The following is a 57,671-nucleotide window of genomic DNA, read 5'->3' as shown; positions in this document are numbered from 1 at the left end:
ATCGGCAAAGAACGGCGCAGCCTGCTGCATCGCATGGCCGGTGCCCAACTGTTCTACCTGCAGGACCCAGTTAAGCTTGCTCTCAGCGAGATGTTGTTTGAGCAAATCACCACCGTGTCCATAAACCAGATGAACATTATCGGCGCCGAGAAGATTAGCAGTATCAATGACATGCTGAACCATCGCTTTCCCTGCAAGGGTATGCAGCACTTTGGGAATATCGGAATACATGCGTGTGCCTTTGCCTGCGGCAAGGATCACCACACTCATTTTTGTGTTCAACATACGCGTCCTGACTGTCATTGGAGAAAGAAGTTAACCTCTTTCATATTGAAAATTCTACATATTTTGTAGCATGAAATGGAATGCTGGTGAAACGCCCAACATCCACAGTTACTGCGCTTTTGCGGGCTATTTTACCGACAAAGTCACCAGGTTTGCCGCTAAAAAATCCCTCCATTTCTGTTTGCCGCTAATTCATACAATGGGTTAGCTGTTTTTTTTCATCCTGAATAAAGATTAAACAAAAACAAAACACCGTTTCGGTCATTGAAGATTGTGACGTACAAAAAAGAAACAGCGTTTCATCTTGATGATAATGGCGGGCAATAATCACTCAGGAGAATAAAATGAATTATAAAATACCTCTGGCTTTAACGGTTTGCAGCTCACTTATTGCTTTTCCGACCTCAGCAGCAGTCTGGAAAGCCATCGCTTTTGGCCAATCGACCGACGTGAACTTTTCATCGAATGTTCTGCCGGAAAAGATTGGCGTGAATGATGTCACCATCGACGGCAAAAAACTCTCCGTAACGGATAGTGCCGATCTCTCCAGACCCGTTACCCTCGAAAGCCGCGGTGGTAAAATCGCTAACTCTCATGATGGCCTGACGTTCTTTTATACCACTCTACCTGGCAGTGAAAACTTCGTTTTACAGGCCACAGTGACCGTTGAGCAGTTCGGCCCGGAAAACGGCGCGAAACCCGCAGCGCAAGAAGGCGCCGGGTTATTGGTGCGTGACGTGATTGGCCATCCGCGTCAGCAGCCGCTTAAAGAAGGTTATGAGGAGTTTCCTGCGGCGTCGAATATGGTGATGAATGCCATCATGACGCAGGATAAAAAAGACAATTTTCGCGTGAAGATGCAGGCGATCACCCGTGAAGGGATCACGCAGCCCTGGGGCAATGCTGGCGCGGCAATCGTGAAACAGAGCTATCAGGAAGAGGTTGATCTGCGCCAGACGCCAACCTTTCGCCTGAAACTGGAGCGCACCAACGACGGTTTTATCACGGCCTGGGCACCGCAAGGTAGCGACCAATGGGTTAGCCGCAGTGTTCCGCGCGCAGATCTGATCTCGGTACAGGATAAAGATCGCTACTACGTCGGTTTCTTTGCCTCGCGTAATGCCAAAATCACCATCAACGATGCTTCGTTGACCACGTCAATGGCGCATACCGCTGTGACAAAACCCTGGCAAGCTAAACCACTTCCGGTCGTGGTGCAAATTGCCTCTCCTGAGCAAAGCACCAGCGACACATACACATTACAGGCACGAGCCAATTATGATGGCCTGTTCAGCACCCGCCAGGACGAAGTGGTGATCGGTAATGAAAAACCGGTTAAAGCGGGGGAGATGTATACCGTGCCTGCCACACTGAGTGGCAATGCCACGTTTTCAGTGACATTTACGCCCACCAGCATCAGCGACAATACGCCTGTCAGCCAGCAAATTAAGGTAGAGAAAATTGCCGGCCCGACAACTGCAACGCTGTATGTCACGCCGCAGGGTAAAAGCGAAGGTGAAGGTACGGTGGCATCCCCGCTGGATCTGACCAGCGCGATTCGTTTACTGCCGCCTGGCGGCAAAATTGTGTTGCAAGCCGGAGATTATGCGCAGACAGAGATCCCTCTTTCCGCCAGTGGGCTGCGCGATAAACAGAAAATCCTGCAAGCGGATGGAAAAGCCGTAATCCACGGCTTGCTGGTTGACGCTAGTTACTGGCACATCAAAGGGATAGAGGTGACCGAGAAAAGTTTACGTATTCAGGGCAGCCATAACGTTATCGAAAAAGTGGTCGCCTGGCGTAATGATGATACGGGTATTCAGATTTCATCACCGGAAAAAGTGGGCCGGGCCCTGTGGGCGAGCAACAACCTCGTTGTCGATTCGGAATCCTGGGGTAATGAAGATCCGGGGAAAATTAACGCAGATGGTTTTGCCGTGAAGATGCGCGTTGGTGAAGGCAATCGCCTGAAACGCTGCTATTCGCACGACAATATTGATGATGGTTTTGACCTGTTTAACAAAATCGAGGATGGCGCAAATGGCGTTGTGGTGATCGAGGATTCTATTGCCAGCAATAATACCAGCAACGGTTTCAAACTGGGGGGAGAGGGGCAACCGGTCGCACATCAGGTTCGTAACAGCAAGGCGACGGGTAATCATCTGGATGGTTTCACCGATAACTTCAACCCAGGGAAACTGCGGATAGAGAATAATATTGCTATCGATAACCAACGCTTTAATTTCATCTTTCGTCCAGGCCCGTATGGCGATGCATCAACGCAGGGCGTGTTTAGCGGCAATATCTCTGTGCGCAGTAAGCCGGGGAAATATGATGATGCGGTGGTGGGGAATGTGGATGCGACGAACTACTTTATCGTCGACGGTAAAAGCGTAAATCTGGCGAAAAAAGAGCTGGATAGTAAACCGTATCTGGCGCAACTCAGCCAGTGATGCCTGATGGCGCTTCGCTTATCACACAACAGTAAGCGCGGCGCCACTCAGCATATCAGCACATTAGTGGTTGAACGTACCGAAAGAGATGTTCATGTTGCTGAAAAGAGCGATGATTTTGTTGATCAGTTTCATGATGGCGTCCTGATAAGTGAGAGTATTTTTTTGTGATTCACGTCACAAAAATAAGTCTACGCCTCATTTTTTAACCGATCAACATTTTTGTGATGCACATCACAAAATAATAAAACGCATTTTCAGTTCTGCTTTTTCTGAAACGCAGCCATAAAAAAAGCCAGCCTGGAAACCAGACTGGCTTTTAACGTTCAAGCCGGTGTTACATCGCTTTTTTCGTCAACTCGATAACACGCAGTTTCGCGATAGCTTTCGCCAGTTCCGCAGACGCCTGAGCGTAATCCACGTCACCGTGAGAAGATTTAATGTGCTCTTCTGCTTTGCGTTTCGATTCCAGGGCTCGCGCTTCGTCGAGATCCTGACCACGAATAGCAGTATCAGCCAGAACGGTCACTGTGCCAGGCTGCACTTCAAGAATGCCGCCAGACAGATAGATAAACTCTTCATGACCGTGCTGTTTCACGATGCGGATCATACCAGGCTTAATGGCGGTGAGCAGCGGCGCGTGACCCGGGAAAATACCCAGTTCACCTTCGCTACCCGTTACCTGGATTTTTTCGACCAGACCAGAGAACATTTGTGACTCTGCGCTGACGACGTCCAGGTGGTAAGTCATTGCCATATCACCCTCCGATTAAGGCGTTAAAGTTTTTTGGCTTTTTCCACGACTTCGTCGATGGAACCGACCATGTAGAACGCCTGCTCCGGCAGGTGATCGTATTCGCCTTCCATGATGCCTTTAAAGCCACGGATGGTGTCTTTCAGGGAAACGTATTTACCCGGAGAACCGGTGAATACTTCCGCTACGAAGAACGGCTGGGACAGGAAGCGCTGGATCTTACGTGCGCGAGCTACCACCAGTTTGTCGTCTTCAGACAGTTCATCCATACCCAGGATGGCGATGATGTCTTTCAGTTCCTGATAACGTTGCAGCAGAGACTGAACGCCACGCGCAACATCATAGTGTTCCTGGCCAACAACCAGCGGATCCAGCTGACGGCTGGTGGAATCCAGCGGGTCAACGGCCGGGTAGATACCCAGAGACGCGATCTGACGGCTCAGTACCACGGTTGCGTCAAGGTGCGCAAAGGTGGTTGCCGGAGACGGGTCAGTCAAGTCATCCGCAGGTACGTATACCGCCTGAACAGAGGTGATGGAGCCAGTTTTGGTGGAGGTAATACGCTCCTGCAACACGCCCATCTCTTCTGCCAGCGTCGGCTGGTAACCTACCGCTGAAGGCATACGGCCCAGCAGTGCGGATACTTCAGTACCGGCGAGGGTATAACGATAAATGTTGTCGACGAACAGCAGAACGTCACGACCTTCGTCACGGAATTTCTCTGCCATGGTCAGACCGGTCAGCGCAACGCGCAGACGGTTTCCCGGCGGCTCGTTCATCTGGCCATACACCAGGGATACTTTGTCGATAACGTTGGAGTCGGTCATTTCGTGGTAGAAGTCGTTACCCTCACGAGTACGTTCACCCACGCCCGCAAACACAGAATAACCGGAGTGCTCGATCGCGATGTTACGGATCAGCTCCATCATGTTTACGGTTTTACCTACGCCCGCACCACCGAACAGACCGACTTTACCGCCCTTAGCAAACGGACACATCAGGTCGATAACTTTGATGCCGGTTTCCAGCAGTTCCTGAGAGCTTGACAACTCTTCATAGGTCGGTGCTGCGCGGTGGATAGCCCAACGCTCTTCTTCACCGATTTCGCCTTTCATGTCTACTGGTTCACCCAGTACGTTCATGATACGACCCAGTGTTGCTTTACCTACCGGGACTTCGATCGGGTGCTCGAGGTCTTTAACTTCCAGACCGCGACGCAGACCGTCGGAGGAACCCATTGCGATGGTACGTACGATACCGCCGCCGAGCTGCTGCTGAACTTCCAGCACCAGACGATCATTACCATTTTGCACCTCAAGAGCATCGTACACACGCGGTACGGCATCCTGAGGGAATTCGACGTCAACTACGGCGCCGATTACCTGGACAATTTTTCCAGTAGCCATCTTGAATCCTCTACGAATTAACCTGGTTATACCGCGGATGCACCACCGACGATCTCGGTGAGTTCCTGAGTAATGCTGGCCTGACGAGCCTTGTTGTATACCAACTGCAGCTCTTTAATCAGGCTGCCACCATTATCGGTTGCGGCTTTCATCGCCACCATACGTGCGGCCTGCTCGCTGGCCAGGTTTTCCACAACACCCTGATAAACCTGAGACTCGACGTAACGACGCAGCAGGGTATCCAGCAGCGCTTTCGGGTCTGGTTCATACAGATAATCCCAGGCTTTATGCTTCAAGCCTTCATCCTCTGAAGCCGGCAGCGGCAGCAGTTGGGTGATGGTTGGCACCTGAGACATGGTGTTGATAAATTTGTTGCTGACAATATAAAGCTTGTCCAGACGGCCTTCGTCATAGGCCTGCAACATCACTTTTACCGGTCCAATCAGTTCGGACAGAGAAGGGGTATCCCCCATACCTGTCACCTGCGCGACAACGTTCGCGCCGACGGAATTAAAGAACGCAACGCCCTTGGAGCCGATCATTGCGAGTTCGCTCTGAACGCCTTTATCGGACCATGCTTTCATATCCGCCAGCAGTTTTTTGAACAGGTTAATGTTCAAGCCGCCACACAGACCACGGTCGGTCGACACCACCAGGTAGCCCACGCGTTTGACGTCGCGTTCTTCCAGGTAAGGGTGCTTATATTCCAGATTACCGTGAGCAAGGTGACCAATCACTTTGCGCATGGTATCTGCATAAGGACGGCTGGCCGCCATTCTGTCCTGCGATTTACGCATTTTGGAAGCGGCGACCATCTCCATCGCTTTAGTGATCTTTTGCGTGTTCTGGACGCTTGCGATCTTACTACGTATCTCTTTTGCGCCGGCCATGAGCTTCTCCTCAATGCCTTGCGGCCTGCCCTAAGGCAAGCCGCCAGACGTTACCAGGACTGGGTTGCTTTAAAGGAGTCGAGGATGCCTTTCAGCTTGCCTTCGATCTCGTCGTTATAGCCACCGGTCTGGTTGATCTCTTGCATCAGCGGAGCGTGGTCACGGTCAACGTAAGCCAGCAGAGCGGCTTCAAAGCTACCGATTTTCGCCAGTTCAACATCCGCCAGGTAACCGCGTTCAGCCGCGAACAGAACCAGAGCCTGCTGCGCGACAGACATCGGCGCATACTGTTTCTGTTTCAGCAACTCGGTCACTTTCTGACCGTGGTCGAGCTGTTTACGGGTTGCATCGTCAAGGTCGGAAGCAAACTGAGAGAACGCTGCCAGTTCACGATACTGAGCCAGAGCGGTACGAATACCACCGGACAGTTTTTTCATGATCTTGGTCTGCGCTGCACCACCTACACGGGATACGGAAATACCCGGGTTTACCGCAGGACGAATACCGGCGTTAAACAGGTTGGATTCCAGGAAGATCTGACCATCGGTAATAGAAATTACGTTAGTCGGAACGAACGCGGAAACGTCACCAGCTTGCGTTTCGATAATCGGCAGCGCGGTCAGAGAACCGGTTTTACCTTTCACTTCACCTTTAGTGAAGCTTTCAACGTATTCCACGTTAACGCGCGCAGCACGTTCCAGCAGACGGGAGTGGAGGTAGAATACGTCGCCCGGGAATGCTTCACGTCCAGGCGGACGACGGAGCAGCAGGGAGATCTGACGGTATGCAACTGCCTGTTTAGACAGGTCATCATAAATGATCAGTGCATCTTCGCCGCGATCGCGGAAATATTCGCCCATTGCGCAACCAGCATACGGAGCCAGGTATTGCAGTGCAGCGGATTCAGACGCGGTTGCCACAACAACGATGGTGTTAGACAGCGCACCGTGCTCTTCCAGCTTACGCACCACGTTAGAGATGGTGGACGCTTTCTGGCCGATAGCAACGTAGATACATTTAATGCCGGAATCACGCTGGTTGATGATGGCATCGATTGCCAGCGCAGTTTTACCGGTCTGACGGTCGCCGATGATCAATTCACGCTGACCACGACCGATTGGGATCATGGCGTCAACGGATTTGTAACCGGTCTGTACCGGCTGATCAACGGATTGACGATCGATAACGCCCGGTGCGATAGCTTCTACGGCAGCGAAGCCGTCATTATCAACCGGACCTTTACCGTCGATTGGCGCACCCAGGGTGTTCACCACGCGACCCAGCAGGCCACGGCCAACCGGAACTTCAAGAATACGGCCAGTACACTTAACCTTCATGCCTTCGGCGAGGTCAGCATACGGACCCATCACAACTGCACCCACGGAGTCGCGCTCCAGGTTCAGTGCGATAGCGTAACGGTTACCCGGCAGGGAGATCATTTCACCCTGCATACAATCGGCCAGGCCGTGAATACGGATAACACCGTCGCTTACAGAAACAATAGTACCTTCGTTGTGAGCTTCACTCACAACACTGAACTGAGCAATGCGCTGCTTGATCAGTTCGCTGATTTCGGTGGAATTCAGTTGCATGCTCCAGTCCCCTTAAGACTGCAAGACGTCTGCAAGGCGCTCAAGACGGCCGCGAACGCTGCCATCAATGACCATATCACCCGCACGGATGATTACACCTGCCATTACAGACTTATCGATATTGCAATTCAGCTTCACTTTGCGTGACAGACGTTTTTCCATCGCGGCGCTGATTTTCGAAAGCTGTTCTTCACTCAGTGCAGTTGCAGAAGTCACATCAACTTCTGCAATAGCCTCGCTGGCTGCACGCAATTGAATAAACTGCTCAAGAACATCAGGAAGCACCTTGATACGACCGTTTTCAGCCATCACCCGAATCAGGTTCTGACCTTTGTCGTCAAGTTGCTCCCCACAGACTGCGATAAACGACTTAGCGAGCGTTTCCGGTGCTAAAGCACCAGAGAGAAGCTCGGCCATGTGTTCATTTTTCGTCACCTCGGCAGCGAACGCCAGCATATCCTGCCAGCGGTCAACGCTCTGGTTTTCGACGGCAAAGTCAAAAGCTGCTTTGGCGTAGGGGCGAGCTACCGTTACAAATTCAGACATCAGCCCCTCCTCCTTACAGTTCAGCGACCAGTTTATTCACGATGTCGCTGTTAGCAGCTTCATCCACGGAACGTTCGATGATCTTCTCGGCGCCGGCTACTGCCAGCAGAGCCACCTGTTTACGCAGCTCTTCGCGCGCACGTTTACGCTCGGCATCAATTTCAGCCTGCGCTTGCGCGACGATTTTGTTACGTTCCTGCTCGGCTTCTGCTTTCGCTTCATCCAGGATCTGAGCACGGCGTTTGTTCGCCTGTTCAATGATAACCTGAGCTTCAGCTTTCGCTTTTTTCAGCTGGTCGGTCGCATTGGCCTGTGCAAGATCCAAATCCTTTTTAGCTCGTTCTGCGGAAGCAAGACCGTCAGCAATTTCTTTCTGACGTTTTTCGATGGCAGCCATTAACGGCGGCCATACATACTTCATGCAGAACAGAACGAACAGGACAAACGCGATGGCCTGGCCGAGGATTGTTGCGTTTAGATTCACAGCACAATGCCTCTTATCTGGTTAACGTTCTAAACAATTGCTTGTAAAGCAACCCTTACTACGCGACAGCAAACATCACGTACAGACCCAGACCTACAGCGATCATTGGGATAGCATCCACCAGACCCATTACGATAAAGAACTGAGTACGCAGCAGAGGAATCAGATCCGGTTGACGCGCTGCGCCTTCCAGGAATTTACCCCCGAGGATGCCGATACCGATCGCAGCACCGATTGCCGCCAGACCCATCATCACAGCGGCAGCCAAGTACAGCAGATCCATATTCAGGTTTTCCATGACAGTCTCCAGTTTGTTTCAGTTAAAACGTAGTAGTGTTGTTAAAAATCAATGCTCTTCTGATGCCATCGACAGATAGACAATCGTCAGAACCATGAAGATAAAGGCTTGCAGCGTAATAATCAGGATGTGGAAAATGGCCCATGGCACATTCAGAACCCACTGTGACCACCACGGCAGAAGACCTGCGATCAGAATGAAAATCAACTCACCCGCGTACATGTTGCCAAACAGTCGCAGACCGAGAGAAACCGGTTTGGACAGCAGGCTCACGCCCTCAAGGATAAGGTTTACCGGAATAAATACCGGATGGTTGAACGGCTGGAGAGTCAGCTCTTTAGCGAAACCGCCAATACCCTTCATTTTGATGCTGTAGAACAGAATCAGGATAAACACGCCCAACGCCATAGACAGGGTGATGTTGACGTCCGCAGACGGCACCACGCGCAGCGCAGGAAGACCCAGTACATGTTCAGCGATGTACGGCAACAGGTCGATAGGCAGCAAATCCATCAGGTTCATCAGGAATACCCAGACGAAAATCGTCAGGGCCAGTGGCGCGATAAGCTTGCTTTTGCCGTGGTACATGTCTTTAACGCTACCATGAACAAAACCAATAACCAGCTCAATCGCCGTCTGGAATTTCCCTGGGACACCGCTGGTGGCTTTTTTCGCTACGCTACGGAACATCACCAGGAACAACAGACCCAGTACCACCGAGAAAAACATGGAGTCGATATTCAGCGTCCAGAAGGTGGCCGGGGGGTTATGCGGATCCACCATCGAGAAGGTACGAAGATCAATCTGAAGGTTATTCAGATGGTGGCCTATGTACTCCTGTGGTGTAGAGATTTCTCCTGCAGACATGATGCCTCTTACCCTTTGTTGTTAATTACAGCGGGTGCCAGTATCTGAACAACCAGCACCGAAACCCACGTGACTATCAGCGGCAAAAAAGCCACCTTAAAAACCCCCAGCGCCACCACCAGTAACAAGAATGTTACCAACACCTTGAGTGCTTCACCGAAGGCGAAGGTCCAGGCCACGCGGCCTTTAGCAGGTGTATGCGCCTGATGACGCCAGGCAAAAATCATAAAAAACATATTCGGCAGTAAGACTGCCATACCTCCGCACACGGCGGAAATGCCCCAGAAGGGGTCTTTGAGGCTAAACAGCAATCCACTTGCCATTACCGCCAGAAACTGAATAAGCAGAAGCTTGCGAGCAACGTTTCGACTATAAAGCGACACAGACATGACGTTTCTTAACTCCTGCTCCCTTTGAGGTATGCCGCGTGTCGTATAAAACGTTCTTTATGGTCCGGAGTCAAGCATCAAAAAGCGGTCAAATTATACGGTGCGGCCTCGTGATTTCAAACAATAAGTAGCAAAAAGGTGAATAAATGTTTAAATATTTTTCCCGAGCGCTATTTTTAAACTTTTAAGGAAACTGTGAACTGTCGGGCAAAAGTGCGAATAACACCAAAAACCCAACGACAAAGCGTGCGCTCGGTCACAAATTAAACATTTATGCGTCTACAGAGTTAATCACGCAAAGAAATTACCACTTTTCAACTTTATGATATTCAAGACGATTTATCACAACTCTTTTTAAAACACCCGCCTATACATCGAAAACCTTTCATTGACATTTATAATAATTATTTTACATACGTATTTCATTCTGCCAGCCGACTTTTAGCGGACTGATATTTTCACTGTTGACTATTATTTCCATGAATTAAATTCCGGACGTTAAATGTCAGAAAAATCCTGGTAACAAGACGGTGAAATGTAACTGAACGTATCGCCCTTTTTCCCTGCATTTTTTAACATCTCAGCAACAGCACGAAAGATACATTTTTTGATAAAAATTAAACTTTATTTGGCTTAACGATCACCAGATGACGTTCGCCTTCCAGGTGTGGAACATTCAGTTTAACAATAGATTCAACGGCTAGCTCCGCAGGTAACAGCGCGATCTCATCTTCCGGCACCAGCCCTTTAAGCGCGTAGAAACGCCCCTCTTCGCCCGGCAAATGGTGACACCAGTTCACCATATCATTCAGCGAGGCAAAGGCACGGCTAATCACACCGTCAAATGGCGGCTCGGCCGGGAAATCTTCAACGCGGCTCTGAACCGGCTCAACGTTGCCCAATTTCAGCTCATGCTGTACCTGGCGTAAGAAACGAACGCGTTTCCCCAGGCTGTCGAGCAGTGTGAAATGGGATTCAGGACGGACGATCGAAAGCGGGATCCCCGGTAACCCCGGCCCAGTGCCAACATCGATAAAACGCGTCCCTTGCAGGTACGGCGCGACGACAATACTGTCGAGAATATGGCGGATGAGCATCTCGTTCGGATCGCGCACAGAGGTCAGGTTATAGGCCTTGTTCCATTTGTGCAGCAGTTCGACATAGGCCACCAGCTGTTTCTGCTGTTCAACCGACAACGAAATGCCTGCTTCATCCAGCAGACGAGAGAGTTTATTGAGCACAGTGAATACCTGTTGAGATACTAAGCGGCGGGCAGCGCGATGCTTCCCGTCCCAAAAGTCCAGTCGGCCCGGCAAGCGCTGCCGGGCAATGTTGTTAAGCGCTGCGGCGAAGCATACCTTGTTTTTTCAGCCACACCAGCAAAATGGAAATTGCCGCAGGCGTGATGCCGGAAATACGCGATGCCTGACCGATCGAGGAAGGTTTGTGATCGTTAAGTTTGGCGATCACTTCGTTGGACAGACCATTCACCTGACGGTAATCCAGCGATGCCGGCAACAACGTGTTTTCATTGCGCTGTTGTTTTTCGATCTCATCCTGCTGGCGTGCAATGTAACCTTCGTATTTCACCTGGATTTCAACCTGTTCAGCTGCTTGCTGGTCATCAAGACCCGGCGCGAACGGTGTCAACTGTACCAGTTGTTCGTAAGTCATTTCCGGGCGACGCAGCAGATCTTCACCGCTGGCTTCACGCGATAATGGCGCAGTCAGATGCGCATTCACCGCCGGAGCATGTTCCGATGTCGGTGAAACCCACTGCGATTTCAGACGCTGGCGTTCACGTTCAATCGTTTCCAGCTTCTCGTTAAAGCGCGCCCAGCGTTCATTGTCCACCAGACCCAGCTCGCGACCAGCCTCGGTCAGACGCAGGTCAGCGTTATCTTCGCGCAGCATCAGACGATACTCCGCGCGGGAGGTGAACATGCGGTACGGCTCTTTGGTGCCGAGTGTGCAGAGATCGTCCACCAGCACACCGAGATAAGCCTGGTCACGACGCGGCGCCCAGCCCTCTTTTTCAGCAGAGAAGCGTCCGGCGTTCAGACCGGCCAATAACCCTTGCGCAGCAGCTTCTTCGTAACCGGTGGTACCGTTAATCTGTCCGGCAAAGAACAGGCCATGGATATATTTGCTTTCCAGCGTCGGCTTCAAATCACGCGGGTCAAAGAAATCGTACTCAATGGCATAGCCAGGGCGCACGATCTTCGCGTTTTCCATCCCCTGCATGGAACGAACAATTTGCATCTGCACATCAAACGGCAAGCTGGTGGAGATACCATTCGGATAAATTTCGTTGGAGGTCAGCCCTTCCGGTTCCAGGAAGATCTGATGTTGGTTGCGATCGGCAAAGCGCATCACTTTGTCTTCGATCGATGGGCAGTAACGCGGACCGATCCCTTCGATCACACCAGCGTACATCGGGCTACGATCGAGGTTATTACGGATCACGTCATGGGTTTTTTCATTGGTATGCGTGATATAGCATGGTACCTGACGCGGATGCTGCGCGGCGTTACCCATAAACGAGAATACCGGCATCGGGTTGTCCCCGTGCTGCTGCGCCAGAACGCTGAAGTCGATGGTACGGGCGTCAATACGCGGCGGCGTCCCGGTTTTCAGACGGCTGACGCGCAACGGCAGTTCACGCAGGCGGCGTGAGAGCGGAATAGACGGCGGATCGCCAGCGCGGCCACCACTGTAGTTATCAAGGCCGATGTGAATTTTACCGTCGAGGAATGTTCCGACCGTCAGCACCACGGCTTTGGCGCGGAATTTCAGCCCCATCTGGGTGACTGCGCCAACAACGCGATCGTTTTCCACGATCAGATCTTCAACCGCCTGCTGGAAGATCATCAGGTTCGGCTGGTTTTCCAGAGCGGTGCGTACCGCCTGACGGTAAAGCACGCGGTCTGCCTGCGCACGAGTGGCGCGCACCGCCGGGCCTTTGCTCGCGTTTAGTATCCTAAACTGAATTCCCGCCTGATCGATCGCTTTCGCCATCAGCCCGCCGAGCGCATCCACTTCTTTTACCAGGTGTCCTTTCCCAATACCGCCGATTGCCGGGTTGCAGCTCATCTGCCCCAGCGTGTCGATATTGTGTGTCAAAAGCAGAGTCTGTTGACCCATACGTGCTGCGGCCATCGCGGCCTCAGTACCTGCATGACCCCCGCCAATGATAATGACGTCAAAAGGATCCGGATAAAACATGGTGGTATGCCTCGCCTAAGCGGTTAGAAATTGGATTGAAGCCCGGGCCGTGGATTCTACTCAACTTTAGTCCAGTGAGAAAGATCCGGATCCCGGGTATTAAAAAGAAGATCTTTTATATAGAGAGATCTGTTCTATTGTGATCTCTTATTAGGATCGCGATGTCTTGTGGATAACCCGGATCATCGCTGTAAGATCAATTTATTAGAGAGGATCATTAGCTGTGAATGATCGGTGATCCTGAACAGTATAAGCTGGGATCAGAATGCCTGTTTATACACAGGCTGAAAACTACACAAGGGTTATTCATTGGATAACTACCGGTTAATAAGGCCTTTTGAGTATAGTTATCCACAACTGATCGCGCGATCTTTAATCGTTCTTGAGTAAATTTTTCCAGGATCCCAGCCATTCTTCCGCCGGATCCTCCGGAATATCGTGTTCAAGAATGTTGATCTTCAGTGTTTCACCGATCTGTTTCGCGCCATTTGCCTTCAATGCGGCTTCAATCTTCTCGATTGCCTGGCAGAAGGTGTCATATTCGCGGCTACCGATGCCGATCGCGCCAAAGCGCACCTGGGCGAGATCCGGCTTCTGTTCCTGTAGATCGTCTAAAAACGGTTGCAGGTTCTCAGGCAGATCGCCAGCCCCATGGGTGGAACTGATCACCAGCCAGATGCCCTGTGGCGAAAGATCCTCTAATAGCGGGCCGTGCAGCGTCTCGGTGCTATAACCGGCATCTTCCAGCTTTTCAGCCAGGTGTTCCGCCACATATTCCGCACCGCCGAGGGTGCTGCCGCTAATAAGAGTGATATCCGCCATGAAAACCCCGCTCCGTTTATTCGCCATCCGGCGACAAAGTGAGGCGTATTGTACGCTGTGAAAGGTCTGGGATCTACCTGTGGACAATATGGGTATTAAGGAAGGACGAAAACGCCCCGTTAAGGGCGGATCGTGCGCATGATAGGGTTTTGCAGGGAGATCAATGTTTCCGTGGACTGAATTTCATCAATTGTTTGGATCTTGTTGATAAGTACCTGTTGCAGGGCATCAATGGATCGACACATCACCTTTATAAAGATGCTGTAGTGGCCGGTGGTGTAATAGGCTTCGGTCACTTCTTCCAGACTTTCCAGTTTCGCCAGCGCTGAAGGGTAATCTTTCGCGCTCTTCAAAATGATGCCAATAAAGCAGCAGACATCGTAACCGAGCTGCTTCGGGCTGACATCGATACGCGCGCCAGTGATGATCCCGGCTTGCTTCATCTTTTCTACACGCACATGAATGGTGCCGGGGCTGACGCCAAATTGTTTGGCCAGTTCCGCATAAGCGGTGCGCGCATTGGCCATTAACGCGTCGAGGATGCCGCGGTCCAGATTATCGATCTGATAATTTTCCATATGATTTTCTTATGAGGAATAAAGATTCTTTCTATTTTATACGCTTATTTTAACGGTTTAAAACTGAAATGGCCTTTTTAATTGTGGATTGTTGAGTTGAGGCGGTGTTTTGTTGCTTAATTATCAGCAACAGAAGACAGGAGTAACATAATGAAAACCGCTTACATCGCCAAACAACGCCAAATCGCCTTCGTGAAATCTTTTTTTTCCCGCCAACTGGAAGAGAAACTAAACCTGATTGAAGTTCAGGCGCCGATCCTCAGCCGCGTCGGTGATGGCACGCAGGATAACCTGTCAGGGTGTGAAAAAGCGGTGCAGGTTAATGTGAAAACGCTGCCGGATGCCCGTTTTGAGGTGGTGCATTCACTGGCGAAATGGAAAAGACAGACGCTGGGCCAGCATGATTTCAGCGCCGGAGAAGGCTTGTACACCCATATGAAAGCTTTGCGTCCGGATGAAGACCGTCTTTCAGCTATTCACTCCGTTTATGTTGATCAGTGGGACTGGGAACGGGTGCTGGGCGATGGCGAACGCCATGTTTCAACGCTGAAATCCACCGTCGAAGCGATCTGGTCCGGGATCAAAGCGACTGAAGCCGCCGTTAGCGAAACTTTTGGGCTGGTACCATTTCTGCCGGAACAGATCCATTTTGTGCGCAGCGAAACGCTGCTTAGCCGCTTCCCGGAACTGGATGCCAAAGGGCGGGAAAAAGCGATTGTGAAAGAGCTGGGTGCGGTGTTCCTGATGGGGATTGGCGGCAAACTCAGCGACGGCAAGCGCCACGATGTGCGCGCACCGGATTATGATGACTGGAGCACGGCTGCTGAAACCGGCTTTAGCGGCCTGAACGGCGATATTCTGGTATGGAACCCGGTGCTGGAAGATGCGCTGGAACTCTCTTCGATGGGGATCCGCGTAGATGCGGAGGCATTGAAACGTCAGTTGCGGATCACCGGCGATGAAGATCGGTTGCAACTGGAGTGGCACCAGGCGCTGCTGCGCGGTGAGATGCCGCAAACCATCGGCGGGGGTATTGGTCAGTCGCGTCTGACGATGCTGCTGTTGCAGCTGCCGCATATCGGTCAGGTGCAGTGCGGTGTGTGGCCCGCCGCGGTTCGTGAGCAGGTTTCCGGCCTGCTCTAACGCCGCCAGCGTCGCAGCAGGCGGCTGCGCATCCCGGTATCAAAGCGCCATATATGATCGAAAATACGCATGATGCCGGGTTTACCATGTACCGACATTGCCACCGCGTGGAAGCGGTGCTGGTGAACGTTCTGCAACTCTTTCACTTTGCTGATGATATCGTCCGGCAGTCGCTGGGCGATAAAATCCGAGATCACCACGGCGTCGGCGTCAAACCATTCGCCGCCCTGCATCCGTTCAATGATCGCCCGAAAACAGCTTGCCAGATCGGTTCCGCCACGAAAGCGCTGGCTCAGAAAGCGGATCGCCTGCTCCAGCCCCTGCGCGCTGGTCAGTTCATAACGCACAACTTCGCTGGAAAACAGCATAATAAAGCAGCGCCGTTTGTCCGCCAGCGCCACGCGCATCAGCGCCAGGCAGAATGCTTTCGCGCACTGCTCATTAAACCCGCCCATTGAACCGGAAGTATCAACGCAGACGATAAACGGCCCGCGCGGTTGTTCATCAAAATCCTGATGAATTACCGGGCGTTCGGTAACCTTTTCCCGCCAGGCATCGCCGTGCAGACGGTAAGTGAGCAGTTGCTTTTCCACCAGCCGCCGGTAAAACTCATATTCCAGTTCCGTAATGCCGAGCGTTGCCAGCTCCGGCGGCAACAGGCGCAAAATATCATCGCTCTGATGCAAACCATCGACCTGTTCCGGTACGGTGGCCGGTTCACGCACCAGCATGCGGAACGTTTCCATCGGTGCATCTTTGCGCGGCACGGATTTCGCTTCCCGCGAGCGACCAAGCTGCTCCGCCAGTTGCTGCAGCTCCGGCTGCTCTTTCAGGAAATCGCCGTATTTGATGATCAGCTGGTAGTCGCCGCGTTTAAGCTGACCGGCGCTCATATCCCACAAGCGTCCGGCGGCGTTCTCATTTTCGACCAGCACTGGCTCCAGTTGCCCGCTCAACGTCATGCGCTCCTGCACCTCACTCAGCAACTGCTCGCGTTCCTCTTCCAGCAGTTGCTGATTAAAGGTGGTGGTTTGCACGACGAGGCTCAGACGCCAGCGCTGTAAAAAGAGGGTATGCAAAGCGGGTGTGAACTGCGGGTTATCCGTGACCATTTGCCGGGCCTGGGCGGCAAAAGGCGAATGCAGCTTTTCCAGTAATGCCAGGATCTGCGGTAACTGCACGATAAATTGCGATGTTGAGAGTAGCTGGCTTTGCTGGTAACTCAGCACTTCTTCCGCCAGTTCCGGCGGTACCGCGGTCTCTTTCAGATGCTTTTTTAGCACTTCGCGCCAACGGGGAATATCTTCCGTAATCGCATGTTTTAAGCGCGGGAATTTTTCAAAAAACAGTGCCAGTTGCGGAGAAGCCAGCAGCAGAACAATAAGCTCTTCCACCAGCGTCTCTTCGCTGATAGTGAGCATCAGGTTCAGTGTTTCCAGCGTTAGCATTGACGCGCCTGTTGGATCTGCGCGCGAACGTCCTGCAGGCTGGCTTCAATGCGACCCAACCAGTCGCCAGAGATGAACAGGCATTTTTGCTGCTCGCTAAAACGGCTGTGCTGCTGGTGCCAGGTGTTATCCAGCGCTTCCAGTTGTTGGGCGATCTCTTCCGGCACGTTTTCGGTAGTGGCGCCAGGCAGCGCAAGGCGCGATCCCTGCAAACTGACATCGCGGATCACCAGATGAAGGGAGGTATCAACCTCAAGATTTAAAGGCTGCGCAAAACCGATACCGTTAAGTTTGCCGCGGATTTCACCGCCTTTCGCCAGCCACTGCTCCAGCGCGTTGCGCTCAATGGTGATGTGAATCACCTGTAAATCGTGCAATTTTAGCGGCTGCTGTAACAGTAGCGTTAACAGCGGTTCGTTCAGACCTTCGGGCAAATCATAGTGCGGACGGCGGCTGAACATACCGCCCTGGCGGCTAACTTTCAGCGCGGTTTTGTCGCTTTGTTGCTGCTGAAGCTGCATATGGCGCTGATTGATACTGGTGAGCTGTGTCAGCATCGATTGTTGCTGCCACGCGTGCCCGGTCATCAAAATGTCCAGTTGCTGCTGCAGCAAACGCAGGCTTTCGGCATCGTGCCACAGACAATCTTTCAGCAGGATCAAATCAATGGGCGCAACCGCATCGCGCCCGCTGAAAAAGGCGCTGGCCTGTAATAGACGGATAGCTTTTTTCCAGCGGCGATCGGAAACATACGGCGCATTCGGTAAGGCATCGAGCTGCTGGCGCAGCGTATAGATCAACTCAAAGACCGGATCGGGCAGTTTGACCAGCCCAATCTCCAGTTGCCAACGCTGATATTCCTCGTCGGTGATTTGCAATTCGGCGGGCACCGGGTTTTCGTTCTCGTCCTGCTGGCTGACCAGCATGGAACGGAAATTCCCCTTCTCCTGCACTTTGTCGAGCCACAGGCGGATTAACATGCGATCATACAGCGCTTCGAGGCTGCTGTCGGTTTCCGGCAGTTCGTTCGAGGCGGCCACCAGCAAACGCATCGGGATCTTCTCTTCGCTCGCGCCGTTACGGAATCGACGTTCGTTAATGGCGGTGAGCAGGGTGTTGAGGATCGCCGGGCCGGCTTTCCAGATCTCATCCAGAAACACGATTTCTGCTTCCGGAAGATAACCGTCGGTTAAGCGCTCATAGCGCCCCTCATCTTTTAGCGCCTGAATGGAGAGCGGACCAAAAACCTCTTCCGGCGTGGAGAAGCGCGTCATCAGGTATTCAAAGGCGCGGGCATGTTTAAAGGCGAATTTCAGACGACGAGCGATCAGGCTTTTCGCAATGCCTGGAGGGCCAAGAAGAAATACGCTCTCGCCGCTCAGCGCGGCCAGCAGGCACAACCGGATAGCGTGGCTACGCTCAAAGAGTCCTTTTTCCAGCGTGCTGCTTAAGCGGGAAATTCTTTCTGCTAATAAATGTGAGTGAGCCATAATAGATTTGCGTCCTTTCGCCGTGATATCCGGCTTGCAAAAGCGAGTATAGACGTTTCCGAAAGGGCTTGTAATAGACTGAAGAACGGCTTTATTTTCATTGCGCCAGATTAATGTGGCCGCATTTAGGGGTACGATTTTGCAAATAATCGTGCATACTGTGCGCTTTTTGTGAGCCAAGGGACTAAGCACACATTTGTCATTCAAACAAAAGATTAGTCTATGAGCACTGATAATAAACAATCGTTACCCGCTGTCACTCTTGCGGCAATTGGGGTTGTCTACGGTGATATCGGCACCAGCCCACTTTATACACTTCGTGAATGTTTGTCTGGTCAGTTTGGCTTTGGCGTTGAGCGTGATGCCGTCTTCGGCTTTTTGTCACTGATCTTCTGGCTGCTGGTTTTTGTGGTCTCCATTAAGTATCTGACGTTCGTCATGCGCGCGGATAACGCCGGTGAAGGCGGTATTCTGACGCTGATGTCGCTGGCCGGTCGCAACACTTCGGCCAGAATGACTTCGGTGCTGGTGATCATGGGATTGATTGGCGGCAGCTTTTTCTATGGTGAGGTGGTTATTACCCCCGCGATCTCGGTGATGTCGGCGATAGAGGGGCTGGAGATTGTCGCGCCTTCGCTCGATAGCTGGATTGTGCCGCTGTCGATTATCGTGTTAACCCTGCTGTTTATGATTCAAAAGCACGGTACCGGATTGGTGGGGAAACTGTTTGCACCAATCATGCTGGCGTGGTTTTTGATTCTGGCCGTGCTGGGCGCGCGCGGTATTATCGAAAATCCCGAAGTATTGCAGGCGCTGAATCCGCTTTGGGCGGTGAATTTCTTCCTTGAATACAAGACTGTCTCTTTTGTTGCGCTTGGCGCCGTGGTGCTGTCGATCACCGGTGTCGAGGCGCTGTATGCGGATATGGGGCATTTCGGTAAGCTGCCGATCCGCGTGGCGTGGTTTATTGTGGTGCTGCCGTCGCTGGTGCTGAATTACTTTGGCCAAGGCGCATTGTTGTTGAAGACGCCGGAAGCGATTAAAAACCCCTTCTTCCTGCTGGCGCCTGAGTGGGCGCTGATCCCAATGTTGATTATCGCCACGCTGGCGACGGTCATTGCGTCGCAGGCGGTTATTTCGGGTGTCTTCTCGCTAACTCGTCAGGCGGTGCGTCTGGGCTATCTGGCGCCGATGCGTATTATCCATACCTCGGAGATGGAATCCGGGCAAATCTATATCCCGTTCATTAACTGGCTACTCTATTTTGCGGTAGTGCTGGTGATTGTCAGCTTTGAACACTCCAGCAATCTGGCGGCGGCTTACGGTATTGCCGTTACCGGGACGATGGTGCTGACCTCCATTCTTTCCACGACCGTGGCACGCAAAAACTGGCACTGGAATAAAGTGCTGGTGGGGCTGATTCTGATCTTCTTACTGAGTATCGATGTGCCGCTGTTCTCGGCGAACCTCGATAAAATCGTTTCCGGCGGCTGGTTACCGTTAACGCTCGGCATGGTGATGTTCCTGGTGATGACCACCTGGAAAAGTGAACGGTTCCGCCTGCTGCGCCGCATGCACGAACACGGCAACTCTCTGGAGGCGATGATTGCGTCGCTGGAGAAATCGCCGCCGGTTCGTGTGCCGGGTACGGCGGTGTATATGTCCCGTGCGCTGAATGTCATTCCGTTTGCCATGATGCATAACCTGAAGCACAACAAGGTGCTGCATGAACGCGTGATCCTGCTGACGCTGCGTACTGAAGATGCGCCTTACGTCCACAATGTGCGTCGGGTGCAGATTGAACAGTTATCGCCGACTTTCTGGCGCGTGGTGGCCAGTTACGGCTGGCGCGAAACGCCGAACGTTGAAGAGGTGTTCCATCGCTGCGGTCTGGAAGGGCTCAATTGCCGGATGATGGAAACTTCCTTCTTTATGTCGCATGAGTCGTTGATCCTCGGTAAACGACCATGGTATTTGCGGCTGCGCGGCAAGCTCTACCTGGTATTACAGCGCAACGCGCTGCGCGCACCGGACCAGTTTGAGATCCCACCAAACCGGGTTATCGAGTTGGGAACGCAGGTTGAAATTTAACGGTTTAAAACCCCTCTTTATGAGGGGTTTTTGTTATTTATGCCTGTGAATTTCATTTAAGATAATCAAGCTGATTTTTTCATCACATTCAGACGCGAAACGTTTCGATATCGATCACACTTCTACAACTGAGACATAGTTATAAGATTATTCTTTGTACTACACTGCGTTCAGCGAAACGTTTCGCTAGTGGAGCATAAAAAATGAAAAAAGGTCGTGTATTGAACGCTGACATTTCGTCAGTTATCTCTCGTCTTGGTCATACCGATACGCTGGTGGTATGTGATGCCGGGTTGCCGGTGCCGCGTAATACGCAACGCATTGATATGGCGCTAACGCAGGGCGTACCGTCCTTTATGCAGGTGCTGGATGTGGTGACCGCCGAAATGCAGGTTGAATCCGCTATCCTGGCGCTGGAAATCAAAGAACATAATCCGCAGCTCCACGAAACGTTGCTTAAGTCTCTTGAGCAACTGCAACAACACCAGGGAAACACCATAGAAGTGCGGTACGTTACGCACGAGCAGTTTAAAAAACACACCGCGGACAGTCATGCGGTGATTCGCAGCGGGGAGTGTTCCCCGTTTGCGAATATCATTCTCTGTGCTGGCGTCACTTTCTGAGGCCATCATGGACGCGTTACTGCAACTCAAGGGGATCGATAAAGCCTTCCCCGGCGTTAAAGCTCTTTCCGGCGCGGCGCTGAATGTCTATCCAGGCCGCGTAATGGCGCTGGTAGGTGAAAACGGCGCCGGTAAATCCACGATGATGAAAGTGCTGACGGGGATTTATACCCGCGACGCCGGTTCGCTGCTGTGGCTGGGAAAAGAGACCACCTTTAACGGCCCAAAATCATCGCAGGAAGCCGGTATCGGCATCATCCACCAGGAACTGAATCTGATCCCGCAGCTCACCATCGCTGAGAATATTTTTCTCGGACGTGAGTTCGTCAATCGCTTCGGCAAAATCGACTGGAAAAAGATGTTTGCTGAAGCCGACAAGCTGCTGGCCAAACTGAATCTGCGCTTTAAGAGCGATCGGCTGGTCGGGGAACTCTCCATCGGCGATCAGCAAATGGTCGAAATCGCCAAAGTGATGAGCTACGAATCGCAAGTCATCATTATGGATGAACCCACCGATGCCCTGACGGACACCGAAACCGAATCGCTGTTCCGCGTGATCCGCGAGCTGAAATCGCAGGGGCGCGGCATTGTCTATATCTCCCATCGTCTGAAAGAGATCTTCGAGATTTGCGATGACGTGACGGTTTTCCGTGACGGGCAGTTTATCGCCGAGCGTGAAGTGGCGACGCTCACCGAAGATACGCTGATCGAAATGATGGTTGGGCGCAAGCTGGAAGATCAATACCCGCGGCTGGATCAAGCGCCGGGCGAAGTGCGTCTTACCGTCGATAATCTGTGTGGCCCCGGCGTGGAAAACGTCAGTTTCACCCTGCGCAAAGGCGAGATCCTTGGCGTCGCCGGGTTGATGGGCGCTGGCCGCACCGAACTGATGAAAGTGCTGTATGGCGCACTGCCGCGCACCAACGGTTATGTGACACTCGACGGTCATGAAGTGATCACCCGCTCTCCGCAGGACGGGCTGGCGAACGGCATCGTCTATATTTCAGAAGACCGTAAGCGTGACGGCTTAGTGCTCGGCATGTCGGTGAAAGAGAATATGTCGCTGACGGCGCTGCGTTACTTCAGCCGCGCGGGTGGTTCGCTGAAGCATAAAGATGAACAGCAGGCGGTGAATGATTTTATCCGTCTGTTCAATGTGAAAACGCCATCAATGGAGCAGGCAATTGGTTTGCTCTCCGGTGGTAATCAGCAAAAAGTGGCGATTGCCCGTGGTTTGATGACGCGGCCAAAAGTGCTGATCCTCGACGAACCGACGCGCGGCGTCGATGTGGGGGCGAAAAAAGAGATTTATCAGCTTATTAACCAGTTCAAGGCTGACGGGCTGAGCATCATCCTGGTCTCCTCTGAAATGCCGGAAGTGCTGGGAATGAGCGATCGCATTATGGTGATGCATGAAGGGCATCTCGGCGGTGAATTCACGCGCGAGCAGGCCACTCAGGAAGTGTTGATGGCTGCCGCTGTGGGCAAGCTTAATCGTGTGAATCAGGAGTAAAAAAGATGACTACCCAGGCTGTTTCTGGTCGCCGTTATTTCAGCAAAGCATGGCTAATGGAACAAAAATCGTTAATTGCTTTGCTGGTGTTGATTGCGATTGTTTCGACCATGAGTCCGAACTTTTTTACCGTCAATAACCTGCTGAACATCCTGCAACAAACCTCGGTAAACGCCATTATGGCGGTGGGGATGACGCTGGTTATCCTGACTTCGGGTATTGATCTGTCCGTCGGTTCCCTGCTGGCGCTCACCGGCGCGGTTGCGGCATCGATGATTGGCGTGGAAGTGAATGCGCTGGTGGCCGTTGCTGGTGCGTTGGCGCTCGGGGCGGCGATCGGTGCCGTTACCGGGGTGATTGTCGCGAAAGGCCGCGTGCAGGCGTTTATCGCGACTCTGGTAATGATGTTGCTGCTGCGCGGTGTAACGCTGGTTTACACCAATGGCAGCCCAATCAATACCGGATTTACCGCTAACGCAGATATTTTTGGCTGGTTTGGTATTGGTCGCCCGCTCGGGATCCCGACGCCAGTGTGGTTGATGGCTGTGGTCTTTATCGCCGCCTGGTATTTATTGCATCAAACTCGCCTGGGCCGCTATATCTATGCTCTGGGCGGTAACGAAGCGGCGACGCGCTTGTCCGGCATCTCCGTCGATAAAGTGAAAATTATCGTCTACTCGCTGTGCGGCCTGCTGGCTTCACTGGCGGGCATTATTGAAGTGGCGCGTCTCTCTTCTGCTCAGCCTACTGCGGGGGCCGGTTATGAACTGGATGCTATTGCTGCGGTGGTATTGGGCGGAACCAGTCTGGCTGGCGGTAAAGGTCGCATTGTTGGGACGTTGATCGGCGCATTGATTCTGGGCTTCCTCAATAATGGATTGAATTTGTTGAGCGTTTCCTCCTATTACCAGATGATCGTTAAAGCAGTGGTGATTCTGCTCGCGGTGCTGGTAGACAACAAAAAGCAGTAATTACCTACACAACAGGACTCGTGAATATGAACATGAAAAAACTGGCCACTCTGGTTTCTGCTGTTGCACTGAGCGCCACCATTAGCGCAAACGCGATGGCGAAAGACTCTATTGCTCTGGTGATTTCCACGCTGAACAACCCGTTCTTCGTCTCTCTGAAGGATGGAGCACAGAAAGAGGCGAATAAACTGGGGTATGACCTGGTTGTCCTGGATTCGCAGAACAACCCGGCCAAAGAGCTGGCCAACGTGCAGGATCTGACCGTTCGCGGTACCAAACTGCTGCTGATTAACCCGACAGACTCCGATGCTGTTGGTAACGCGATCAAAATGGCTAACCAGGCAAAAATCCCGGTAATTACCCTTGACCGCGTAGCAACCAGCGGTGAAGTGGTCAGCCACATTGCCTCTGATAACGTGCTCGGCGGCAAAATTGCTGGCGACTACATCGCTAAAAAAGTGGGTGAAGGTGCGAAAGTTATCGAACTGGCGGGTATCGCCGGGACTTCTGCTGCACGTGAACGTGGTGAAGGTTTCCAGCAGGCCGTTGCCGCTCATAAATTTAACGTGCTGGCCAGCCAGCCGGCAGACTTCGACCGTACTAAGGGCCTGAACGTCATGCAGAACCTGCTGACGGCTCACCCGGATGTTCAGGCAGTCTTTGCCCAGAACGATGAAATGGCGCTGGGCGCGCTGCGTGCACTGCAAACTGCCGGTAAAACCGACGTGATGGTGGTGGGCTTTGACGGTACGCCAGACGGTATTAAAGCCGTAAATGACGGCAAACTGGCAGCAACGATTGCTCAGTTGCCGGAGCAGATTGGCGCGAAAGGTGTTGATACCGCAGACAAAGTGCTGAAAGGCGAAAAAGTCTACGCGAAAAACCCGGTTGACCTGAAACTGGTCATCAAGCAGTAATAAGCAGTTCAGTCGGTGGGCTTGAACCTGCCGGCTGGGGACAACGTAAAAATAAAGAAAAGCATGGCACGCGCCACCGGGAACGGTGGCGCACTTTATGGACTAGCTCATCATGAAAACCGCAGGCAAACTCGTCGTCCTTGGTAGTATCAATGCCGATCACATTCTTAACCTTGAATCTTTTCCGACGCCGGGCGAAACCGTCACCGGCAGCCAGTATCAGGTGGCTTTCGGTGGTAAAGGCGCAAACCAGGCGGTTGCTGCCGGGCGTAGCGGCGCCGATATCGCTTTTATCGCTTGTACGGGCGATGACGACACGGGCGCTCGCGTTCGTAAGCAGCTGGAAAGCGATCATATTGATGTGGCGCCAGTCAGCGTTGTTGCGGGTGAATCCACCGGCGTGGCGCTGATTTTTGTTAATGGCGAAGGTGAGAATGTCATCGGTATTCATGCGGGAGCGAATGCGGCGCTTTCGATTGAACGCGTAGAAGCGCAGCACGCGCTGATTGCGAACGCATCGGCGTTGCTGATGCAACTGGAGTCGCCGGTAGAAAGCGTGCTGGCTGCCGCGCGCATCGCGCAGCAGAATCATACGACCGTAGCGCTTAACCCGGCTCCGGCGCGGGAACTCTCCGATGAACTGCTGGCGCTGGTGGACATCATCACGCCAAATGAAACCGAAGCGGAAAAACTGACCGGTATTCGCGTTGACAGCGATGAAGACGCCGCGCGCGCCGCGCAGGCGCTGCATGCCAAAGGTATCAAGACGGTAATTATTACCCTTGGCAGCCGTGGCGTATGGGCAAGTGTTAATGGTGAAGGTAAACGCGTTCCCGGCTTTAAAGTCAAAGCCATTGATACCATTGCCGCTGGCGATACCTTTAACGGCGCGCTGTTGACGGCATTGCTGGAAGAGAAAACGCTGGATGAAGCGATCCGTTTTGCTCATGCAGCAGCGGCGATTGCTGTCACGCGTAAAGGCGCGCAACCTTCTGTTCCGTGGCGCAAAGAGATTGATGATTTTCTCTCTCAGCAGGGGTGAAACTTGGCCACCATGAAGGATGTTGCCCGCGTGGCGGGCGTTTCCACCTCAACGGTATCCCACGTTATTAACAAAGATCGCTTTGTCAGTGATGCTGTTCGGGAGAAGGTGGAAACGGCGATCAAAACGCTGAACTATGCCCCTTCCGCGCTGGCGCGGAGTCTGAAAATCAATCAGACCCGCACCATCGGCATGCTGATAACCGCCAGTACTAATCCCTTTTATTCCGAGCTGGTGCGCGGCGTGGAGCGTAGCTGTTTTGAGCGCGGTTACAGCCTGGTGTTGTGCAATACCGAAGGTGATGAACAGCGGATGAACAGTAATCTGGAAACGCTGATGCAGAAGCGCGTCGACGGGTTGTTGCTGTTATGCACTGAGACCCATCAGCCTTCGCAAGAGATCATGCAGCGCTATCCTTCCATACCGACTGTAATGATGGACTGGGCGCCATTTAACGGTGATAGCGATCTGATTCAGGATAACTCCTTGCTGGGTGGCGATATGGCAACGCAGTATCTGATCAATAAAGGATTCACGCGTATAGCCTGTATCACCGGGCCACTGGATAAAACGCCTGCGCGTTTGCGTCTGGAGGGGTATCGCGAAGCGATGACGCGCGCCGGGTTAACCATTCGTGAAGGCGATGAAATCGAGAGCGACTTTGAATTCGGTGGCGGTTTTGATGCCATGCAGGCATTACTGGCGATGAACGAACGCCCGCAGGCGGTCTTTATCGGCAACGATGCGATGGCTGTTGGCGCATACCAGGCTTTGTATCAGGCCGGGTTGAAGATCCCGCAAGATATGGCGATTGTCGGTTACGACGATATTGAACTGGCGCGCTATATGACTCCACCGCTCACCACTATTCATCAACCAAAAGATGAACTGGGTGAGCTGGCAATTGACGTGCTTATCCACCGTATTGCTGAACCGGGTTTACAGCAACAGCGGTTGCAGCTCACGCCGATTCTGATCGAGCGCGGTTCAGCCTGATTTTTTGTGGCGCTCTTTGATTAGGTTGCGGCCATCTTTCGCTTTCAGCAGCATAAAGACCAGCGCGGAGAGCAGCGTGATAGCGCCCATGGTAATAAAGGTATAGTGGAACTGCTCCACAGTATTAATGCTATCGAACCCTTCATAGAAACGCAGCACCGCAGCGCTGACCGCGACCCCCAGACTTATCGATAACTGTTGCGTAACCGCCAGGACGCTGTTGCCGCTGCTGGCATTTTCATCGGTTAAGTCCGCCAGAGTAATAGTATTCATCGAGGTAAACTGGGTGGACATTGCCATCCCCAGGATGAACAGCGGCAGCACCAGCATCCATACTGCCATCGCCGGCGTTTGCAGCGCGAACTGGGCAATCATCAAACCAATAAACAGCGTAATACCAACCAGCGTCTTGCGATAACCGAACCAGCGCAATATCTGTGTGACCGTGGATTTTGCCAGAATAGAGCCCAGCGCGGTTGGCGCCATCATGCAACCAGCAATCAGCGCGGGATACCCAAAACCGACCTGCAACATCAGCGGCATCAAAAACGGTACGCAACCCGTCCCCAGGCGGGAAGCAATGTTCCCGGCGATGCCGACGGAAAAGGTGCGGGTGTTAAACAGATTGAGTGATATCAGCGGCCCAGGATGGCGGCGCGCATGGCGGACGTAAGCCCAAAGCAAACCGAGACCGCTGAGGATAATTGCGAAAGCAATCCAGCTGGCGACCAGCTTCTCTCCAAATAGCTCCATGCCGCTGGAAAACAGCACAAGGCTTAAACCAAAAAGGAAAAAGCCCCCCATATCGAAACTTCGCCGTGGCGTGGTGAAGTTCGGCATATATTTCCGCGCATAGAAGAGGCCTGCGATACCAATCGGGATATTAATCAAAAAGATCCAGTGCCAGCTTGCCCAGGTGACCAGCACGCCGCCCAATACCGGGCCAAGAATCGGCCCGACAAGCCCGGGCATGGTGACGAAGTTCAGGACCGGCAGTAATTCACTGCGCGGATACGCGCGTAGTAATGCCAGACGGGCTACCGGCATCATCATCGCACCGCCAATCCCCTGAATGACACGGAATATCACCAGCATTGGCAGTGAGTTGGAGAGCGCGCACGCCAGTGAGCCGAGAGTAAACAGGCTTACCGCCAGCATAAATACCCGACGAGTGCCAAAACGGTCTGCCAGCCAGCCGCTCATCGGGATCAACATTGCCACTGTCAGCGTGTAACTAATGATGGTGGATTGCATCGCCAGCGGAGAACGGCCAAGACTCTGTGCTATTGCGGGTAATGCGGTGTTAAGAATGGTGGCATCCAGTGCCTGCATAAAAAAAGCCATTGCTGCGATCCATGGCAGGCCAGCCATACTGCGCGCTTTCTTCTCTGTCATACCAATTCCCGTTAATTAGGCGTATTCAGTAATAACTGGCTCGCCCGGAATGCGCTCTCGCCGTCGCTTTCCTGAATGGCGTCCACAATCGCCTGGTGAAGGTCGAGTTTGATCACTTCGTTTTGCGTTATAGAGGTAAAGTAGGTGTGGTAAATCGAATGAAAGAGTGAAGAGAAAGAAATAAGGAAGGGGTTATCACTCATTGCGTAGATGTGTTCATGCCAGGCCATATCCACTTCAATCCAGCGTTCGCGGTTAAAGTTCTTTTTCAGGCTGACCATCTCTTCCATTAAGGTATTGAGATACGCTTTTTGTTCTGCGCTGGCGAGTGTTGCTGCGAGCAGGCAAGCTTGAGGCTCAAGGCTGCTGCGCATAATAAGGAAGTGCTGAATAATTTCCTTGAAGTTGTCCTCGTGCATCCACCAGAACAACAATTCTTTATCAAGGAAGTTCCAGTTGTCGCGGGGCATTACCCGGGTACCGATACGCGGGCGAGGCAAGACCATCCCTTTTGCGGTTAATGTCTTTACCGCTTCCCTGACTGCGGTGCGGCTCACGCCAAACTTCTCACCCAGTTCCATCTCACCCGGCAAAATCGAGCCCGGAGCATATTCACCTTTCAGGATCTGTTGCGCCAGTTTCTCTGCTAGCACCCAGGAGATGTTTTTCTGCGCGGCAAGCTGCTGTGCGTTTAAAGGCATTTCTCACTTCCTTTTTTCTTTGTATCACTTGCTAGTATGCCATTCGATATCTATCAGTGGTGGCAAAAACAGCAAAATCAGTTATTCATGCCTCTTTTTGCCGCGTTTTGTTGAAAAAAAACACGGTTGAAAACTTTTTTCAAATTAGGGGTTGTCAGCCGGAATTAACTCCCTATAATGCGCCTCCACTGACACGGCACAACGGCAAACACACCGGCCTGTCAGGCGAAGAAATCTGAAAATAATCAGTTGACTTCACGGCGGGAAAGCGTAATATGCACACCCCGCGCCGCAGCGAAAACACAGCGGCACTGCTCTTTAACAATTTATCAGACAATCTGTGTGGGCACTCAGGTGACGCGGATTCTTGAATGTCTTCGGACAAAAATGAATACCAAGTCTCAACGAGTGAACACGTAATTCATTACGAAGTTTAATTCATTGAGCATCAAACTTTTAAATTGAAGAGTTTGATCATGGCTCAGATTGAACGCTGGCGGCAGGCCTAACACATGCAAGTCGAACGGTAGCACAGAGAGCTTGCTCTCGGGTGACGAGTGGCGGACGGGTGAGTAATGTCTGGGAAACTGCCTGATGGAGGGGGATAACTACTGGAAACGGTAGCTAATACCGCATAACGTCGCAAGACCAAAGAGGGGGACCTTCGGGCCTCTTGCCATCAGATGTGCCCAGATGGGATTAGCTAGTAGGCGGGGTAATGGCCCACCTAGGCGACGATCCCTAGCTGGTCTGAGAGGATGACCAGCCACACTGGAACTGAGACACGGTCCAGACTCCTACGGGAGGCAGCAGTGGGGAATATTGCACAATGGGCGCAAGCCTGATGCAGCCATGCCGCGTGTGTGAAGAAGGCCTTCGGGTTGTAAAGCACTTTCAGCGGGGAGGAAGGCGGTACGGTTAATAACCGTGCCGATTGACGTTACCCGCAGAAGAAGCACCGGCTAACTCCGTGCCAGCAGCCGCGGTAATACGGAGGGTGCAAGCGTTAATCGGAATTACTGGGCGTAAAGCGCACGCAGGCGGTCTGTCAAGTCGGATGTGAAATCCCCGGGCTCAACCTGGGAACTGCATTCGAAACTGGCAGGCTGGAGTCTCGTAGAGGGAGGTAGAATTCCAGGTGTAGCGGTGAAATGCGTAGAGATCTGGAGGAATACCGGTGGCGAAGGCGGCCTCCTGGACGAAGACTGACGCTCAGGTGCGAAAGCGTGGGGAGCAAACAGGATTAGATACCCTGGTAGTCCACGCCGTAAACGATGTCGATTTGGAGGTTGTGCCCTTGAGGCGTGGCTTCCGGAGCTAACGCGTTAAATCGACCGCCTGGGGAGTACGGCCGCAAGGTTAAAACTCAAATGAATTGACGGGGGCCCGCACAAGCGGTGGAGCATGTGGTTTAATTCGATGCAACGCGAAGAACCTTACCTGGTCTTGACATCCACAGAACCTGGCAGAGATGCCGGGGTGCCTTCGGGAACTGTGAGACAGGTGCTGCATGGCTGTCGTCAGCTCGTGTTGTGAAATGTTGGGTTAAGTCCCGCAACGAGCGCAACCCTTATCCTTTGTTGCCAGCGGTCCGGCCGGGAACTCAAAGGAGACTGCCAGTGATAAACTGGAGGAAGGTGGGGATGACGTCAAGTCATCATGGCCCTTACGACCAGGGCTACACACGTGCTACAATGGCGCATACAAAGAGAAGCGACCTCGCGAGAGCAAGCGGACCTCATAAAGTGCGTCGTAGTCCGGATTGGAGTCTGCAACTCGACTCCATGAAGTCGGAATCGCTAGTAATCGTGAATCAGAATGTCACGGTGAATACGTTCCCGGGCCTTGTACACACCGCCCGTCACACCATGGGAGTGGGTTGCAAAAGAAGTAGGTAGCTTAACCTTCGGGAGGGCGCTTACCACTTTGTGATTCATGACTGGGGTGAAGTCGTAACAAGGTAACCGTAGGGGAACCTGCGGTTGGATCACCTCCTTACCTTAAAAGAACCCATCCCTGAAGTGCTCACACAGATTGTCTGATGAAAAGTAAAAAGCAAGGCGTCTTGCGAAGCAGACTATGTGTCCCCTTCGTCTAGAGGCCCAGGACACCGCCCTTTCACGGCGGTAACAGGGGTTCGAATCCCCTAGGGGACGCCACTTGCGCGGGAATGTGTGAAAGGCGTTGCCCATCCGTATCTCAAAACTGACTTACGAGTCATGTTTGAGATATATGCTCTTTAAAAATCTGGATCAAGCTGAAAATTGAAACACTGAACAACGCAAGTTGTTCGTGAGTCTCTCAAATTTTCGCAATGCGATGATGAATCGGAAGAAACATCTTCGGGTTGTGAGGTTAAGCGACTAAGCGTACACGGTGGATGCCCTGGCAGTCAGAGGCGATGAAGGACGTGCTAATCTGCGAAAAGCGCCGGCGAGGTGATATGAACCCTTGACCCGGCGATGTCCGAATGGGGAAACCCGGTGCACTTCGGTGCATCATCACAGCATGAATCCATAGTGCTGTGAAGCGAACCGGGGGAACTGAAACATCTAAGTACCCCGAGGAAAAGAAATCAACCGAGATTCCCCCAGTAGCGGCGAGCGAACGGGGAGGAGCCCAGAGCCTGAATCAGCTTGTGTGTTAGTGGAAGCGTCCGGAAAGTCGCGCGATACAGGGTGACAGCCCCGTACACGAAAACGCACAGGCTGTGAGCTCGATGAGTAGGGCGGGACACGTGGTATCCTGTCTGAATATGGGGGGACCATCCTCCAAGGCTAAATACTCCTGACTGACCGATAGTGAACCAGTACCGTGAGGGAAAGGCGAAAAGAACCCCGGCGAGGGGAGTGAAAAAGAACCTGAAACCGTGTACGTACAAGCAGTGGGAGCACCTTCGGGTGTGACTGCGTACCTTTTGTATAATGGGTCAGCGACTTATATTCTGTAGCAAGGTTAACCGTATAGGGGAGCCGCAGGGAAACCGAGTCTTAACTGGGCGTTAAGTTGCAGGGTATAGACCCGAAACCCGGTGATCTAGCCATGGGCAGGTTGAAGGTTGGGTAACACTAACTGGAGGACCGAACCGACTAATGTTGAAAAATTAGCGGATGACCTGTGGCTGGGGGTGAAAGGCCAATCAAACCGGGAGATAGCTGGTTCTCCCCGAAAGCTATTTAGGTAGCGCCTCGTGAATTCATCTCCGGGGGTAGAGCACTGTTTCGGCTAGGGGGCCATCCCGGCTTACCAACCCGATGCAAACTACGAATACCGGAGAATGTTATCACGGGAGACACACGGCGGGTGCTAACGTCCGTCGTGAAGAGGGAAACAACCCAGACCGCCAGCTAAGGTCCCAAAGTCATGGTTAAGTGGGAAACGATGTGGGAAGGCCCAGACAGCCAGGATGTTGGCTTAGAAGCAGCCATCATTTAAAGAAAGCGTAATAGCTCACTGGTCGAGTCGGCCTGCGCGGAAGATGTAACGGGGCTAAACCATGCACCGAAGCTGCGGCAGCGACGCTTATGCGTTGTTGGGTAGGGGAGCGTTCTGTAAGCCTGTGAAGGTGGCCTGTGAGGGCTGCTGGAGGTATCAGAAGTGCGAATGCTGACATAAGTAACGATAAAGCGGGTGAAAAGCCCGCTCGCCGGAAGACCAAGGGTTCCTGTCCAACGTTAATCGGGGCAGGGTGAGTCGACCCCTAAGGCGAGGCCGAAAGGCGTAGTCGATGGGAAACAGGTTAATATTCCTGTACTTGGTGTTACTGCGAAGGGGGGACGGAGAAGGCTATGTTGGCCGGGCGACGGTTGTCCCGGTTTAAGCGTGAAGGTGTGTGCTCCAGGCAAATCCGGAGTGCTTTAACACTGAGGCGTGATGACGAGGCACCACGGTGCTGAAGCAACAAATGCCCTGCTTCCAGGAAAAGCCTCTAAGCTCCAGGTAACACGAAATCGTACCCCAAACCGACACAGGTGGTCAGGTAGAGAATACCAAGGCGCTTGAGAGAACTCGGGTGAAGGAACTAGGCAAAATGGTGCCGTAACTTCGGGAGAAGGCACGCTGATGCGTAGGTGAAGCGACTTGCTCGTGGAGCTGAAATCAGTCGAAGATACCAGCTGGCTGCAACTGTTTATTAAAAACACAGCACTGTGCAAACACGAAAGTGGACGTATACGGTGTGACGCCTGCCCGGTGCCGGAAGGTTAATTGATGGGGTTATCCGTAAGGAGAAGCTCCTGATCGAAGCCCCGGTAAACGGCGGCCGTAACTATAACGGTCCTAAGGTAGCGAAATTCCTTGTCGGGTAAGTTCCGACCTGCACGAATGGCGTAATGATGGCCAGGCTGTCTCCACCCGAGACTCAGTGAAATTGAACTCGCTGTGAAGATGCAGTGTACCCGCGGCAAGACGGAAAGACCCCGTGAACCTTTACTATAGCTTGACACTGAACATTGAGCCTTGATGTGTAGGATAGGTGGGAGGCTTTGAAGCGTGGACGCCAGTCTGCGTGGAGCCAGCCTTGAAATACCACCCTTTAATGTTTGATGTTCTAACGTTGACCCGTAATCCGGGTTGCGGACAGTGTCTGGTGGGTAGTTTGACTGGGGCGGTCTCCTCCTAAAGCGTAACGGAGGAGCACGAAGGTCAGCTAATCCTGGTCGGACATCAGGAGGTTAGTGCAATGGCATAAGCTGGCTTGACTGCGAGCGTGACGGCGCGAGCAGGTGCGAAAGCAGGTCATAGTGATCCGGTGGTTCTGAATGGAAGGGCCATCGCTCAACGGATAAAAGGTACTCCGGGGATAACAGGCTGATACCGCCCAAGAGTTCATATCGACGGCGGTGTTTGGCACCTCGATGTCGGCTCATCACATCCTGGGGCTGAAGTAGGTCCCAAGGGTATGGCTGTTCGCCATTTAAAGTGGTACGCGAGCTGGGTTTAGAACGTCGTGAGACAGTTCGGTCCCTATCTGCCGTGGGCGCTGGAGAACTGAGGGGGGCTGCTCCTAGTACGAGAGGACCGGAGTGGACGCATCACTGGTGTTCGGGTTGTCATGCCAATGGCACTGCCCGGTAGCTAAATGCGGAAGAGATAAGTGCTGAAAGCATCTAAGCACGAAACTTGCCCCGAGATGAGTTCTCCCTGAGACTTCGAGTCTCCTGAAGGAACGTTGAAGACGACGACGTTGATAGGCCGGGTGTGTAAGCGCAGCGATGCGTTGAGCTAACCGGTACTAATGAACCGTGAGGCTTAACCTTACAACGCCGAAGATGTTTTGGCGTGAGAGAGAATTTTCAGCGTGATACAGATTAGACCGGTGTGCCCTGGGGGCATGGCGGTGAACAGAATTTGCCTGGCGGCACTAGCGCGGTGGTCCCACCTGACCCCATGCCGAACTCAGAAGTGAAACGCCGTAGCGCCGATGGTAGTGTGGGGTCTCCCCATGCGAGAGTAGGGAACTGCCAGGCATCAAACCAGTGAAGAGGCCATCCGCAAGGATGGCCTTTTTGCGTCTGCGCTCAGATAAAATAAAAGGTCACACGCTCTATGCGCGTAACCAATGAAGAATAAAGCCAGCAATCTGAGCAATATCATTTATATCCAGCACCGGTACATCAAGTTCCAGTGCTACATCGCTGGCTACCGCAATAACATGCTCATCCAGTATAAGCTCTTGCAGATTATGCCCGCAGTCCTGTCGCCAGAGCATAATTTTAGCCACGGGCTCATGTTTAAAACCCTCGACCAGCACTAAATCCAGTTTCGTTGCATCCATTCGACCTGCAAGATACGCCAGATCCAGACTGGTTTCATCCGGTGTTTCTGTCATCAGCGCCCAACGCTGCGAACTGGCGACCAGAGTTTGTGCTGCTCCCGCCTTGCGCAGCTCAAAGCTATCTTTACCCGGTTTATCGACATCCATATCATGGTGAGTATGTTTTATTAAGCCCGGACGAATACCATGAGCGCAAAGTTCTGGAATCAATTTCTTGAGGAGTGTGGTCTTTCCTGTACCGCTCCATGCGGCAATAGCCAGTAGTGGAATCATAGTTACTCCTGCCAATGAGCCAGCTCTTCCGGGGTATTCACATTAGCGAAAGCGGCTTTAACATCGCTAAAATCTACCGCATGGCCGCCAGCCTCGCGCAGGAATATCATTACCCTGCGTTCACCGCTTGCCAGGTATGCCTGTAAAGAGGGCATGATATCGCGATGAATCAACGCGATAGTTGGATGATCCCGCTCGCCATCGTGGACCCAGACAGCCAAGGCCTTCTGACGGTTTCTCTGTAGCCGTATAGCAAGATCTGCCGGTATATGTGGGGTATCGCAGGGACAGAAAAGGAACCATGATCCTGAATGTTGCTGCATTACCGATAGCATTCCTGCCAGTGGCCCGGGATAATTACGTAGCGTATCCGTCAGCACTGGCAGGCCACTGGCACGATAGATATCGAGGTTTCGATTAGCGCTAATTACCATATCGGTCACCTGTGGCTTCAGTTTCTGCGCTACATGCTGCCAAAGTGGCTGGCCATTAAGTTGCAATAATCCCTTATCATTTCCTCCCATGCGTGAGGCTTTCCCCCCCGCCAGTATTACGCCAGTTACCGCATCACTTACTGCCACCAGTATCGCCTCTTTTATTGTGGGTTTGACCCTGCTAACGTGTCTGTACCAAGAGTAAGGAGCACGAACATGAAATGTAAACGCCTGAACGAAGTTATCGAACTTCTCCAGCCAGCGTGGCAAAAAGAACCCGAATTAAACTTAATGCAATTCTTGCAGAAACTGGCGCAAGAGTCAGGTTATGAGGGCGAACTGGCCGATTTAAGTGATGACATCCTGATTTATCATCTGAAAATGCGTGACTCAGCGAAAGATGCCGTCATCCCTGGTATTCAGAAGGATTATGAAGAAGATTTTAAAACCGCTCTGCTGCGCGCTCGCGGCGTAATTAAAGAGTAAAAGCTTGTAAGCGGCGCCACTGAACGCGCCGCGAAATGGTATCCTGAATTAATTCGTCGAATTTTCGGATGCCAGGATGACCTGTAACGCTTTTACTTTCCAGACACTACACCCCGACACCATCATGGATGCGCTATTTGCGCAGGGGATCCGTGTGGATTCTGGCCTTACTCCGCTAAATAGCTACGAAAACCGCGTTTATCAATTTCAGGACGAAGATCGCCGTCGGTATGTAGTGAAATTTTATCGTCCTGAGCGCTGGTCGGTTGCGCAGATCCTTGAAGAGCACGAGTTTGCCCTGGATCTTCAGCACGATGATGTACCGGTTGCCGCACCGCTTGCCTTTAATCACCAGACCTTACTCACTCATCAGGATTTCTATTTTGCTGTCTTCCCAAGCGTTGGCGGACGGCAATTCGAAGCCGACAACCTGGATCAAATGGAATGGGTTGGTCGCTATCTTGGGCGATTGCATCAAACCGGCAGCAAAAAACGTTTTACTCATCGCCCGGATATTGGCGTTAAAGAGTATTTAATTGAACCCCGCCAGTTATTTGAAACCACTACGCTTATTCCTGCGTCATTGAAAGAGGCATTTTTGAGCGCTGTTGATAAGCTTATTGATGCTGTTATGGAGCAGTGGCACAGCCGTTTCAATCTCCTGCGTCTGCACGGCGACTGTCATGCTGGCAATATTCTCTGGCGTGACGGGCCGATGTTTGTTGACTTAGACGATGCACGTAATGGTCCTGCGGTACAGGATCTATGGATGCTGCTGCATGGCGATAAAGCCGAGCAGCGCATGCAACTGGAGATGATCGTCGAAGCGTATGAAGAGTTTTGTGAATTTAATCGTGCCGAACTTGGCCTGATAGAGCCTCTTCGCGCCATGCGTCAGGTCTACTATCTGGCGTGGCTTATTCGTCGCTGGGACGATCCGGCGTTTCCGAAAAACTTCCCATGGCTGCGCAGTGAAGATTACTGGCGCAGCCAGACTTCGATTTTTCTGGATCAGGTGAATGTTCTGCAAGAACCACCTTTAGCATTAACACCAATGTATTAAATGGAGAGAATTAACCATGAAGAAGATCTTTTTGGCGCTGGCAGGAATGATTCTGGCTTTTAGCGCCGCAGCTGCTCAACCCACTGATGGTAAGCAGTTTATTACGCTTGATAAGCCAGTGGCAGGGGAGCCGCAGGTCCTTGAGTTCTTTTCGTTCTATTGCCCGCATTGCTATGACTTTGAACAGGTATGGCACGTTGCCAGCGCTGTGAAAGAAAAGCTGCCACAGGGCACCAAAATGACCAAGTACCATGTTGAATTTCTGGGGCCGCTGGGTAAAGAAATGACCCAGGCCTGGGCGGTTGCAATGGCGCTTGGCGTGGAAGATAAAATTACTTCCCCCATGTTTGAAGCGGTGCAAAAAACTCAGACTGTCCAGTCCGTTGCCGATATCCGCGATGTCTTCATCAGCGCTGGCGTAAAAGGCGAAGAGTATGATGCGGCGTGGAACAGCTTCGTGGTGAAATCACTGGTTGCACAGCAGGAAAAAGCGGCTGCTGACCTTCAATTGCAGGGCGTTCCTGCCATGTTCGTTAACGGTAAATACCAGGTTAACCAGCAGGGTATGGACGGCAGTAGCCTGGATGCTTTCGTGAAAGACTACGCAGATACAGTAAAATATCTGGTAGAGAAGAAGTAAAAAAATAACGCCGGTCAATGACCGGCGTTTTTATATTGCGCTTTTATCGCGTCGATATGTTCATCTTTGCCGGACCATAATTTATTCAGCCATTGCTGAAAACCGCGTTTAAAATTCTTGTCGTTGACGTAATCGCCATGCAGTTCTTCATTCACCGGCAGCAAATTAATACGTACGACAATGCGTGTCAGCTTGCCGCTGAGCATATCAAAGAAAGGCGTCTTATCATTTTCCGGGTAGCACAAAGTAACATCCAGTAGCTTATCAAACTGTTCTCCCAGCACATTCAGCGCCATGGCAATACCGGCCGCTTTTGGTGGCAATAGATTTTTGAAGGGGGAACGTGTCTGCCGACGCTTTTCCTCGGTAAAGCGCGAGCCTTCCACGAAATTCACAATCGTTGTGGGATGATGGCGAAACTTCTCACACGAGCGCCGTGTGGTTTCCACATCTTTGCCGCGGCGCTCCGGGTGACGGAGCAGATAGCTTCTGGAGTAGCGGCGCATAAATGGCATATCCAGCGCCCAGCAGGCGAGCCCGATAAAGGGTACCCAGGCGAGTTGTTGCTTAAGGAAATATTTATTCATCGGGATATGTTTGCGAAACAGCACGCATAACACCACGATATCTGCCCAGCTATGGTGATTGCAGATCAGCAAATACCAGTTCTTTTTATTCAGTCCTTCCAGCCCTTCAACATCCCATTTTAAATGCGGGTTGAGATGCAGCAGCCATGAGAGGCCTGCACACCAGCAATACATCATGAAATTACAGAAGGCTGAGATTGCTCTCCACAAGACAGGCACTGGAAGCAGCAGCTTGAGTAAGCCCGCGACAATAATTGGCACGGAGCAAAAAATAGTAACCAGTATGGTAAGCAGGACACTCATAAACAGAGTAAATACTGCAAGCAATCTCGACATAGTTAAAGTATTCAGAAAGTTAGCTACTAAAGGCACATAATAAAGAAGAGTAAGGCGCTGATTTTAGCAGAAAACCCAGTGCAGGAATGCTTAAACCTTGCTGGTAATACCCGGTGCCTCTGGAATAGAGAATGCCGATTGACTTTTCTTATATCCACATAGAGTAAATTGCCATCAAAAGGCAATAATGATCTTTTATCTTTGCGTAACTAATTAAATATAAAGTGATTGTGTTTTTTTACGATCGCCAGAAGGGCACAAAAATCCAGCCGGACAGAAATTATTCACAAACTTATCCACAGGTTTATTGTGCGAGCGATCCCGACGATCGCGAAATCTTTTCCGGCAAATACCGTGAAAAACTCATGTTTTCTCCCTGTCTGTGGCATCCTTTAGCTATAAATTGATAAACAGGCACGGACATCATGGTTCAGATCCCAGAAAATCCCCTTATCCTTGTTGACGGTTCATCTTACCTCTATCGCGCATATCATGCGTTCCCGCCGCTAACCAACAGCGCCGGAGAACCCACCGGTGCCATGTACGGCGTGCTGAATATGCTGCGTAGCCTGATCCTGCAATATCAGCCGACCCATGCCGCCGTGGTGTTTGATGCGAAAGGAAAAACCTTCCGTGATGAGCTGTTTGAGCATTACAAATCTCATCGTCCTCCGATGCCAGACGATCTGCGTGCGCAAATAGAACCGCTGCACGCCATGGTTAAAGCGATGGGCCTGCCGTTATTGGCGGTTTCTGGCGTGGAAGCGGATGATGTGATCGGCACGCTGGCGCGAGAAGCCGAGAAAATGGGACGCCCGGTGCTGATCAGTACCGGTGATAAGGATATGGCGCAACTGGTAACGCCGGGTATCACGTTGATCAATACTATGACCAACACCATTCTCGGCCCGGATGAGGTTGTCACTAAATACGGTGTACCGCCTGAACTGATCATCGATTTCCTGGCGCTGATGGGCGACTCCTCCGATAACATTCCGGGCGTTCCTGGCGTGGGTGAGAAAACCGCGCAGGCGCTGCTACAAGGGCTGGGTGGTCTGGATACGCTGTATGCTGAATCAGATAAAATTGCCGGACTGACCTTCCGTGGTGCAAAAAACATGGCCGCGAAGCTGGAGCAGAATAAAGAGGTGGCGTACCTCTCTTATCAACTGGCGACCATCAAAACCGATGTCCAACTGGAACTGACGTGTGAGCAACTGGAAGTGCAGCAACCTGCGGTTCAGGAACTGCTTGGGTTGTTTAAGCAATATGAATTCAAACGCTGGATAACAGACGTCGAAGCCGGTAAATGGTTGCAAGCGAAAAGCGCGAAACCTGCGGCGAAACCGCAGGAAACCATTGTGGTGGAAGCGGAAGCTGATATGCCGGCCGCCACACTCTCTGCGGAACAATACGTCACTATTCTTGACGAAGAGACGTTGCAACAGTGGATCGCGAAACTGAAGAGCGCGCCGCTGTTTGCCTTTGATACCGAAACGGACAGCCTCGATAATATCAGTGCTAATCTGGTTGGCCTCTCCTTTGCGATTGAACCAGGCGTCGCCGCTTATGTGCCGGTCGCGCATGATTATCTTGATGCGCCTGACCAAATCGACCGCGATCGCGTGTTAGAACTGCTTAAACCGCTGCTGGAAGATGAGAATGCCCGCAAAGTAGGGCAAAACCTGAAATACGATCGCGGTGTGCTGGAAAACTACGGCATTGAGCTACGCGGTATCGTGTTCGACACCATGCTCGAATCCTACACGTTGGATAGCGTTGTCGGCCGCCACGATATGGACAGCCTGTCTGAACGCTGGTTGCAGCATAAGACCATCACTTTTGAAGAGATTGCCGGCAAGGGCAAAAACCAGCTTACTTTTAACCAAATCGCTCTGGAACAGGCGGGGCGCTACGCGGCGGAAGATGCTGATGTCACGCTGCAACTGCATCTTAAGATGTGGCCGGAGTTGCAAAAAAATGCCGGGCCGCTGAATGTATTCCAGAATATCGAAATGCCGCTGGTGCCAGTGCTCTCGCGCATTGAACGTAACGGCGTCAATATTGATCCTGCGGTGCTGCATAAGCATTCCGAAGAGCTGACATTGCGCCTGGCTGAGCTGGAGAAAAAAGCGCACGACATTGCAGGTGAGCCATTTAACCTCTCATCAACCAAGCAGTTGCAAACCATTCTGTTTGAAAAACAGGGGATTAAACCGCTGAAGAAAACGCCGGGCGGCGCGCCTTCAACGTCAGAAGAGGTGCTGGAAGAGCTGGCGCTTGATTATCCGTTGCCGAAAGTCATTCTGGAATACCGTGGGTTGGCCAAGCTCAAATCAACCTACACCGACAAGCTGCCGCTGATGATTAATCCAAAAACCGGCCGTGTACACACCTCGTATCACCAGGCGGTAACGGCAACCGGGCGTTTGTCATCTACCGATCCAAACCTGCAAAACATTCCGGTGCGCAATGATGAAGGGCGACGCATTCGCCAGGCGTTTATTGCGCCGAAAGATTATGTGATTGTCTCGGCAGACTACTCGCAAATTGAACTGCGTATTATGGCGCATTTGTCGCGCGATAAAGGCCTGCTGTCAGCCTTTGCTGAAGGTAAAGATATTCACCGGGCGACCGCCGCCGAAGTCTTCGGTTTGCCGCTGGAAAGCGTAAGCAATGAACAGCGTCGCAGTGCGAAAGCGATCAACTTTGGTTTGATCTACGGAATGAGTGCCTTTGGTTTGTCCCGACAGCTTAATATTCCGCGCAAAGAGTCGCAGAAGTATATGGATCTTTACTTTGAGCGTTACCCTGGCGTACTGGAGTATATGGAGCGCACACGGGCGCAGGCGAAAGATCGCGGTTATGTGGAAACGCTGGAGGGCCGTCGTCTCTATTTGCCGGACATCAAATCAAGCAATGCCGCCCGACGTGCAGGGGCGGAGCGTGCAGCAATCAACGCACCGATGCAGGGTACGGCGGCCGATATCATCAAACGGGCAATGATTGCCGTGGATGGCTGGCTGCAAAGCGAAAAACCTCGCGTGCGTATGATCATGCAGGTGCACGATGAACTGGTGTTCGAAGTGCATAAAGATGACGTTGATGCCGTGTCGAAAAAGATCCATGAATTAATGGAAAGCAGCACCACGCTTGATGTGCCTTTGCTGGTGGAAGTGGGGAGCGGGCAAAACTGGGATCAAGCGCACTAAGCGTTCGGTGAATAAGGCGCTTTTTCTGTAAGTAAGCAACATATCGCCGACAGTTTTGTGACAATCATTAGAATTCCATATGTAAAAATTGAAAAGAAATTACAAAAAGTGCTTTGTCCGGATCCAAAAAGGGAGTAAAGTTATTTGCGTAGGGTACAGAGGTAAGATGTTCTATCTTTCAGACCTTTTACTTCACGTAATCGGATTTGGCTGAATATTTAGCCGCCCCAGTCAGTAATGACTGGGGCGTTTTTTATTGTGCGAAAGAAAAAGCGCGGCGGACGCCGCACCTGAGAATTATGCGTCGGTTTCTTCAACCGGCGGCAGGGAACTGAACCAGCCGTCCAGTTTTTCACGCAATTTATCCACGCCCTGTTTTTTCAGTGAAGAGAATGCTTCAACCTGCACTTCACCGTTAAAAGCCAGCACCGCTTCCCGTACCATATTAAGCTGCGTTTTACGTGCGCCGCTGGCCAGTTTGTCTGCTTTGGTCAGCAGCACGAGAACCTGCAAGTTGCTCTCTACTGCCCATGAGATCATCTGCTGATCGAGATCTTTTAATGGATGGCGAATGTCCATCAGCACCACCAGCCCCTGCAAGCACTGGCGTTTTTCCAGATATTCCCCCAATGAGCGTTGCCATTTGAGCTTCATCTCTTCCGGCACTTCGGCGTAGCCGTAACCCGGCAAATCGACGAGGCGTTTGCCCTCGGCAACTTCAAAGAGGTTAATCAGTTGCGTACGGCCAGGGGTTTTTGAGGTGCGCGCCAGGTTTTTCTGTTGAGTTAATGTGTTAAGCGCGCTCGATTTACCTGCATTGGAACGGCCGGCAAAAGCCACTTCAACGCCGGTATCGGCAGGCAAGTGGCGAATATCAGGCGCACTGGTGACAAAATGCGTCTTTTGGTAATTCAGGTTTGTCAAAACGGTCGTCTCCATCATCAAAGCATGCGGCGATTATACCTGAACCGGAACAAAAGGCTGTTTTTCTCGCCAGAAACCTGTCCGGCAGCCGTAAGCCATTACCGCGCCATTTGTAAGATATTGGCCCTTCCTGCTATGCGAACTTTCAGAGAAATTTCAGGTTGATAAATGGATAAGAATATTTTAATCAATAACTTATGGTTGAAGAATAGTCTGAAACTAGCGTTTCAAGTCCTGTTAATGCTTGTCTGTTTAGCTCAGAAGGTTAAAGTAACCCTCACAAGGCAGGAGGCCTGAAAGGGAAGGAAGACTCAAGGAACGAGGGGTCGGGAGCGCCAGGAGGCGAAGACCACAGGATAACGTCAGGAGATGTTTGCAAGGAAAGGGACCTCAACAGGGAACGTTCTTAGCTAAGGGATAGACAGGGCAGTTGACAGCAAACAGGGAACGTAAAACCCGGCTTCGGGTTGAAGGTCAAGAAAAAAGGCGACGGTTTACACTGTCGCCTTTTTTCTTTGCTTGCTTTCTGCTAGATTCCGCCGCAATTCTATACTGAAGAAAACGACTTAAGACGACTATTATGAAAAAACCGTCCTCCAATCCGCGCAGCAAAGTGCGCCGCAAAACCCGTGAAGAATTGAATCAGGAAGGCCGCGAACGTAAACGCGAGAAAAAGCATCGCGGTAATGTCTCTGGCAGCCGTGCGAACGGTGGCGGTGAGTCTTCTGGCACCGGTAAAGGCAAGTTGCAGAAAGACCCGCGCGTTGGCAGCAAAAAACCGATCCCGCTGGGTGTCACCGACACACCGGTCAACAAGCAGCACAAACCTAAGAGCGAGAAACCTATGCTTTCACCGCAGGCTGAGTTGGAGATGCTGGAAACGGATGAGCGCCTGGATGCGCTACTGGAACGTCTTGAAGAGGGTGAAACCCTGAGCGCTGATGATCAGGCATGGGTTGACGCCAAACTGGACCGCATCGATGAGTTGATGCAGAAACTGGGCCTTTCTTACGATGATGATGAAGACGACGAAGAAGAGGAAGGCCGGGAAGATATGATGCGCCTGCTGAAAGGCGGCAACTGATCCTTTTCTATGGGCTTTCCCGTCCTGCTTATAACCCTTCCGGTTATATGTTATCTGGTGTGGTTATTCGTTAAACTACAGCGGTTGTCGCAGCGCAAAGTGTGGCTGCGCAACCGGCTTATGACCCGCAACGAGGTCAGGCCGGGCCGCCGGAACCGCCAGCGGCGTCATCGGAAGGAGTAAGCAATGTCAGAGCAAATTATCGACTGGGATCTGGCCCTGATCCAGAAATATAACTATTCCGGGCCGCGCTACACGTCCTATCCCACCGCGCTGGAGTTTTCAGACGCTTACGGCGAAGAGGATTTTCGCCAGGCGGTTGCGCGTTATCCTGAGCGCCCGCTGTCGCTGTATGTGCATATTCCGTTTTGCCACAAACTTTGCTACTTCTGTGGCTGCAATAAAATCGTCACCCGCCAGCAGCATAAGGCCGATCAATATCTCGATGCGCTGGAGCAGGAAATTGCCCATCGCGCGCCGTTGTTTCGCGGTCGCCACGTCAGCCAGTTGCATTGGGGCGGCGGTACGCCAACATACCTCAACAAAACGCAAATCAGCCGCCTGATGGGGCTGCTGCGCAGCCATTTTGATTTCAATACTGACGCAGAGATCTCTATTGAGGTCGATCCCCGTGAAATCGAACTCGACGTGCTTGACCATTTGCGTGCGGAAGGTTTTAACCGTCTGAGTATGGGCGTGCAGGATTTCAACAAAGAGGTGCAAAGGCTGGTCAACCGCGAGCAGGACGAAGCGTTTATCTTTGCGTTGCTCAACCACGCCCGTGAGATTGGTTTTACCTCAACAAATATCGATCTGATTTATGGGTTACCGAAACAGACGCCGGAAAGCTTCGCCTTTACGCTACAACGTGTTGCAGAGCTTAGCCCGGATCGCCTGAGCGTCTTCAACTATGCGCATCTGCCGACGCTGTTTGCCGCGCAACGCAAAATCAAAGACGCCGATCTGCCTTCGGCGCAGCAGAAGCTCGATATTTTGCAACAAACCATCGCCTCACTGACCGGCTCCGGTTATCAGTTTATCGGCATGGATCACTTCGCCCGCCCGGATGATGAGCTGGCGATTGCCCAGCGCGACGGCGTTTTGCACCGTAACTTCCAGGGCTATACCACGCAGGGCGACAGTGATTTGCTGGGGCTGGGCGTTTCCGCCATCAGTATGATCGGCGACGGCTATGCGCAAAACCAGAAAGAGTTGAAGCTCTACTACCAGCAGGTTGACGAACGCGGCGATGCGTTGTGGCGCGGTATTGCGCTTACCCGTGACGACTGTATTCGCCGTGATGTGATTAAAGGCCTGATTTGTAATTTCCGGCTGGATTTCGGTGCGACGGAACGCGTATGGGATCTTAATTTCCGCGACTATTTTGCTGAAGACTTACGCCTGTTAGCGCCGCTGATGAACGATGGGCTGGTGGAGATGAATGAGCAGGGGCTACAGGTCACACCGAAAGGGCGTTTGCTGATCCGCAATATTTGTATGTGCTTTGATGCGTATTTGCGCCAGAAAGCGCGTATGCAGCAGTTCTCAAGGGTAATTTAAGTGAAAGCGTTATCAGGCCAGGGCAAAAAACCACTGGCCTGAAACGCATAGCACCTTGCGGCGGCGGCAAGCGAAACTAACTAAACAGCCCAACCAGCGCGGCGCAAAGAACAGCCGCGATGGCCGTTTGCGGTGTGTGGCTTGCTGATGCGCCAGCTTCGACGCCCGCACTGACCACATTGATAATTGATTCCAGCATCATGAACTCCCCCGTGAACGGGCAAGATCATACTTCACTGCGATAAACAGTAAAGCGCAAAATAGCGTCAATTTGCGGCTGAGATTCATAATTTACATTTTTACCCGCACGTTACTCCATCCCCAGCTCTTTCAACTTGCGTGTCAGAGTATTACGTCCCCAGCCAAGCAAGCGCGCCGCTTCCTGTTTATGCCCCTGAGTATGGCGCAGCGCGGTGGTCAGCAGTGTCCGTTCCATCTCTGGTTGCGCTTCAGAAAGCAGGTTTTGATGTCCGGAACGTAATGCCCGATCGGCCCACTGCGCCAGCAGCGTTGCCCAGCTGTCAGGCAAACTCTGCGACGGGCTGTCCGGCACCGAGGTTTCAAACAGTTCACTGGGCAGATCCTGGATCAACACTTCCTGGCCCGCAGCCATCACCGTTAACCAGCGACAGGTATTTTCAAGCTGACGTACGTTACCCGGCCAGGCCAGACGCGTGAGCGCCGCTTCGGTTTCCGGATGCAGCTGCTTGGCTTCGACACCCAGTTCGCGTGCCGCAACCTGCAAGAAGTGACGCGCAAGACGAGGAATGTCTTCCCGGCGTTCGCGCAGCGGCGGCAAGTGGACGCGAATAACGTTCAGCCGGTGGAACAAATCCTCACGGAATTTGCCTTCCTGAACGCGCAGCTCCAGATTCTGGTGCGTCGCTGCAATAATGCGCACATCAACCTTTACCGGCGCGTAGCCGCCGACACGATAGAACTGGCCGTCGGCCAGCACGCGCAACAAACGGGTTTGCACATCCAGCGGCATGTCGCCAATTTCGTCGAGAAATAGCGTCCCGCCATCAGCCTGTTCAAAACGCCCCTGGCGGATAGTATTCGCACCGGTAAAGGCACCTTTCTCGTGGCCAAACAGTTCTGATTCAATCAGATCTTTGGGAATTGCCGCCATATTCAGGGCGATAAACGGCGCTTTCACTCGCGGACTATGGCGATGCAACGCATGCGCCACCAGTTCTTTACCGGTCCCGGATTCACCGTTAATCAGGACGCTAATCGACGAGCGTGACAGACGGCCGATAATGCGAAACACATCCTGCATCGCCGGCGCTTCGCCGATAATATCGGTGGTCGGGCCGCTGGCCTGTATATTGCGCGGCTGCTGCTGTTCCTGATAATGGCTAATCGCACGTTCAACCAGCGCGACGGCTTCATCGATATCAAAAGGTTTGGGCAGGTAATCAAATGCCCCTTGCTGATAAGCGCTTACCGCCGCATCCAGATCGGAATGCGCGGTCATAATGATGACCGGAAGCATTGGATGGCGCTGTTTGATCTGTTTTAACAGTGCAAGTCCATCCATCCCTGGCATACGAATATCGGAAAGCAGTACATCCGGGGTTTTGGTGGTGAGCGCATCAAGCACTTCATTGGCACTTTCAAACGTTGTACAACTCAAGCCTGCCCCGCTGAGCGCGCGTTCCAGCACCCAACGGATGGAGCTATCGTCATCAACGATCCAGACTATCCCTCGTTGCATAAACACCTCTACTTCCGAATAGGCAGAAATACCGAGAATTCGGTATGACCTGGCCAACTGGTGAATTCAATTTTGCCAGAATGTTGATCAATCAAACTGCGTGCGATAGATAATCCCAGCCCGGTACCGCCCTCACGCCCGCTCACCATGGGATAGAACAGCGTATCCTGGAGATGCGACGGAATACCTGGGCCGTTATCTTCCACATCTATTCTCGCCGCGAGGCGATAGCGAATTCCGTGCAGCGTTAACTGGAAGGAGGTACGGGTACGCAGAATAATTTCGCCCCCTTCCGGCCCCAGCGCTTGCAGAGCGTTGCGGACGATATTCAGTAAAACCTGTTCAATTTGGTCTGGATCGTGGGCCAACTCCGGTAAACTCGGATCGTAATCGCGAACCAGCGTTACATTGTCCGGCAGTTCCATCGACACCAGTTTCACTACGCGTTCGGCAACTTTATGAATGCTTTCGGTAACATGCATTCCCGGCTGCTGTGGGCCTAACAGACGATCCACCAGATTTCGCAGACGGTCGGCCTGCTCAATAATAACTTTGGTGTATTCCATCAACGCCGGATCGGGCAGCGCTTTGCTCAGCAGTTGCGCCGCACCGCGTAACCCGCCAAGCGGGTTTTTAATTTCATGCGCCAGTCCACGCACCAGATCACGCGCAGCCACCTGTTGGGCGTGCTGCAATTGTTCCTGGCTCAGACGTCGTTGATTATCCATTGGCGCCATTTCCAGCAGGACTAAACCGTCCGGTAAACGTTGCGCCGTCAGCGACAAAATATGTGAGCGACCATCGATCACGAGAGTCACTTCGTTATCGGTAAAACCCTGACCTGCATGCAAACTTTCACGCATCAAATCGATATTCAGTGAAAAGTAGCTCAGCAGTTCAGGCAGCGGTGTACCGAATAATTTACGCGAGCTCTGCGCCAGCAACTGCTGTGCTGCAGGGTTGGCGTAATGCACCGCCAGTTCGTCATCAACCAGTAAGATACTGTTGATCAAAGAATTGAGGATCTGCCCAGCATCGGGCAGCGCGCCGCTTGCCATTTAGCAGTCTCCCGGAGATATGCACCAATTTAGTGCAGTATAGCTTTTTATAGGTAAAAAATGCGACAGAACAGGGTGTTGGTGGAGAAAAAAGCCCATCCAGGGATGGGCTAAAAGTTCCACGGCAACAAATCCTCTGGCATCTTTCTCGCCGTTGCTGCGTTGGCTGCCTTCGCTCACCCCGGTCACATAGTTATCTATGCTCCCGGGGATTCGCTCAGTTGCCGCCTTGCTACGACAAGAAATCCGCCGAGTATTTAATTTTTTAAACGCTGTAGTACAGTTCGAACTCTACCGGGTGCGGCGTCATGCGAACGCGGTCATTCTCAGCGATACGCAGTTCGATGTAAGCATCGATAGCGTCATCGGTGAATACGCCACCGGCAGTCAGGAACTCGCGGTCAGCATCCAGCGCGTTGAGCGCTTCTTCCAGAGAGCCTGCAACCTGCGGGATCTCTTTCGCTTCTTCTGGCGGCAGGTCATACAGGTTTTTGTCCATTGCTTCGCCCGGGTGGATTTTGTTTTTAATACCATCCAGACCTGCCATCAGCAGCGCTGCGAAGCACAGGTACGGGTTAGCCGCCGGATCCGGGAAGCGAACTTCGATACGACGTGCTTTCGGAGAGGCAACGACCGGAATACGGATAGAAGCAGAACGGTTACGGGCAGAGTAAGCCAGCATTACCGGCGCTTCATAACCCGGGACCAGACGTTTGTAGGAGTTGGTGGTCGGGTTAGACAGGGCGTTGATAGCTTTAGCGTGTTTGATTATGCCGCCGATGTAGTACAGCGCCATTTCAGACAGGCCTGCATATTTGTCGCCAGAGAACAGGTTAGTACCGTTCTTGGACAGGGACATGTGGCAGTGCATACCGGAACCGTTATCACCAAACATCGGTTTTGGCATAAAGGTTGCGGTTTTACCGAAGCGGTGAGCAACGTTATGTACCACATATTTGTAGATCTGAATTTCGTCCGCTTTTTTGGTCATGGTGTTGAAGCGGGTAGCCACTTCGTTCTGACCAGCAGTTGCCACTTCGTGGTGGTGAGCTTCAACAACCAGGCCCATCTCTTCCATCACCAGACACATGGTGGAACGCAGATCCTGTGATGAATCAACCGGCGGAACCGGGAAGTAACCGCCTTTAACAGCCGGACGGTGACCTTTGTTACCACCTTCGTATTTGGTGGAGGTGTTCCATGCGCCTTCGATATCATCGATAGCAACGCTGGAACCGGAAATGGAGCTGCCGAAACGAACGTCGTCGAACAGGAAGAATTCCGGCTCTGGCCCAAACAGAACGGTATCTGCCAGACCGGTAGAACGCAGGTACTCTTCAGCGCGTTTCGCGATGGAACGCGGGTCGCGGTCGTAACCCTGCATAGTGCCTGGTTCGAGGATATCGCAACGGATGATCAGCGTTGTTTCTTCGTAGAACGGATCAATGACAGCGGTAGTCGCGTCCGGCATCAGCACCATGTCTGATTCGTTGATGCCTTTCCAGCCACCAATCGAAGAACCATCAAACATTTTGCCTTCTTCAAAGAAGTCAGCATTAACCTGATGGGCTGGGATAGTGACGTGCTGTTCTTTACCTTTGGTATCGGTGAAGCGCAGATCAACAAACTTCACTTCGTGCTCATTCAGCATCGTCAAAACGTGTTCAGCGGACATACTTAAACTCTCCCGGATTTGTCATTGTCGTCGTGGTAACGAGGTCTTCAAATACTGCGTGAAACCTGGCGTAGTTGCCGTAAAATAGATAAAGCGAAATCTATGCCAACTTTTAAATGCCCCTCAAAAGGCGTTATTATGCCCGGTATAGTGCAAAAGGGCTGCACCATGATGGTTAAATTGCACCAATATAGTGCTTTCATGTGAACATTAAGCACCTTATTGGTGCAATTTTTTGTTAGCGGCCCTTTTAACGCTCCGTGAAAGCGATCACAAAGCAACTCTGCAATACTTGTTTGCGGAGGATGTTTGTGATCCTGTTTTGTCCTTCGATTAATACGTGTACAATAACGCGCTATTTCTAATGCCTGAGGCAAAGTTGTGATCGAAAATCTGCGTAACATCGCCATCATTGCTCACGTTGACCACGGTAAAACAACCCTGGTTGACAAGCTGCTGCAGCAATCCGGTACGTTCGACGAACGTGCTGAAACTCAAGAGCGTGTGATGGACTCCAACGATTTGGAGAAAGAGCGTGGGATTACCATCCTCGCGAAAAACACCGCTATCAAATGGAATGATTACCGTATCAACATCGTTGATACCCCTGGGCACGCCGACTTCGGTGGTGAAGTTGAGCGTGTGATGTCCATGGTCGATTCCGTGCTGCTGGTGGTTGATGCGTTTGACGGCCCGATGCCGCAAACGCGCTTCGTGACCAAAAAAGCATTTGCCCATGGCCTCAAGCCGATTGTGGTAATCAACAAAGTTGACCGTCCTGGCGCGCGTCCGGACTGGGTTGTTGATCAGGTCTTCGACCTGTTCGTTAACCTCGACGCGACCGACGAACAGCTGGACTTCCCGATCGTTTACGCTTCTGCGTTGAACGGTATCGCGGGTTTGGACCATGAAAACATGGCTGAAGACATGACCCCGCTGTATCAGGCGATTGTTGACCATGTACCGGCACCGAACGTCGATCTCGACGGGACCCTGCAAATGCAGATCTCCCAGCTCGACTATAACAACTACGTTGGTGTTATCGGCATTGGTCGTATCAAACGCGGTAAAGTGAAGCCGAACCAGCAGGTTACTATCATTGATAGCGAAGGCAAAACCCGCAACGGTAAAGTCGGTAAAGTGCTGACCCACCTGGGTCTGGAACGTATCGACAGCGAAATCGCCGAAGCTGGCGATATCATCGCGATCACCGGTCTGGGCGAACTGAACATCTCCGACACCATCTGCGACCCGCAGAATGTGGAAGCGCTGCCGGCGCTGTCTGTTGATGAGCCGACCGTAACCATGTTCTTCAACGTCAACACCTCTCCGTTCTGTGGTAAAGAAGGTAAGTACGTGACTTCACGTCAGATCCTTGACCGCCTGAACAAAGAGCTGGTGCACAACGTTGCGCTGCGCGTGGAAGAAACCGAAGACGCTGATGCATTCCGCGTTTCCGGTCGTGGTGAGCTGCACCTGTCTGTTCTGATCGAGAACATGCGTCGTGAAGGTTTCGAGATGGCGGTTTCCCGTCCGAAAGTTATCTTCCGTGAAATCGACGGCCGTCGCCAGGAACCGTTTGAAAACGTGACGCTGGACGTTGAAGAGCAGCACCAGGGTTCTGTCATGCAGGCGCTGGGCGAGCGTAAAGGCGACCTGAAAAACATGAATCCGGATGGCAAAGGCCGCGTACGTCTCGACTACGTGATCCCAAGCCGTGGCCTGATCGGCTTCCGTTCTGAGTTCATGACCATGACTTCCGGTACCGGTCTGCTGTACTCCACCTTCAGCCACTACGACGATGTTCGTCCGGGCGAAGTTGGCCAGCGTAACAACGGCGTACTGATCTCCAACGGTCAGGGTAAAGCGGTAGCGTTCGCGCTGTTCGGTTTGCAGGATCGCGGTAAGTTGTTCCTTGGTCACGGTGCGGAAGTTTATGAAGGCCAGATCATTGGTATTCATAGCCGTTCTAACGACCTGACGGTAAACTGCCTGACCGGTAAGAAACTGACCAACATGCGTGCGTCCGGTACGGACGAAGCAACGGTTCTGGTTCCGCCGGTTAAGATGACCCTGGAGCAAGCTCTGGAGTTCATCGATGACGACGAACTGGTAGAAGTGACCCCGCTGTCTATCCGTATTCGTAAACGTCACCTGACGGAAAACGATCGTAAACGCGCAATGCGCGGTGCAAAAGAAGAGTAATTTCTCCTCTTTTCCGTGAAAAAGCCGCTGATATTCAGCGGCTTTTTTTATGCCCGCATGTGAGACGGTAAACTATTCAATTTCACACTTTACCGCTACAGTTAACTCTCCACGGCTGGCAAGGAGAGAGAAATGCTCTATATCTTTGATTTAGGTAATGTGATTGTCGATATCGACTTTAACCGGGTGCTGGGTGCCTGGAGTGATTTCAGCCGTGTGCCGCTGGCGAATTTGAAGCAGAGCTTTACCATGGGCGAAGCTTTTCATCAGCATGAGCGCGGAGAGATCAGCGACGAAGATTTTGCCAAAGCGCTGTGTGAAGAGATGGAAATGCCGCTGAGCTACGAGCAATTTTCTACCGGCTGGCAGGCGGTGTTTGTCGCTCTGCGTAGCGAGGTTATCGACATCATGCACAAGTTGCGCGCCCAGGGGCATCGCGTGGTGGTTCTGTCGAATACCAACCGCCTGCATACCACTTACTGGCCGGAGCAATATCCTGAAATCCAGGCTGCTGCCGACCATATCTATCTTTCCCAGGAAATGGGGATGCGTAAGCCCGAAGCGCGCATTTATCAGCAAGTATTATCACTTGAAGGCTTTTCTGCCGACGATGCCATCTTTTTCGATGACAATGCTGACAATATCGCCGGTGCAGAGCAGTTGGGTATTACCAGTATTCTGGTGACGGGCAAAACGACGATCCCCGATTATTTCGCGAAGCAGTTATGCTAAAAAACGTTCGGCAGCATGCCAGACATCGCGCGTGCGCATTGTGGTCATGGTTAAAACTACTCTGGCAGCGTATCGATGAAGATCATATGACGACGCTGGCGGGGAACCTCGCTTACGTCTCGTTGCTCTCGCTGGTGCCGCTGATCGCTGTGATAGTCGCGCTGTTTGCTGCATTTCCGATGTTTTCTGAAATCAGCCTTCAGCTACGTCATTTTGTGTTTGCCAATTTCATTCCGGCAACCGGTGATGTGATTCAGAACTATATCGAGCAGTTTGTGGCGAACTCCACCAAAATGACCGCTGTCGGTGCGTGCGGGCTGATTGTGACATCGCTGCTGTTGATGTACTCCATTGATACGGCGCTGAACACTATCTGGCGCAGCACGCGGGTTCGCCCGCATGTTTACTCATTTGCGGTTTACTGGATGATCCTCACGCTTGGGCCACTGCTGGCGGGCGCCAGCCTTGCTATTAGTTCCTATTTGCTGTCGCTGCGCTGGGCCAGTGAACTGAACAGCGTGATTGATGATGTGCTGCGGATTTTCCCGCTGATTTTATCCTGGCTCTCTTTCTGGCTGCTTTACAGCATTGTTCCCACGACGCGGGTGCCTAACCGCGACGCTATTATCGGTGCCTTTGTCGCGGCGCTGTTGTTCGAGCTGGGCAAGAAAGTGTTTGGCCTCTATATCACCATGTTCCCTTCCTACCAGCTTATTTATGGCGTGCTGGCTGTCATCCCGATTTTATTCCTCTGGGTTTACTGGACCTGGTGTATCGTCTTGCTAGGTGCAGAAATAACTGTCACTCTCGGTGAATACCGAAAACTCAAAATAGCCGCACAGCAAGAAGAAGCAGACCAACCATGATTGCATTAATTCAACGTGTTTCCCGCGCAAGTGTTAGCGTGGCGGGCGAGGTGACGGGCGAAATTGGCCCGGGACTTTTAGTGTTGTTAGGGGTCGAAAGGGAAGACGATGAACAAAAAGCGAACCGCCTGTGCGAGCGAGTGCTGGGGTATCGCATTTTTAGCGACACTGAAGGAAAAATGAATCTTAACGTCCAGCAGGCGGGTGGGAGCGTGCTGGTGGTGTCGCAATTTACGCTGGCGGCGGATACCGAACGCGGAATGCGCCCTGGGTTTTCCAGAGGCGCCGCGCCGGATAAAGCGGAAGCGCTGTATAACTACTTTGTCGAACGTTGCCGCAGCCAGCAGATGGAAACGCAAACCGGGCGATTCGCTGCCGATATGCAGGTTTCGCTGGTCAACGATGGTCCTGTCACATTCTGGTTGCAGATATGAGCCAGCTTGCGGCGTGGCCCAGAGTCACAAGAGAGAACACCGCTATGTATCACCTCCGTGTACCGCAGACTGAAGAAGAGTTAGAGCGTTATTACCAGTTCCGCTGGGAAATGCTGCGCAAACCCCTGCATCAGCCAAAAGGTTCCGAACGCGATGCATGGGATGCCATGGCGCATCACCAGATGGTGGTTGATGAAGAGGGCAACATGGTGGCGGTCGGCAGGCTGTATATCAACGCCGACAATGAAGCCTCAATCCGTTTTATGGCCGTTCACCCTTCTGTGCAGGATAAAGGGCTGGGTACGTTGATGGCGATGACGCTGGAATCCGTGGCCCGCCAGGAAGGGGTTAAACGGGTGACCTGTAGCGCCCGCGAAGATGCCGTAGAGTTTTTTGCCAAGCTCGGGTTTATCAATGAAGGGGAGATCACTGCGCCGCAAACCACGCCGGTGCGCCATTTTTTGATGATCAAACCCGTGGCTACGCTGGACGATATTCTGCATCGCGGCGACTGGTGCGGGCAGTTGCAACAAGCCTGGTACGAGCATATTCCGCTGAGCGAAAAGATGGGCGTGCGTATTCAGCAGTACACCGGGCAGAAATTCATCACCACTATGCCGGAGACCGGCAACCAGAACCCGCACCATACGCTGTTTGCCGGCAGCCTGTTTTCGCTGGCGACGCTCACTGGCTGGGGGCTAATCTGGCTGATGCTGCGTGAACGCCATCTCGGCGGCACCATTATTCTGGCAGATGCGCACATTCGATACAGCACGCCAATTACGGGTAAACCCAGCGCGATTGCCGATCTCGGTTCGCTAAGCGGCGATCTCGATCGCCTGGCGCGCGGGCGTAAAGCGCGCGTGCAGCTTCAGGTTGAGTTGTTTGGCGAGGGTAAGCAGGGCGCAATTTTCGAAGGGATTTACATCGTACTGCCCGCAAAACCTTTTGGTCCTTATGAAGAAGGCGGCAACGAAGAAGAGTAACCGACCGCGCGCTTGTTGATGCAGGCGCGCAGCCTTATTGCTGCTCCTCACTGCGCAAAGAAAAACCACGCGGTGGTGATGCGCCCATCCTGCACTTCATAAACCGCCATATTTTCGATGACCGATTCGCCAATGCCGTAGATTTTTTCGTGATCGAACACCTTATTACCCATCACCGTACGCGAGAGTAGCTCTGCGCGGAGTGCCGGGTTATTAAAACGGTGCCGGGCATAGAACGCGCGTAAGGCTTCCCGCCCTTGCAGCGATGGCACAGTGGAGGGCAATCGGTAGGCGGTGAAATCTTCACTAAAGCATGCAACGAACGCTTCAATATTATGGGCATTGTAAGCGGCGAACTGCTGTTCTACGGGGCTTACGACAGACATCGGCTCTCCTTTGGGTTTTATGCTCTGGCCACGCGTGCGGCCACGTCTTGTATGGCATCACGGGCGCTCTGGCTGATACCGGCAAGCTGGAAGAAGCCGTGAATAACGCCGAGGTAGCGGGAACAGGTACAATTTACGCCCTGGTCCGTCATATGCTGGTATAACGCTTCCCCTTCATCGCACAACGGATCGAACTCCGCCGTAATAATGTGTACCGGCGGCAGACCTGCGAAATCATCGCGCCACAGCGGGCTGACATCCGACAGCAGGCGGTCAGTGTCGCCAAGATACATTTCGTAGCCTGACAGCAGCGCATCACGGGTAATGACATAATCAGAACCGTTAAAGGTATAGCTATCGAAATAGGCCGTGGCATCCAGCATCGGGTAGATCAACACCAGTTGCGCGGGTTGCCAGACCGCCGCCGCCTTCAATCGTAGTGCCGTGACCAGCGCCAGATGCCCGCCTGCGCTGTCGCCCGCCAGCGTAATTCGTTGCGGATCAATGTTGAGGTGCTCGGCATTTTTCCAAATCACCTCTGCACCCTGTAGCGCATCATCGTGCGCGGCAGGCCAGCGATGTTCCGGCGCGAGCCGATACTGCACGGCAATCACCCGACAGCCGCTGTACCACGCTAACTGGCGCAACTGGTTATCATGCGTGGCGAACCCGCCGCTGATAAAACAGCCGCCGTGGTAATAGATCAGTGCAGGCAGTTTACCGTTGGCCTCCAGCGGCGAGAACACGCGCAGCGTCACACCTTCAAGCGTAACGTCTTCAACCTGAACGCGGGTTTCCGTTTCCCCGGCAAGTGACGTGCTGGCAATATAACCCGCGCGCCGTTCATCAATACTTCTGGCGCGCGCCGAGGGGCGCCCGGCGGCGATAAAGTCGCTCACCAACCCGGCAATGCCTTTTTCCAGTGCCATTCCGCTCACCTTTATCTGTATAAATATCCAGTTTTATAGCCTGGTTTTTATGAAATGGGAACGGCTGATTTTGTGGAAAGCACAAATTTGGAAGGCTGCTCGTAAAGCCGGTTTATAGCTTTTGAACCCGCTTGTTTTTGCCGAAAGTGGCGGTATGTTGTACTGCGAAATGTGCTGAAATCATTAACGTTTGCGATGCATCACGGTGGGGAGCGCTACATTGGGACAGGGGCAGAATAGCAAAACTGATATGGAAACAATGGCGGGCCGGGTAAGCTCAGCTTACCGCGACCTGTCAGGATTATTCCCCTTCGCCCGGGAAGAGGAACGGGTTGATGGAGCTACGGGCGAAACCTTCCTGCTCCATGCGGGCATCGAGCACCAGCGAAGCTAAATCATCGGCCACCGGTTCGACGTTCGGGTCTTTTTCCTGGTACAGGATCTTCAGGTAAGTGCCGCAGTCGCCGCAGCTTTCGGCTTTAATGGCTGCCTGCTCATTATCCAGCGACCAGTAGTGCAGATCGCGGGTCTGCTCGCAGTTGCTACATTTGACGCGCACCACGTGCCATTCGGTTTCGCACAGATTGCAGTGCAGGTAACGCAGCCCCTGCGTTGTGCCGATATGTACCACGCTGGAAACCGGCATAGCGCCGCAAACCGGGCAGAACTGGCGTTGTTCACCATATTCAGCACGGGCTTTCCCTGGGATCAGGCTGGCCATTTGCGCCCAGTAGAGCGACAGCGCAGCCCAGATAAACGGCGATTTATCGCTGCTCACCGCGGCGAAATCAGCAGCAAATAGCGCGCTGGCCATCGCTTCCAGCTCCTGCGCGGAGGCCTTTTCAAGGTTCTCAATGACCGCCAGCGCCGGGCCACTCATCTCCGGCTTCAGCTCGGCGATGAGCGAATGCAGCAGCTTGTGCCAGTGCGTATCACGCGGCAGCACGTGAATATCGAGCGGCGGTTTACCCTCTTCAGCGGCTTCTTTAATGCGCGCTGTCAGGTCGATTTGCAAGGGGTGGTCGTACAGCACCACTTCCTGGGCATGGGCGATAAGCGCAGCAAAACGCAGGTAATCACCCAGCGGGTTACTCTCTGCAAGTTCGCGCAGACGCTCTGCGCGGCGGTTGTAGAGATTTTTCAGTCTGGGGAATAATAACGGCGGAATAACTTCCGCCGTGCGTTTATCGCTCTTCTCCAGCTCATCTTGCGGGATTATGCGAATACTCATTCAGTCGATTTTTCCGTTGTCTTGCGAACTTCCCGGTACCAGCGCGGGTGATGTTTCTTCGCCCACGTACTGGTGACCCAGCCTTCCACCATTGCGGTTATGGTGCCTTTAACCCACAGGGCGGCGTAAATATGCACCATAATAACCACAATTAA

Annotated in this window: 51 protein-coding genes, 1 tRNA gene and 3 rRNA genes (2 of these 55 cut by a window edge); 25 read left to right on the top strand and 30 right to left on the bottom strand. The window is 52.4% G+C overall.

Annotation, left to right across the window (positions count from 1 at the left end):
- Positions 1–285, bottom strand: the beginning of a protein-coding gene (glmU, locus tag AWR26_RS25580) for a bifunctional UDP-N-acetylglucosamine diphosphorylase/glucosamine-1-phosphate N-acetyltransferase GlmU (RefSeq protein WP_064568914.1). 1,086 nt of this gene lie to the left of the window's left edge; the window shows 285 of its 1,371 coding nt (coding positions 1–285); its start codon is at positions 283–285; its stop codon lies beyond the left edge, outside the window.
- Positions 286–629: 344 nt separating this feature from the next.
- Here glmU and AWR26_RS25575 point away from each other — a divergent pair, with 344 nt between their 5' ends.
- A complete protein-coding gene (locus AWR26_RS25575) occupies positions 630–2,738 on the top strand; it encodes a right-handed parallel beta-helix repeat-containing protein (RefSeq protein WP_064568913.1) in 2,109 nt (702 codons plus the stop codon).
- A 337-nt stretch (positions 2,739–3,075) separates the two neighbouring features.
- Here AWR26_RS25575 and AWR26_RS25570 read toward each other — a convergent pair whose 3' ends face one another.
- From AWR26_RS25570 to asnC, 13 genes are all read right to left on the bottom strand, one after another.
- Positions 3,076–3,495 carry a F0F1 ATP synthase subunit epsilon gene (locus AWR26_RS25570; RefSeq protein WP_064568912.1) on the bottom strand — a complete coding sequence of 140 codons (420 nt, stop codon included), beginning with the start codon at positions 3,493–3,495 and terminating at the stop codon, positions 3,076–3,078.
- 20 nt (positions 3,496–3,515) lie between these two features.
- Positions 3,516–4,898, bottom strand: coding sequence for a F0F1 ATP synthase subunit beta (atpD, locus tag AWR26_RS25565; protein ID WP_064568911.1), 1,383 nt, complete (start codon positions 4,896–4,898; stop codon positions 3,516–3,518).
- Between the two features lie 26 nt (positions 4,899–4,924).
- Positions 4,925–5,788 carry a F0F1 ATP synthase subunit gamma gene (gene atpG / locus AWR26_RS25560; protein ID WP_043955986.1) on the bottom strand — a complete coding sequence of 288 codons (864 nt, stop codon included), beginning with the start codon at positions 5,786–5,788 and terminating at the stop codon, positions 4,925–4,927.
- 50 nt (positions 5,789–5,838) lie between these two features.
- Complete coding sequence (gene atpA, locus AWR26_RS25555; protein ID WP_007369371.1) at positions 5,839–7,380, bottom strand: F0F1 ATP synthase subunit alpha; 1,542 nt, start codon at positions 7,378–7,380, stop codon at positions 5,839–5,841.
- A 12-nt stretch (positions 7,381–7,392) separates the two neighbouring features.
- Positions 7,393–7,926 (bottom strand): F0F1 ATP synthase subunit delta, encoded by a 534-nt coding sequence (gene atpH / locus AWR26_RS25550; protein ID WP_007369370.1) that lies wholly within the window; start codon positions 7,924–7,926, stop codon positions 7,393–7,395.
- Between the two features lie 13 nt (positions 7,927–7,939).
- Positions 7,940–8,410, bottom strand: coding sequence for a F0F1 ATP synthase subunit B (gene atpF / locus AWR26_RS25545; protein ID WP_007369369.1), 471 nt, complete (start codon positions 8,408–8,410; stop codon positions 7,940–7,942).
- A 58-nt stretch (positions 8,411–8,468) separates the two neighbouring features.
- Positions 8,469–8,708 (bottom strand): F0F1 ATP synthase subunit C, encoded by a 240-nt coding sequence (gene atpE, locus AWR26_RS25540; protein ID WP_007369368.1) that lies wholly within the window; start codon positions 8,706–8,708, stop codon positions 8,469–8,471.
- 48 nt (positions 8,709–8,756) lie between these two features.
- Positions 8,757–9,575: a F0F1 ATP synthase subunit A gene (gene atpB / locus AWR26_RS25535; protein WP_064568910.1), complete on the bottom strand. Its 819-nt coding sequence runs from the start codon at positions 9,573–9,575 to the stop codon at positions 8,757–8,759.
- An 8-nt stretch (positions 9,576–9,583) separates the two neighbouring features.
- Complete coding sequence (atpI, locus tag AWR26_RS25530; RefSeq protein WP_035941962.1) at positions 9,584–9,964, bottom strand: F0F1 ATP synthase subunit I; 381 nt, start codon at positions 9,962–9,964, stop codon at positions 9,584–9,586.
- Between the two features lie 617 nt (positions 9,965–10,581).
- Positions 10,582–11,205 carry a 16S rRNA (guanine(527)-N(7))-methyltransferase RsmG gene (gene rsmG / locus AWR26_RS25525; RefSeq protein ID WP_043955985.1) on the bottom strand — a complete coding sequence of 208 codons (624 nt, stop codon included), beginning with the start codon at positions 11,203–11,205 and terminating at the stop codon, positions 10,582–10,584.
- 94 nt (positions 11,206–11,299) lie between these two features.
- A complete protein-coding gene (mnmG, locus tag AWR26_RS25520; RefSeq protein ID WP_064568909.1) occupies positions 11,300–13,189 on the bottom strand; it encodes a tRNA uridine-5-carboxymethylaminomethyl(34) synthesis enzyme MnmG in 1,890 nt (629 codons plus the stop codon).
- Positions 13,190–13,561: 372 nt separating this feature from the next.
- Positions 13,562–14,011, bottom strand: coding sequence for an FMN-binding protein MioC (gene mioC / locus AWR26_RS25515; protein WP_043955983.1), 450 nt, complete (start codon positions 14,009–14,011; stop codon positions 13,562–13,564).
- 119 nt (positions 14,012–14,130) lie between these two features.
- Positions 14,131–14,589: a transcriptional regulator AsnC gene (gene asnC, locus AWR26_RS25510; protein ID WP_007369362.1), complete on the bottom strand. Its 459-nt coding sequence runs from the start codon at positions 14,587–14,589 to the stop codon at positions 14,131–14,133.
- Between the two features lie 150 nt (positions 14,590–14,739).
- On the opposite strand from asnC, the gene asnA reads away from it, so the two are divergent.
- Complete coding sequence (gene asnA / locus AWR26_RS25505) at positions 14,740–15,732, top strand: aspartate--ammonia ligase (protein WP_064568908.1); 993 nt, start codon at positions 14,740–14,742, stop codon at positions 15,730–15,732.
- Here asnA and viaA read toward each other — a convergent pair.
- Positions 15,729–17,180, bottom strand: coding sequence for an ATPase RavA stimulator ViaA (gene viaA / locus AWR26_RS25500; protein ID WP_064568907.1), 1,452 nt, complete (start codon positions 17,178–17,180; stop codon positions 15,729–15,731). The genes asnA and viaA overlap by 4 nt on opposite strands.
- The gene (ravA, locus tag AWR26_RS25495; RefSeq protein WP_064568906.1) at positions 17,174–18,670 is read right to left on the bottom strand and encodes an ATPase RavA; all 1,497 of its coding nucleotides are present in this window, start codon (positions 18,668–18,670) and stop codon (positions 17,174–17,176) included. The genes viaA and ravA overlap by 7 nt, the downstream gene beginning before the upstream one ends.
- Before the next feature lie 222 nt (positions 18,671–18,892).
- On the opposite strand from ravA, the gene kup reads away from it, so the two are divergent.
- From kup to rbsR, 7 genes are all read left to right on the top strand, one after another.
- A complete protein-coding gene (gene kup / locus AWR26_RS25490; protein WP_064568905.1) occupies positions 18,893–20,761 on the top strand; it encodes a low affinity potassium transporter Kup in 1,869 nt (622 codons plus the stop codon).
- A 203-nt stretch (positions 20,762–20,964) separates the two neighbouring features.
- Entirely contained in the window at positions 20,965–21,384 is a 420-nt protein-coding gene (gene rbsD, locus AWR26_RS25485) for a D-ribose pyranase (RefSeq protein WP_064568904.1), read from the top strand.
- Between the two features lie 7 nt (positions 21,385–21,391).
- Positions 21,392–22,897: a ribose ABC transporter ATP-binding protein RbsA gene (rbsA, locus tag AWR26_RS25480; protein WP_064568903.1), complete on the top strand. Its 1,506-nt coding sequence runs from the start codon at positions 21,392–21,394 to the stop codon at positions 22,895–22,897.
- A 5-nt stretch (positions 22,898–22,902) separates the two neighbouring features.
- A complete protein-coding gene (rbsC, locus tag AWR26_RS25475; RefSeq protein ID WP_043955976.1) occupies positions 22,903–23,868 on the top strand; it encodes a ribose ABC transporter permease in 966 nt (321 codons plus the stop codon).
- Positions 23,869–23,894: 26 nt separating this feature from the next.
- Positions 23,895–24,785 (top strand): ribose ABC transporter substrate-binding protein RbsB, encoded by an 891-nt coding sequence (rbsB, locus tag AWR26_RS25470; RefSeq protein ID WP_064568902.1) that lies wholly within the window; start codon positions 23,895–23,897, stop codon positions 24,783–24,785.
- 112 nt (positions 24,786–24,897) lie between these two features.
- Positions 24,898–25,827: a ribokinase gene (gene rbsK, locus AWR26_RS25465; protein ID WP_064568901.1), complete on the top strand. Its 930-nt coding sequence runs from the start codon at positions 24,898–24,900 to the stop codon at positions 25,825–25,827.
- Positions 25,828–25,830: 3 nt separating this feature from the next.
- Positions 25,831–26,823: a ribose operon transcriptional repressor RbsR gene (gene rbsR / locus AWR26_RS25460; protein WP_139227958.1), complete on the top strand. Its 993-nt coding sequence runs from the start codon at positions 25,831–25,833 to the stop codon at positions 26,821–26,823.
- Here rbsR and mdtD read toward each other — a convergent pair.
- Together mdtD and AWR26_RS25450 are read right to left on the bottom strand one after the other, a co-directional pair.
- On the bottom strand, positions 26,815–28,218 hold the full coding sequence (gene mdtD, locus AWR26_RS25455) for a multidrug transporter subunit MdtD (protein WP_064568900.1): 1,404 nt from the start codon (positions 28,216–28,218) through the stop codon (positions 26,815–26,817). The genes rbsR and mdtD overlap by 9 nt on opposite strands.
- An 11-nt stretch (positions 28,219–28,229) precedes the next feature.
- A complete protein-coding gene (locus AWR26_RS25450) occupies positions 28,230–28,919 on the bottom strand; it encodes a FadR/GntR family transcriptional regulator (RefSeq protein ID WP_043955973.1) in 690 nt (229 codons plus the stop codon).
- A gap of 458 nt (positions 28,920–29,377) precedes the next feature.
- On the opposite strand from AWR26_RS25450, the gene AWR26_RS25445 reads away from it, so the two are divergent.
- From AWR26_RS25445 to rrf, 4 genes are all read left to right on the top strand, one after another.
- Positions 29,378–30,917: ribosomal RNA gene (locus tag AWR26_RS25445) — 16S ribosomal RNA — on the top strand.
- 85 nt (positions 30,918–31,002) lie between these two features.
- A tRNA-Glu gene (locus AWR26_RS25440) sits at positions 31,003–31,078 on the top strand.
- Between the two features lie 194 nt (positions 31,079–31,272).
- Positions 31,273–34,177, top strand: a 23S ribosomal RNA gene (locus AWR26_RS25435).
- 94 nt (positions 34,178–34,271) lie between these two features.
- Positions 34,272–34,387, top strand: a 5S ribosomal RNA gene (gene rrf, locus AWR26_RS25430).
- The 16S, 23S and 5S rRNA genes sit together here with 1 tRNA gene alongside, the layout of an rRNA operon.
- 77 nt (positions 34,388–34,464) lie before the next feature.
- Here rrf and mobB read toward each other — a convergent pair.
- Positions 34,465–34,968, bottom strand: coding sequence for a molybdopterin-guanine dinucleotide biosynthesis protein MobB (gene mobB / locus AWR26_RS25425; protein WP_043955972.1), 504 nt, complete (start codon positions 34,966–34,968; stop codon positions 34,465–34,467).
- 2 nt (positions 34,969–34,970) lie between these two features.
- Complete coding sequence (gene mobA, locus AWR26_RS25420; protein WP_244256260.1) at positions 34,971–35,492, bottom strand: molybdenum cofactor guanylyltransferase MobA; 522 nt, start codon at positions 35,490–35,492, stop codon at positions 34,971–34,973.
- 126 nt (positions 35,493–35,618) lie between these two features.
- Here mobA and AWR26_RS25415 point away from each other — a divergent pair, with 126 nt between their 5' ends.
- From AWR26_RS25415 to dsbA, 3 genes are all read left to right on the top strand, one after another.
- The gene (locus AWR26_RS25415) at positions 35,619–35,888 is read left to right on the top strand and encodes a YihD family protein (protein ID WP_064568898.1); all 270 of its coding nucleotides are present in this window, start codon (positions 35,619–35,621) and stop codon (positions 35,886–35,888) included.
- Between the two features lie 76 nt (positions 35,889–35,964).
- Positions 35,965–36,951 (top strand): serine/threonine protein kinase, encoded by a 987-nt coding sequence (locus tag AWR26_RS25410; protein ID WP_064568897.1) that lies wholly within the window; start codon positions 35,965–35,967, stop codon positions 36,949–36,951.
- A 16-nt stretch (positions 36,952–36,967) separates the two neighbouring features.
- Complete coding sequence (dsbA, locus tag AWR26_RS25405) at positions 36,968–37,591, top strand: thiol:disulfide interchange protein DsbA (protein ID WP_064568896.1); 624 nt, start codon at positions 36,968–36,970, stop codon at positions 37,589–37,591.
- Between the two features lie 14 nt (positions 37,592–37,605).
- Here dsbA and AWR26_RS25400 read toward each other — a convergent pair whose 3' ends face one another.
- A complete protein-coding gene (locus AWR26_RS25400; RefSeq protein WP_064568895.1) occupies positions 37,606–38,514 on the bottom strand; it encodes an acyltransferase in 909 nt (302 codons plus the stop codon).
- A gap of 425 nt (positions 38,515–38,939) precedes the next feature.
- Between AWR26_RS25400 and polA the strand changes: the two genes are divergently transcribed.
- Together polA and AWR26_RS25975 are read left to right on the top strand one after the other, a co-directional pair.
- A complete protein-coding gene (polA, locus tag AWR26_RS25395) occupies positions 38,940–41,726 on the top strand; it encodes a DNA polymerase I (protein WP_074922587.1) in 2,787 nt (928 codons plus the stop codon).
- A 166-nt stretch (positions 41,727–41,892) separates the two neighbouring features.
- A complete protein-coding gene (locus AWR26_RS25975) occupies positions 41,893–41,940 on the top strand; it encodes a spot 42 RNA, inhibition of DNA synthesis (protein WP_071892919.1) in 48 nt (15 codons plus the stop codon).
- Between the two features lie 83 nt (positions 41,941–42,023).
- Here the strand turns inward: AWR26_RS25975 and yihA are convergent, their stop codons facing one another.
- Complete coding sequence (yihA, locus tag AWR26_RS25390) at positions 42,024–42,650, bottom strand: ribosome biogenesis GTP-binding protein YihA/YsxC (RefSeq protein ID WP_072043126.1); 627 nt, start codon at positions 42,648–42,650, stop codon at positions 42,024–42,026.
- Positions 42,651–43,230: 580 nt separating this feature from the next.
- On the opposite strand from yihA, the gene yihI reads away from it, so the two are divergent.
- Positions 43,231–43,734: a Der GTPase-activating protein YihI gene (yihI, locus tag AWR26_RS25385; protein ID WP_074922589.1), complete on the top strand. Its 504-nt coding sequence runs from the start codon at positions 43,231–43,233 to the stop codon at positions 43,732–43,734.
- Between the two features lie 186 nt (positions 43,735–43,920).
- Entirely contained in the window at positions 43,921–45,294 is a 1,374-nt protein-coding gene (gene hemN, locus AWR26_RS25380) for an oxygen-independent coproporphyrinogen III oxidase (RefSeq protein ID WP_074922591.1), read from the top strand.
- A 76-nt stretch (positions 45,295–45,370) separates the two neighbouring features.
- Here hemN and AWR26_RS25375 read toward each other — a convergent pair whose 3' ends face one another.
- The 4 genes from AWR26_RS25375 to glnA all read right to left on the bottom strand — a co-directional run bounded on the left by AWR26_RS25375 (position 45,371) and on the right by glnA (position 49,747).
- A complete protein-coding gene (locus tag AWR26_RS25375; RefSeq protein WP_139227972.1) occupies positions 45,371–45,493 on the bottom strand; it encodes a YshB family small membrane protein in 123 nt (40 codons plus the stop codon).
- A gap of 111 nt (positions 45,494–45,604) precedes the next feature.
- Complete coding sequence (gene glnG, locus AWR26_RS25370) at positions 45,605–47,014, bottom strand: nitrogen regulation protein NR(I) (RefSeq protein ID WP_043955965.1); 1,410 nt, start codon at positions 47,012–47,014, stop codon at positions 45,605–45,607.
- A gap of 8 nt (positions 47,015–47,022) precedes the next feature.
- Complete coding sequence (gene glnL, locus AWR26_RS25365; RefSeq protein ID WP_074922593.1) at positions 47,023–48,072, bottom strand: nitrogen regulation protein NR(II); 1,050 nt, start codon at positions 48,070–48,072, stop codon at positions 47,023–47,025.
- Positions 48,073–48,337: 265 nt separating this feature from the next.
- Positions 48,338–49,747: a glutamate--ammonia ligase gene (gene glnA / locus AWR26_RS25360; RefSeq protein WP_074922595.1), complete on the bottom strand. Its 1,410-nt coding sequence runs from the start codon at positions 49,745–49,747 to the stop codon at positions 48,338–48,340.
- 381 nt (positions 49,748–50,128) lie between these two features.
- Here glnA and typA point away from each other — a divergent pair, with 381 nt between their 5' ends.
- The 5 genes from typA (at position 50,129) to fabY (ending at position 54,970) form a co-directional block, all read left to right on the top strand.
- Positions 50,129–51,952, top strand: coding sequence for a ribosome-dependent GTPase TypA (typA, locus tag AWR26_RS25355; RefSeq protein ID WP_074922597.1), 1,824 nt, complete (start codon positions 50,129–50,131; stop codon positions 51,950–51,952).
- A 132-nt stretch (positions 51,953–52,084) separates the two neighbouring features.
- Positions 52,085–52,684, top strand: a complete 600-nt coding sequence (gene yihX, locus AWR26_RS25350) for a glucose-1-phosphatase (protein WP_043955962.1) — start codon at positions 52,085–52,087, stop codon at positions 52,682–52,684.
- Positions 52,678–53,550, top strand: coding sequence for a virulence factor BrkB family protein (locus AWR26_RS25345; protein WP_074922599.1), 873 nt, complete (start codon positions 52,678–52,680; stop codon positions 53,548–53,550). Before yihX ends, AWR26_RS25345 begins: the two co-directional genes overlap by 7 nt.
- Positions 53,547–53,984 carry a D-aminoacyl-tRNA deacylase gene (dtd, locus tag AWR26_RS25340; RefSeq protein WP_074922601.1) on the top strand — a complete coding sequence of 146 codons (438 nt, stop codon included), beginning with the start codon at positions 53,547–53,549 and terminating at the stop codon, positions 53,982–53,984. Before AWR26_RS25345 ends, dtd begins: the two co-directional genes overlap by 4 nt.
- 44 nt (positions 53,985–54,028) lie before the next feature.
- Positions 54,029–54,970: a fatty acid biosynthesis protein FabY gene (gene fabY, locus AWR26_RS25335; protein ID WP_007369329.1), complete on the top strand. Its 942-nt coding sequence runs from the start codon at positions 54,029–54,031 to the stop codon at positions 54,968–54,970.
- 47 nt (positions 54,971–55,017) lie between these two features.
- Here the strand turns inward: fabY and AWR26_RS25330 are convergent, their stop codons facing one another.
- The 4 genes from AWR26_RS25330 to fdoI all read right to left on the bottom strand — a co-directional run.
- The gene (locus AWR26_RS25330; RefSeq protein ID WP_074922603.1) at positions 55,018–55,356 is read right to left on the bottom strand and encodes a nuclear transport factor 2 family protein; all 339 of its coding nucleotides are present in this window, start codon (positions 55,354–55,356) and stop codon (positions 55,018–55,020) included.
- Positions 55,357–55,373: 17 nt separating this feature from the next.
- Complete coding sequence (locus AWR26_RS25325) at positions 55,374–56,285, bottom strand: alpha/beta hydrolase (RefSeq protein ID WP_074922605.1); 912 nt, start codon at positions 56,283–56,285, stop codon at positions 55,374–55,376.
- Positions 56,286–56,586: 301 nt separating this feature from the next.
- A complete protein-coding gene (fdhE, locus tag AWR26_RS25320) occupies positions 56,587–57,516 on the bottom strand; it encodes a formate dehydrogenase accessory protein FdhE (protein WP_074922607.1) in 930 nt (309 codons plus the stop codon).
- Positions 57,513–57,671, bottom strand: the 3' portion of a protein-coding gene (gene fdoI, locus AWR26_RS25315; RefSeq protein ID WP_074922609.1) for a formate dehydrogenase cytochrome b556 subunit. Its footprint extends 477 nt past the window's final position; only the last 159 of its 636 coding nucleotides appear in the window; its start codon lies off the right edge, out of view; its stop codon occupies positions 57,513–57,515. Before fdoI ends, fdhE begins: the two co-directional genes overlap by 4 nt.

Source organism: Kosakonia oryzae (genome assembly GCF_001658025.2).
Classification (GTDB): Bacteria; Pseudomonadota; Gammaproteobacteria; order Enterobacterales; family Enterobacteriaceae; genus Kosakonia; species Kosakonia oryzae.
The sequence above is the reverse complement of the archived record's forward strand: the minus strand, read 5'-3'. Positions and strand labels throughout refer to the sequence as shown.

What these genes read in the sequence shown, in the direction of transcription:
- AWR26_RS25575 (WP_064568913.1), top strand. Translation starts at nt 630, where the DNA reads ATGAATTATAAAATACCTCTGGCTTTAACGGTTTGCAGCTCACTTATT.
- AWR26_RS25570 (WP_064568912.1), bottom strand. Translation starts at nt 3,495, where the DNA reads ATGGCAATGACTTACCACCTGGACGTCGTCAGCGCAGAGTCACAAATG.
- atpD (WP_064568911.1), bottom strand. Translation starts at nt 4,898, where the DNA reads ATGGCTACTGGAAAAATTGTCCAGGTAATCGGCGCCGTAGTTGACGTC.
- atpG (WP_043955986.1), bottom strand. Translation starts at nt 5,788, where the DNA reads ATGGCCGGCGCAAAAGAGATACGTAGTAAGATCGCAAGCGTCCAGAAC.
- atpA (WP_007369371.1), bottom strand. Translation starts at nt 7,380, where the DNA reads ATGCAACTGAATTCCACCGAAATCAGCGAACTGATCAAGCAGCGCATT.
- atpH (WP_007369370.1), bottom strand. Translation starts at nt 7,926, where the DNA reads ATGTCTGAATTTGTAACGGTAGCTCGCCCCTACGCCAAAGCAGCTTTT.
- atpE (WP_007369368.1), bottom strand. Translation starts at nt 8,708, where the DNA reads ATGGAAAACCTGAATATGGATCTGCTGTACTTGGCTGCCGCTGTGATG.
- atpB (WP_064568910.1), bottom strand. Translation starts at nt 9,575, where the DNA reads ATGTCTGCAGGAGAAATCTCTACACCACAGGAGTACATAGGCCACCAT.
- atpI (WP_035941962.1), bottom strand. Translation starts at nt 9,964, where the DNA reads ATGTCTGTGTCGCTTTATAGTCGAAACGTTGCTCGCAAGCTTCTGCTT.
- mnmG (WP_064568909.1), bottom strand. Translation starts at nt 13,189, where the DNA reads ATGTTTTATCCGGATCCTTTTGACGTCATTATCATTGGCGGGGGTCAT.
- mioC (WP_043955983.1), bottom strand. Translation starts at nt 14,011, where the DNA reads ATGGCGGATATCACTCTTATTAGCGGCAGCACCCTCGGCGGTGCGGAA.
- asnC (WP_007369362.1), bottom strand. Translation starts at nt 14,589, where the DNA reads ATGGAAAATTATCAGATCGATAATCTGGACCGCGGCATCCTCGACGCG.
- asnA (WP_064568908.1), top strand. Translation starts at nt 14,740, where the DNA reads ATGAAAACCGCTTACATCGCCAAACAACGCCAAATCGCCTTCGTGAAA.
- viaA (WP_064568907.1), bottom strand. Translation starts at nt 17,180, where the DNA reads ATGCTAACGCTGGAAACACTGAACCTGATGCTCACTATCAGCGAAGAG.
- ravA (WP_064568906.1), bottom strand. Translation starts at nt 18,670, where the DNA reads ATGGCTCACTCACATTTATTAGCAGAAAGAATTTCCCGCTTAAGCAGC.
- kup (WP_064568905.1), top strand. Translation starts at nt 18,893, where the DNA reads ATGAGCACTGATAATAAACAATCGTTACCCGCTGTCACTCTTGCGGCA.
- rbsD (WP_064568904.1), top strand. Translation starts at nt 20,965, where the DNA reads ATGAAAAAAGGTCGTGTATTGAACGCTGACATTTCGTCAGTTATCTCT.
- rbsA (WP_064568903.1), top strand. Translation starts at nt 21,392, where the DNA reads ATGGACGCGTTACTGCAACTCAAGGGGATCGATAAAGCCTTCCCCGGC.
- rbsC (WP_043955976.1), top strand. Translation starts at nt 22,903, where the DNA reads ATGACTACCCAGGCTGTTTCTGGTCGCCGTTATTTCAGCAAAGCATGG.
- rbsB (WP_064568902.1), top strand. Translation starts at nt 23,895, where the DNA reads ATGAACATGAAAAAACTGGCCACTCTGGTTTCTGCTGTTGCACTGAGC.
- rbsK (WP_064568901.1), top strand. Translation starts at nt 24,898, where the DNA reads ATGAAAACCGCAGGCAAACTCGTCGTCCTTGGTAGTATCAATGCCGAT.
- mdtD (WP_064568900.1), bottom strand. Translation starts at nt 28,218, where the DNA reads ATGACAGAGAAGAAAGCGCGCAGTATGGCTGGCCTGCCATGGATCGCA.
- AWR26_RS25450 (WP_043955973.1), bottom strand. Translation starts at nt 28,919, where the DNA reads ATGCCTTTAAACGCACAGCAGCTTGCCGCGCAGAAAAACATCTCCTGG.
- mobB (WP_043955972.1), bottom strand. Translation starts at nt 34,968, where the DNA reads ATGATTCCACTACTGGCTATTGCCGCATGGAGCGGTACAGGAAAGACC.
- mobA (WP_244256260.1), bottom strand. Translation starts at nt 35,492, where the DNA reads ATGGGAGGAAATGATAAGGGATTATTGCAACTTAATGGCCAGCCACTT.
- AWR26_RS25415 (WP_064568898.1), top strand. Translation starts at nt 35,619, where the DNA reads ATGAAATGTAAACGCCTGAACGAAGTTATCGAACTTCTCCAGCCAGCG.
- AWR26_RS25410 (WP_064568897.1), top strand. Translation starts at nt 35,965, where the DNA reads ATGACCTGTAACGCTTTTACTTTCCAGACACTACACCCCGACACCATC.
- dsbA (WP_064568896.1), top strand. Translation starts at nt 36,968, where the DNA reads ATGAAGAAGATCTTTTTGGCGCTGGCAGGAATGATTCTGGCTTTTAGC.
- AWR26_RS25400 (WP_064568895.1), bottom strand. Translation starts at nt 38,514, where the DNA reads ATGTCGAGATTGCTTGCAGTATTTACTCTGTTTATGAGTGTCCTGCTT.
- polA (WP_074922587.1), top strand. Translation starts at nt 38,940, where the DNA reads ATGGTTCAGATCCCAGAAAATCCCCTTATCCTTGTTGACGGTTCATCT.
- yihI (WP_074922589.1), top strand. Translation starts at nt 43,231, where the DNA reads ATGAAAAAACCGTCCTCCAATCCGCGCAGCAAAGTGCGCCGCAAAACC.
- hemN (WP_074922591.1), top strand. Translation starts at nt 43,921, where the DNA reads ATGTCAGAGCAAATTATCGACTGGGATCTGGCCCTGATCCAGAAATAT.
- AWR26_RS25375 (WP_139227972.1), bottom strand. Translation starts at nt 45,493, where the DNA reads ATGCTGGAATCAATTATCAATGTGGTCAGTGCGGGCGTCGAAGCTGGC.
- glnG (WP_043955965.1), bottom strand. Translation starts at nt 47,014, where the DNA reads ATGCAACGAGGGATAGTCTGGATCGTTGATGACGATAGCTCCATCCGT.
- glnL (WP_074922593.1), bottom strand. Translation starts at nt 48,072, where the DNA reads ATGGCAAGCGGCGCGCTGCCCGATGCTGGGCAGATCCTCAATTCTTTG.
- glnA (WP_074922595.1), bottom strand. Translation starts at nt 49,747, where the DNA reads ATGTCCGCTGAACACGTTTTGACGATGCTGAATGAGCACGAAGTGAAG.
- yihX (WP_043955962.1), top strand. Translation starts at nt 52,085, where the DNA reads ATGCTCTATATCTTTGATTTAGGTAATGTGATTGTCGATATCGACTTT.
- AWR26_RS25345 (WP_074922599.1), top strand. Translation starts at nt 52,678, where the DNA reads ATGCTAAAAAACGTTCGGCAGCATGCCAGACATCGCGCGTGCGCATTG.
- dtd (WP_074922601.1), top strand. Translation starts at nt 53,547, where the DNA reads ATGATTGCATTAATTCAACGTGTTTCCCGCGCAAGTGTTAGCGTGGCG.
- fabY (WP_007369329.1), top strand. Translation starts at nt 54,029, where the DNA reads ATGTATCACCTCCGTGTACCGCAGACTGAAGAAGAGTTAGAGCGTTAT.
- AWR26_RS25330 (WP_074922603.1), bottom strand. Translation starts at nt 55,356, where the DNA reads ATGTCTGTCGTAAGCCCCGTAGAACAGCAGTTCGCCGCTTACAATGCC.
- AWR26_RS25325 (WP_074922605.1), bottom strand. Translation starts at nt 56,285, where the DNA reads ATGGCACTGGAAAAAGGCATTGCCGGGTTGGTGAGCGACTTTATCGCC.
- fdhE (WP_074922607.1), bottom strand. Translation starts at nt 57,516, where the DNA reads ATGAGTATTCGCATAATCCCGCAAGATGAGCTGGAGAAGAGCGATAAA.